The 55700-nt window shown below is 73.4% G+C and carries 54 protein-coding genes (1 of these 54 running past the window's edge); 30 read left to right on the top strand and 24 right to left on the bottom strand.

Translation table 11 applies throughout. From position 1 onward, the window contains the following. Together ACPCK6_RS14530 and ACPCK6_RS14525 are read left to right on the top strand one after the other, a co-directional pair. Positions 1–509 carry the 3' portion of an ABC transporter permease gene (locus tag ACPCK6_RS14530; protein WP_423481351.1) on the top strand. 301 nt of this gene lie to the left of the window's left edge, so the window shows 509 of its 810 coding nt (coding positions 302–810); its start codon lies off the left edge, out of view; its stop codon occupies positions 507–509. After that, positions 506–1483 (top strand): ABC transporter ATP-binding protein, encoded by a 978-nt coding sequence (locus tag ACPCK6_RS14525; RefSeq protein ID WP_396882349.1) that lies wholly within the window; start codon positions 506–508, stop codon positions 1481–1483. The genes ACPCK6_RS14530 and ACPCK6_RS14525 overlap by 4 nt, the downstream gene beginning before the upstream one ends. On the opposite strand, the gene ACPCK6_RS14520 is transcribed toward ACPCK6_RS14525, so the two are convergent. Next, complete coding sequence (locus tag ACPCK6_RS14520; protein ID WP_194801148.1) at positions 1467–2027, bottom strand: helix-turn-helix domain-containing protein; 561 nt, start codon at positions 2025–2027, stop codon at positions 1467–1469. The genes ACPCK6_RS14525 and ACPCK6_RS14520 overlap by 17 nt on opposite strands. Before the next feature lie 67 nt (positions 2028–2094). On the opposite strand from ACPCK6_RS14520, the gene ACPCK6_RS14515 reads away from it, so the two are divergent. Both ACPCK6_RS14515 and ACPCK6_RS14510 read left to right on the top strand, forming a co-directional pair. After that, positions 2095–2943, top strand: coding sequence for an AzlC family ABC transporter permease (locus ACPCK6_RS14515; protein WP_423481350.1), 849 nt, complete (start codon positions 2095–2097; stop codon positions 2941–2943). Next, positions 2937–3245, top strand: a complete 309-nt coding sequence (locus ACPCK6_RS14510; RefSeq protein WP_334461719.1) for an AzlD domain-containing protein — start codon at positions 2937–2939, stop codon at positions 3243–3245. The genes ACPCK6_RS14515 and ACPCK6_RS14510 overlap by 7 nt, the downstream gene beginning before the upstream one ends. Positions 3246–3323: 78 nt before the next feature. Here the strand turns inward: ACPCK6_RS14510 and ACPCK6_RS14505 are convergent, their stop codons facing one another. The 3 genes from ACPCK6_RS14505 to nadA all read right to left on the bottom strand — a co-directional run bounded on the left by ACPCK6_RS14505 (position 3324) and on the right by nadA (position 6700). Then, complete coding sequence (locus ACPCK6_RS14505) at positions 3324–3929, bottom strand: DUF3043 domain-containing protein (RefSeq protein WP_396882346.1); 606 nt, start codon at positions 3927–3929, stop codon at positions 3324–3326. A gap of 25 nt (positions 3930–3954) precedes the next feature. Beyond that, on the bottom strand, positions 3955–5310 hold the full coding sequence (gene murA, locus ACPCK6_RS14500; RefSeq protein ID WP_135241354.1) for a UDP-N-acetylglucosamine 1-carboxyvinyltransferase: 1356 nt from the start codon (positions 5308–5310) through the stop codon (positions 3955–3957). Positions 5311–5524: 214 nt separating this feature from the next. Then, positions 5525–6700, bottom strand: a complete 1176-nt coding sequence (gene nadA / locus ACPCK6_RS14495; protein WP_423481349.1) for a quinolinate synthase NadA — start codon at positions 6698–6700, stop codon at positions 5525–5527. 43 nt (positions 6701–6743) lie between these two features. Between nadA and ACPCK6_RS14490 the strand changes: the two genes are divergently transcribed. From ACPCK6_RS14490 to ACPCK6_RS14475, 4 genes are all read left to right on the top strand, one after another. Then, positions 6744–7904: a glycerate kinase family protein gene (locus tag ACPCK6_RS14490; RefSeq protein WP_396882345.1), complete on the top strand. Its 1161-nt coding sequence runs from the start codon at positions 6744–6746 to the stop codon at positions 7902–7904. 140 nt (positions 7905–8044) lie between these two features. Beyond that, positions 8045–8413, top strand: coding sequence for an iron-sulfur cluster insertion protein ErpA (gene erpA / locus ACPCK6_RS14485; RefSeq protein WP_013287705.1), 369 nt, complete (start codon positions 8045–8047; stop codon positions 8411–8413). Between the two features lie 179 nt (positions 8414–8592). After that, complete coding sequence (locus tag ACPCK6_RS14480; protein WP_318334998.1) at positions 8593–9567, top strand: carbohydrate kinase family protein; 975 nt, start codon at positions 8593–8595, stop codon at positions 9565–9567. After that, entirely contained in the window at positions 9564–10106 is a 543-nt protein-coding gene (locus ACPCK6_RS14475) for a P-loop nucleotide/nucleoside kinase family protein (RefSeq protein ID WP_423481348.1), read from the top strand. Before ACPCK6_RS14480 ends, ACPCK6_RS14475 begins: the two co-directional genes overlap by 4 nt. Before the next feature lie 66 nt (positions 10107–10172). Here the strand turns inward: ACPCK6_RS14475 and ACPCK6_RS14470 are convergent, their stop codons facing one another. Both ACPCK6_RS14470 and ACPCK6_RS14465 read right to left on the bottom strand, forming a co-directional pair. Next, positions 10173–10391 (bottom strand): sulfurtransferase TusA family protein, encoded by a 219-nt coding sequence (locus tag ACPCK6_RS14470; RefSeq protein WP_073831489.1) that lies wholly within the window; start codon positions 10389–10391, stop codon positions 10173–10175. Continuing rightward, complete coding sequence (locus ACPCK6_RS14465) at positions 10388–11539, bottom strand: cysteine desulfurase family protein (protein ID WP_423481347.1); 1152 nt, start codon at positions 11537–11539, stop codon at positions 10388–10390. Before ACPCK6_RS14465 ends, ACPCK6_RS14470 begins: the two co-directional genes overlap by 4 nt. Positions 11540–11710: 171 nt before the next feature. Here ACPCK6_RS14465 and ctaC point away from each other — a divergent pair, with 171 nt between their 5' ends. Both ctaC and ACPCK6_RS14455 read left to right on the top strand, forming a co-directional pair. Continuing rightward, the gene (ctaC, locus tag ACPCK6_RS14460; RefSeq protein ID WP_396882341.1) at positions 11711–12682 is read left to right on the top strand and encodes an aa3-type cytochrome oxidase subunit II; all 972 of its coding nucleotides are present in this window, start codon (positions 11711–11713) and stop codon (positions 12680–12682) included. Positions 12683–12692: 10 nt separating this feature from the next. Further along, on the top strand, positions 12693–13121 hold the full coding sequence (locus ACPCK6_RS14455) for a cytochrome c oxidase subunit 4 (protein ID WP_013287699.1): 429 nt from the start codon (positions 12693–12695) through the stop codon (positions 13119–13121). A gap of 941 nt (positions 13122–14062) precedes the next feature. On the opposite strand, the gene ACPCK6_RS14450 is transcribed toward ACPCK6_RS14455, so the two are convergent. The 4 genes from ACPCK6_RS14450 to ACPCK6_RS14435 all read right to left on the bottom strand — a co-directional run bounded on the left by ACPCK6_RS14450 (position 14063) and on the right by ACPCK6_RS14435 (position 16991). Continuing rightward, positions 14063–14269: a hypothetical protein gene (locus ACPCK6_RS14450; protein WP_396882340.1), complete on the bottom strand. Its 207-nt coding sequence runs from the start codon at positions 14267–14269 to the stop codon at positions 14063–14065. Between the two features lie 137 nt (positions 14270–14406). After that, on the bottom strand, positions 14407–15453 hold the full coding sequence (trpD, locus tag ACPCK6_RS14445; protein WP_396882339.1) for an anthranilate phosphoribosyltransferase: 1047 nt from the start codon (positions 15451–15453) through the stop codon (positions 14407–14409). Between the two features lie 81 nt (positions 15454–15534). Continuing rightward, complete coding sequence (locus ACPCK6_RS14440) at positions 15535–15933, bottom strand: response regulator (protein WP_318334991.1); 399 nt, start codon at positions 15931–15933, stop codon at positions 15535–15537. Between the two features lie 104 nt (positions 15934–16037). Next, complete coding sequence (locus tag ACPCK6_RS14435; RefSeq protein ID WP_194801160.1) at positions 16038–16991, bottom strand: cytochrome c oxidase assembly protein; 954 nt, start codon at positions 16989–16991, stop codon at positions 16038–16040. Positions 16992–17099: 108 nt separating this feature from the next. Between ACPCK6_RS14435 and ctaE the strand changes: the two genes are divergently transcribed. From ctaE to ACPCK6_RS14410, 5 genes are all read left to right on the top strand, one after another. Beyond that, on the top strand, positions 17100–17699 hold the full coding sequence (gene ctaE, locus ACPCK6_RS14430; RefSeq protein WP_013287694.1) for an aa3-type cytochrome oxidase subunit III: 600 nt from the start codon (positions 17100–17102) through the stop codon (positions 17697–17699). Between the two features lie 72 nt (positions 17700–17771). Beyond that, positions 17772–18605, top strand: a complete 834-nt coding sequence (qcrC, locus tag ACPCK6_RS14425) for a cytochrome bc1 complex diheme cytochrome c subunit (protein WP_013287693.1) — start codon at positions 17772–17774, stop codon at positions 18603–18605. A 67-nt stretch (positions 18606–18672) separates the two neighbouring features. Beyond that, positions 18673–19761, top strand: coding sequence for a cytochrome bc1 complex Rieske iron-sulfur subunit (gene qcrA / locus ACPCK6_RS14420; protein WP_013287692.1), 1089 nt, complete (start codon positions 18673–18675; stop codon positions 19759–19761). Next, positions 19758–21389: a cytochrome bc1 complex cytochrome b subunit gene (qcrB, locus tag ACPCK6_RS14415; RefSeq protein WP_318334989.1), complete on the top strand. Its 1632-nt coding sequence runs from the start codon at positions 19758–19760 to the stop codon at positions 21387–21389. The genes qcrA and qcrB overlap by 4 nt, the downstream gene beginning before the upstream one ends. Before the next feature lie 210 nt (positions 21390–21599). Continuing rightward, positions 21600–22268, top strand: coding sequence for a DUF4142 domain-containing protein (locus ACPCK6_RS14410; protein ID WP_120568762.1), 669 nt, complete (start codon positions 21600–21602; stop codon positions 22266–22268). 61 nt (positions 22269–22329) lie between these two features. Here the strand turns inward: ACPCK6_RS14410 and ACPCK6_RS14405 are convergent, their stop codons facing one another. The 5 genes from ACPCK6_RS14405 to ACPCK6_RS14385 all read right to left on the bottom strand — a co-directional run bounded on the left by ACPCK6_RS14405 (position 22330) and on the right by ACPCK6_RS14385 (position 27780). Next, complete coding sequence (locus tag ACPCK6_RS14405; protein WP_088999172.1) at positions 22330–22617, bottom strand: Lrp/AsnC family transcriptional regulator; 288 nt, start codon at positions 22615–22617, stop codon at positions 22330–22332. Positions 22618–22669: 52 nt separating this feature from the next. Then, a complete protein-coding gene (locus tag ACPCK6_RS14400) occupies positions 22670–23545 on the bottom strand; it encodes a nucleotidyltransferase family protein (protein WP_423481346.1) in 876 nt (291 codons plus the stop codon). Beyond that, a complete protein-coding gene (locus tag ACPCK6_RS14395; RefSeq protein WP_423481345.1) occupies positions 23542–24069 on the bottom strand; it encodes an NUDIX hydrolase in 528 nt (175 codons plus the stop codon). Before ACPCK6_RS14395 ends, ACPCK6_RS14400 begins: the two co-directional genes overlap by 4 nt. A gap of 39 nt (positions 24070–24108) precedes the next feature. Beyond that, positions 24109–25896, bottom strand: coding sequence for a RelA/SpoT family protein (locus ACPCK6_RS14390; protein ID WP_318334986.1), 1788 nt, complete (start codon positions 25894–25896; stop codon positions 24109–24111). A gap of 129 nt (positions 25897–26025) precedes the next feature. Continuing rightward, positions 26026–27780: a DEDD exonuclease domain-containing protein gene (locus ACPCK6_RS14385; RefSeq protein WP_145823167.1), complete on the bottom strand. Its 1755-nt coding sequence runs from the start codon at positions 27778–27780 to the stop codon at positions 26026–26028. A 127-nt stretch (positions 27781–27907) separates the two neighbouring features. Between ACPCK6_RS14385 and ACPCK6_RS14380 the strand changes: the two genes are divergently transcribed. From ACPCK6_RS14380 to ACPCK6_RS14365, 4 genes are all read left to right on the top strand, one after another. Then, positions 27908–29305: an NYN domain-containing protein gene (locus tag ACPCK6_RS14380; protein ID WP_396882335.1), complete on the top strand. Its 1398-nt coding sequence runs from the start codon at positions 27908–27910 to the stop codon at positions 29303–29305. Between the two features lie 206 nt (positions 29306–29511). Further along, a complete protein-coding gene (locus ACPCK6_RS14375) occupies positions 29512–29736 on the top strand; it encodes a hypothetical protein (protein ID WP_194801166.1) in 225 nt (74 codons plus the stop codon). A gap of 543 nt (positions 29737–30279) precedes the next feature. Next, entirely contained in the window at positions 30280–31539 is a 1260-nt protein-coding gene (locus ACPCK6_RS14370; RefSeq protein ID WP_423481344.1) for a M48 family metallopeptidase, read from the top strand. Next, entirely contained in the window at positions 31536–32660 is a 1125-nt protein-coding gene (locus tag ACPCK6_RS14365; RefSeq protein ID WP_423481343.1) for a glycosyltransferase family 4 protein, read from the top strand. The genes ACPCK6_RS14370 and ACPCK6_RS14365 overlap by 4 nt, the downstream gene beginning before the upstream one ends. 57 nt (positions 32661–32717) lie before the next feature. On the opposite strand, the gene ACPCK6_RS14360 is transcribed toward ACPCK6_RS14365, so the two are convergent. The 5 genes from ACPCK6_RS14360 to ACPCK6_RS14340 form a co-directional block, all read right to left on the bottom strand. Next, positions 32718–34394 (bottom strand): putative bifunctional diguanylate cyclase/phosphodiesterase, encoded by a 1677-nt coding sequence (locus ACPCK6_RS14360; protein ID WP_318336397.1) that lies wholly within the window; start codon positions 34392–34394, stop codon positions 32718–32720. Between the two features lie 76 nt (positions 34395–34470). Continuing rightward, positions 34471–35283 (bottom strand): SAM-dependent methyltransferase, encoded by an 813-nt coding sequence (locus ACPCK6_RS14355; RefSeq protein WP_396882332.1) that lies wholly within the window; start codon positions 35281–35283, stop codon positions 34471–34473. Between the two features lie 195 nt (positions 35284–35478). Continuing rightward, entirely contained in the window at positions 35479–36147 is a 669-nt protein-coding gene (locus ACPCK6_RS14350; RefSeq protein WP_013287678.1) for a response regulator transcription factor, read from the bottom strand. Between the two features lie 7 nt (positions 36148–36154). Beyond that, positions 36155–37849, bottom strand: coding sequence for a sensor histidine kinase (locus ACPCK6_RS14345; RefSeq protein ID WP_423481342.1), 1695 nt, complete (start codon positions 37847–37849; stop codon positions 36155–36157). A 14-nt stretch (positions 37850–37863) separates the two neighbouring features. Then, entirely contained in the window at positions 37864–39666 is a 1803-nt protein-coding gene (locus ACPCK6_RS14340; RefSeq protein WP_396882330.1) for an AMP-dependent synthetase/ligase, read from the bottom strand. 166 nt (positions 39667–39832) lie between these two features. Between ACPCK6_RS14340 and ACPCK6_RS14335 the strand changes: the two genes are divergently transcribed. The 6 genes from ACPCK6_RS14335 (at position 39833) to ACPCK6_RS14310 (ending at position 45265) form a co-directional block, all read left to right on the top strand. Continuing rightward, entirely contained in the window at positions 39833–40288 is a 456-nt protein-coding gene (locus tag ACPCK6_RS14335) for an SRPBCC family protein (RefSeq protein WP_135241332.1), read from the top strand. 41 nt (positions 40289–40329) lie between these two features. Next, positions 40330–40965 (top strand): hypothetical protein, encoded by a 636-nt coding sequence (locus tag ACPCK6_RS14330; RefSeq protein WP_423481341.1) that lies wholly within the window; start codon positions 40330–40332, stop codon positions 40963–40965. Between the two features lie 73 nt (positions 40966–41038). Then, positions 41039–41986, top strand: coding sequence for an ROK family glucokinase (locus tag ACPCK6_RS14325; RefSeq protein ID WP_013287673.1), 948 nt, complete (start codon positions 41039–41041; stop codon positions 41984–41986). 1 nt (position 41987) lies between these two features. Further along, positions 41988–42686, top strand: a complete 699-nt coding sequence (locus ACPCK6_RS14320) for an endonuclease/exonuclease/phosphatase family protein (RefSeq protein WP_423481340.1) — start codon at positions 41988–41990, stop codon at positions 42684–42686. Between the two features lie 348 nt (positions 42687–43034). Beyond that, positions 43035–44441, top strand: coding sequence for a flavin-containing monooxygenase (locus ACPCK6_RS14315; protein WP_396882325.1), 1407 nt, complete (start codon positions 43035–43037; stop codon positions 44439–44441). Continuing rightward, positions 44438–45265, top strand: coding sequence for an alpha/beta hydrolase (locus ACPCK6_RS14310; protein ID WP_396882324.1), 828 nt, complete (start codon positions 44438–44440; stop codon positions 45263–45265). Before ACPCK6_RS14315 ends, ACPCK6_RS14310 begins: the two co-directional genes overlap by 4 nt. A 15-nt stretch (positions 45266–45280) precedes the next feature. Here the strand turns inward: ACPCK6_RS14310 and ACPCK6_RS14305 are convergent, their stop codons facing one another. Beyond that, complete coding sequence (locus ACPCK6_RS14305) at positions 45281–46699, bottom strand: alpha,alpha-trehalose-phosphate synthase (UDP-forming) (RefSeq protein ID WP_396882323.1); 1419 nt, start codon at positions 46697–46699, stop codon at positions 45281–45283. A 172-nt stretch (positions 46700–46871) separates the two neighbouring features. Further along, positions 46872–47711 carry a DUF308 domain-containing protein gene (locus ACPCK6_RS14300; RefSeq protein ID WP_355512734.1) on the bottom strand — a complete coding sequence of 280 codons (840 nt, stop codon included), beginning with the start codon at positions 47709–47711 and terminating at the stop codon, positions 46872–46874. Between the two features lie 186 nt (positions 47712–47897). Between ACPCK6_RS14300 and ACPCK6_RS14295 the strand changes: the two genes are divergently transcribed. Continuing rightward, positions 47898–48593, top strand: coding sequence for a lysophospholipid acyltransferase family protein (locus ACPCK6_RS14295; RefSeq protein ID WP_396882322.1), 696 nt, complete (start codon positions 47898–47900; stop codon positions 48591–48593). A 3-nt stretch (positions 48594–48596) separates the two neighbouring features. Here the strand turns inward: ACPCK6_RS14295 and ACPCK6_RS14290 are convergent, their stop codons facing one another. Continuing rightward, a complete protein-coding gene (locus ACPCK6_RS14290; RefSeq protein ID WP_423481354.1) occupies positions 48597–52064 on the bottom strand; it encodes an ATP-binding protein in 3468 nt (1155 codons plus the stop codon). Between the two features lie 139 nt (positions 52065–52203). Here ACPCK6_RS14290 and ACPCK6_RS14285 point away from each other — a divergent pair, with 139 nt between their 5' ends. Then, complete coding sequence (locus tag ACPCK6_RS14285; RefSeq protein WP_135241323.1) at positions 52204–52446, top strand: hypothetical protein; 243 nt, start codon at positions 52204–52206, stop codon at positions 52444–52446. A gap of 62 nt (positions 52447–52508) precedes the next feature. On the opposite strand, the gene ACPCK6_RS14280 is transcribed toward ACPCK6_RS14285, so the two are convergent. Then, on the bottom strand, positions 52509–53201 hold the full coding sequence (locus ACPCK6_RS14280) for a Crp/Fnr family transcriptional regulator (protein ID WP_013287664.1): 693 nt from the start codon (positions 53199–53201) through the stop codon (positions 52509–52511). 247 nt (positions 53202–53448) lie between these two features. Here ACPCK6_RS14280 and ACPCK6_RS14275 point away from each other — a divergent pair, with 247 nt between their 5' ends. From ACPCK6_RS14275 to ACPCK6_RS14265, 3 genes are all read left to right on the top strand, one after another. Continuing rightward, positions 53449–53952: a polyadenylate-specific 3'-exoribonuclease AS gene (locus ACPCK6_RS14275; RefSeq protein ID WP_013287663.1), complete on the top strand. Its 504-nt coding sequence runs from the start codon at positions 53449–53451 to the stop codon at positions 53950–53952. 58 nt (positions 53953–54010) lie between these two features. Then, a complete protein-coding gene (locus ACPCK6_RS14270) occupies positions 54011–54514 on the top strand; it encodes a pyridoxamine 5'-phosphate oxidase family protein (RefSeq protein WP_423481339.1) in 504 nt (167 codons plus the stop codon). Positions 54515–54692: 178 nt separating this feature from the next. Further along, the coding region (locus tag ACPCK6_RS14265) for a 6-phosphofructokinase (RefSeq protein WP_423481353.1) at positions 54693–55700 on the top strand (1008 nt) is incomplete at its 3' end.

Genomic DNA, 55700 nt, shown 5'->3' with positions numbered 1-55700 from the left:
TGGTCCGCCCGCTCGGGGCGCTGCCGCAACTGCTGCTGATGGACCTGCCGCTGCGCAAGCTGTCCCGGGCCGTGTTCGGGCTGGCGGTGCTGCTGTTCGCGCTCGTCTCGGCCGGCATCGACTGGACGCCCGGCCGGGTCGCGCTGGCGGTGATCGCCCCGCCGGCCGCGGTGGTCTTCTTCGGCTCGGTCTTCGTGCTGACCGCGACCGTGTCGTTCTACTGGGTCGACTCGGGCGAGCTGGCGAACGCGGTCACCTACGGCGGGCGCGACTTCACCTCGTACCCGGTCACCGTGTACGGCGGGTGGTTCCGCGCGCTGTTCGCGTACGGGATGGGGTTCGCCTTCGTCAGTTACCACCCGGCGCTGGCGCTGCTGGGCCGCGCCGACCCGCTCGGCCTGCCGCAGTGGACGGGCTGGGCCGCGCCGGGCGTCGCGGTGGTCGCCGCGGCGCTGGCCGCCCTGGCCTGGCGCGTCGGGGTCCGTCACTACCGGAGTACGGGGTCATGAGCGTCATCGAGATGGACGGTCTGCGCAAGGAGTTCACGGTCCGGGTGAAGGCCGGTCCGCTGCGGCGCGAGAAGCGGACGGTGACCGCCGTCGACGGGGTCGACCTGCGGGTGGAGCGCGGCGAGATGCTCGGCTACATCGGCCCGAACGGCGCCGGGAAGTCGACCACGCTGAAGATGCTCACCGGTGTGCTGACGCCGTCGTCCGGGCGGGCCCGGGTGTGCGGGCTGCGCCCGGTGGCCGATCGGACCCGGCTGGCGCTGCGCATCGGGGTGGTGTTCGGGCAGCGCTCGCAGCTCTGGTGGGATCTGCCGCTGCGGGACTCGTTCGACCTGCTGCGGCACGTCTACCGGGTGCCGGCCGGCGAGCACGCGGCCCGGCTGGCCCACTGCCGGGAGCTGCTCGACCTGGACGGGTTCCTGGACACCCCGGTCCGGCAGCTCTCGCTGGGTCAGCGGATGCGCGGTGAGCTGACCGCGGCGCTGCTGCACGGCCCGGAGGTGTTGTTCCTGGACGAGCCGACGATCGGCCTGGACGTGGTCAGCAAGCAGGCGGTACGCGGGTTCCTGGCCGAGCTGGGCCGGGCCGGGGACACCACGCTCGTGCTGACCACGCACGACCTGGCCGACATCGAGCGGCTGTGCCGGCGGCTCGTGGTGATCGACCACGGGCGGGTGGTGCACGACGGGTCGATCGCGGAGCTGCACCGCCGGTACGGCTCGCGCCGGATGGTGGTCGCCGAGCTGGACACGGCGCTGCCCGAGCCGCCGGTGCTGCCCGGCGCGCCGGTGCAGCGGGTGGAGGCGGACGGGCGGCGGCTGGTCTTCGCGCTGGAACGGGCGAGCGTCGCCGAGGTGGTGGCCGGGCTGGCCGGCCTGACCACGCTGCGGGACATCTCGATCGTGGAGCCGGACATCGAGGAGGTGGTGACCCGGCTCTACCGGGCGCCGTCCGCGGTCACGGGTGCTCCATGACGAGGACGGCGAAGGTGCCCGGGGCCAGTGCCTCGTACCGGTGCGGGGTGTCGCCCGGGAACGTGGCGTAGTCGCCCGGCTCCAGCTCGACCAGGTCGCTCTCGGGGCCCACGCGCATCCGCCCGGCGGCCACCACGACGTGCTCGACGCTGCGCGGGGTGTGCGCCTCGGCGATCCGGACCGCGCCGGGTTCCAGCTCCATCACGTAGACGTCGCGCCGGGCGTGCGGCGCCCCGGCGGCGAGCAGGGTGGCCGAGAAGTCGGCGTGCTCGGACCGGATCCGGGGCCCCTGCCCGGCCCGGACCACCCGGACGGCGGCGGTGGGCGGTTCGACCAGGCGGCTGAACGGTACGTCCAGCGCCACGCCGAGCGCCCAGAGCGTCTCCACGCTGGGATTGCCGGACCCGGACTCCAGCTGGGACAGGGTGGACTTGGCGATGCCGGCGCGACGGGCCAGCTCGGTGAGCGACAGGCCCGCCCGCTCGCGCTCGCGGCGCAGCGCGGCGGCGATGGTGGCGAGCGGGGGAGCGGGGTCGATCGCCATATGTTCGCTCCATCGGTCGGTTTGTTCGGTTTGACGAACCAGCGTGCTCCCGTTCAGGATAATGGACATGCGTACGGCAAACCGAACGGGCGACGCCCGGGTACTCCGCGACGTCGCCGCCATCGGCGCGGCGATGCTCGCCGTGGGCGCCTCGTTCGGTGCCGTGGCGGTGGCCGCCGGCCTGCCCGTCTGGGCCACGCTCGCCATGTCCGCGGTCGTCTACGCCGGTGGCGCCCAGTTCATGGCAGTGGGCCTCGTCGCGGCCGGCAGCCCGCTCGCGGCGGTCCTCGCCGGCCTGCTCCTCAACGCCCGGCACCTGCCGTTCGGCCTGGCCCTCGGTGGTGCGCTCGGCACCCGCCGCGCGCAGCGGCTGCTCGGCAGCCACCTGATGACCGACGAGGCGACCGCGTTCGCGCTGGCCCGCCCGGCCGGGCCGCAGCGGCGCCGGGCGTTCTGGCTCGCCGGGGTGCTGCTGTTCCTGGCCTGGAACGCCGGCACCGCGCTCGGCGTGCTCGCCGGCGGCGCGGCCGGTGACCCGGCGACGCTGGGACTCGACGCCGCGTTCCCCGCGGGACTGGCCGCGCTGCTGCTGCCCAGCCTGCGCGACCGGGAGACCCGCCGGGTGGCACTTCTCGGCGCCGGCCTCGCCGTGCTGGCGACCCCACTGCTGCCGGCCGGGCTGCCGGTGCTGCTCGCGCTCGCCGCGCTGGCCCTGCCGCTGCTGGCCCGCCGCCGCCCACCCGCTTCGCCGGCCGCCGACCCGAACCCCGCGTCCGCCGACCGGTCCGGCGTGCCGTCCGACCCGGACGCCGCGCCGGGTGGCGGTCCCGTAGCCGTGCCGGACGCCGCTGGCAGCGGACCGGTGGACGACGGCGGGGCTCGGCGGAGCGTACGGGCCGGGGAGGTCCCGTGCTGATCGCGGTGATCCTCGCGCTGGCCGCCGGCACCTACGGGTTCCGGGTCGCCGGGGTGCTGCTGCGGGACCGGCTCGACTTGCCGGAGTGGTCCCGTCACCTGCTGCCGGTCGGCGCCGCCACGCTGCTCGCCGCGCTCGCCGCCACCGCGGCGCTCACCGAGGCCGGCGGCTTCGCCGGCTACGCCCGGCCCGCCGGGGTACTCGTGGGCCTGCTGCTCGCCTGGCGCCGGGCGCCGTTCGTACTGGTCGTGGTCGCGGCGGCGGCCACCACCGCGGTGCTGCGCCTGCTCGGCGTGGCCTGACGGCGGCATCGGCCGGCCGCACACGACATCGGCCTCTCACCGCCGGGGCGGGGAGAGGCCGATTCGGGGCCGGTCCGGTCAGACCTTGTCGCCGATGTTCACGCGGGGCGCGGGAGCGCGCATCCGGCGGAACGTGATCGACCGCATGATCGCGTAGAAGTAGAGCGAGCCGAGCTTCTCGGTGCTCTTCGGGAAGCGCTCGCGGACCAGCCGCTTGATCTTCCGGGAGATCAGGATCGAGTCGATCAGCACGCCGAGCGCCAGCGCGCCCCAGAGCACGTTCGACAGCAGCCGCACGATCGGCGGCATGGCCTGGTTGGAGCCGAACAGCACGATCAGCGCGCCGCCGAAGAACCAGGTGCCGATCGTCCGGCGGGAGTCGACCACGTTGCGGGCGAGCAGCCGCTCGGGGCCCCGGTCACGCGGGCCGCCCTCGCGGCGGAACTCGGCGGCGGCCTCGGCGCGGGCGGCGCGGCGCTGCGCGCGGGCCTCCTCCTTGGTCAGCGGCTTCGCCGGCGCGGTCGGCCGGCGGCCGGCGACCGGGCGCTTCGGCGTGACCTGCCCAAGTTCCTTCTTGCTGGGCGTGTAGCCCCGGGGGCGGGCGGCGGACTCCTCGTCGGTCGTCACCGTGGTGACGGACTCCTCGACGAGGTCGGCGGACTTGCGGCGAAACAGCGACGGCACGCGGCCGGACGAGTGAACGGGACGGTCAGGGACGCTCGACGTGCGCGCCGAGGTCGGCCAGCTTGGCCTCGAAGTCCTCGTAGCCGCGATTGATCAGGTCCACGCCGTACACCCGGGACGTGCCCTCGGCGGCCAGCGCCGCGATCAGGTGGCTGAACCCGGCACGCAGGTCCGGGATGACCAGGTCGGCGGCGTGCAGCTTGCTCGGCCCGGCGATCACCGCGGAGTGCTTGAAGTTGCGCCGGCCGAAGCGGCACGGGGTGCCGCCGAGGCAGTCCCGGTAGACCTGGATGTTGGCGCCCATCGTGTTCAGCGCCTCGGTGTAGCCGAGGCGCTGCTCGTAGACCGTCTCGTGGACGATCGACAGGCCCCGGGCCTGGGTGAGCGCGACCACCAGCGGCTGCTGCCAGTCGGTCATGAAACCGGGGTGCACGTCGGTCTCCAGCGCCACCGCGTTCAGCTCGCCGCCCGGGTGCCAGAACCGGATGCCGCCCTCCTGGCCCGGGCTGCCGCCGCGCGGCGGGCGCAGGTCGGTGACCTCGTACTCGCCGCCGACCGACCGGAAGATGTTCAGGAAGGTCATCATGTCGGCCTGCTGGGCGCCCAGCACCTCGACGTGACCGCGGGTGGCGAGCGCCGCCGCCGCCCAGCTGGCCGCCTCGATCCGGTCCGGGATCGGCCGGTGCGTGTAGCCGTGCAGCTTCTTGACGCCCTGGATCTCGATCACCCGGTCGGTGTGGACCTTGATGATCGCGCCCATCTTCTGCAGCACGCAGATGAGGTCGATGATCTCCGGCTCGACCGCCGCGTTGCGCAGCTCGGTGACGCCCTCGGCCATCACCGCGGTGAGCAGCACCTGCTCGGTGGCGCCCACGCTCGGGTACGGCAGCGCGAACTTCGTGCCGTGCAGTCCGTTGGGCGCGGACAGGTGCAGGCCCTCCGGCGTCTTCTCGACCGTGGCGCCGAACTCGCGCAGCGCCTGGAGGTGGAAGTCGATCGGGCGCGGGCCGATGTGGCAGCCGCCCAGGTCGGGGATGAAGGCGTGGCCGAGCCGGTGCAGCAGCGGGCCGCAGAACAGGATCGGGATCCGGCTGGACCCGGCGTGCACGTTGATCTGGTCGGTGCTGGCGCTCTCGACGTTCGAGGGGTCGAAGACGAGTTCGCCCTCCTCCACGCCGTCGCTGACCTTGACGCCGTGCAGGCCGAGCAGACCGCGGACCACCTCGACGTCACGGATACGCGGCACGTCGAACAGCCGGCTGGGTGTGTCGCCCAGCAGGGCGGCCACCATCGCCTTGGACACCAGGTTCTTCGCGCCGCGCACGCGGATCCGCCCTTCAAGCGGAGTGCCTCCGTGTACGACCAGGACGTCGTCGGTCAACGCAACCTCCAGCGCGTTGGGTGCTGCCGTGTCTAGTGATGGGTGCACGAAGTTCATCGCTACCCGGAACGCGGTCATGGAAAAACGGGCCGCGTGTGTCGTCGCCCCGGCAGCATAGCCCTCCGTGACGGGAATGGAATCGGTCACATCGCCAGCGAGGGCACGAACCGGGGTGTCCGGTACGTTTCCGTGCCAGCGGGGTCACCGACGGTGATCAGGCTCCCGGAAGGGCGAGCATCTGGTCCAGCGCCGACCGGGCGTGTCGGGCGGTCTCCGGGTCCACCGTGATCTGGTTGACCACGCGCCCGGCGACAAGTTCCTCCAACGCCCAGACCAGGTGCGGCAGGTCGATCCGGTTCATCGTCGAGCAGTAGCAGACCGCCCGGTCGAGGAACATGATCTGCTTGTCCGGGTGGGCCAGGGCGAGCCGGCGCACCAGGTTCAGCTCGGTGCCGACCGCCCACGCCGAGCCGGCCGGGGCCGCCTCGATCGTCCTGATGATGAACTCGGTCGAGCCGACCAATTCGGCGGCGTTCACCACCTCGTGGCGGCACTCCGGGTGCACCAGCACGTTCACGCCCGGCACCCGCTCGCGGACGTCCTTGACGCTGTCGAGCGTGAACCGGCCGTGCACCGAGCAGTGGCCGCGCCACAGGATCATCTTCGCGTCCCGCAGCTGCTCCGGGGTCAGCCCGCCGTTCGGCTTGTGCGGGTCGTAGAGCACGCAGTCGTCCAGCGAGAAGCCCATCTCCAGCACCGCGGTGTTGCGGCCGAGGTGCTGGTCGGGCAGGAACAGCACCTTGCGGCCCTGCTCGAAGGCCCAGTCCAGGGCCCGCTTGGCGTTCGACGAGGTGCAGACCACGCCGCCGTTGCGGCCGACGAAGCCCTTGATGTCCGCCGAGGAGTTCATGTACGTCACCGGCACGGTCTCAGCCGCGATGCCCAGGTCGGTGAGCGTGTCCCACGCGGCCTCGACCTGCGACAGCACCGCCATGTCGGCCATCGAGCAGCCGGCGGCGAGGTCGGGCAGGATCACCTTCTGGGCGTCCGAGGTGAGGATGTCCGCGCTCTCGGCCATGAAGTGCACGCCGCAGAAGACGATGTACTCCGCGTCCGGGCGCGCCGCCGCCTCCCGGGCCAGCTTGAACGAGTCGCCCGTCACGTCGGCGAACTGGATCACCTCGTCGCGCTGGTAGTGGTGGCCCAGGACGAACACCTTCGTGCCGAGCGCGGCCTTCGCGGCGGCGGCGCGGGCCACCAGGTCGGGGTCGCTCGGCGCGGGGAGATCACCCGGACACTCCACGCCACGTTCGGTGGCGGGGTCGCTGCCGCGGCCGAGGAGCAGCAGCGCCGTGGCGGTGTTGGACGGCTCAACCCAGGTCGAAGTCACGACCCCATGGTCCCACAGCGAGCCCGCGCCGCAGCCGTCTCGGATGTGGCCTGCCACACTGCTGCGCATGCGCGTGCTGCTCTGCCCGGACAAGTTCGCCGGCACGCTGCCGGCCCCCGACGTGGCCGCCGCGGTGGCCGACGGCTGGCGTGACGTCGCCCCCGGCGACGACCTGCTGGCCCGGCCCCTCGCCGACGGCGGGCCGGGGTTCGTCGACGTGCTCGCCGGAGCGCTCGGCGGGCGCCGGGTGCCGGTGCCCACCGTCGACCCGCTGGGCCGCCCGGCCGCCGGTGAGATCCTGCTCACCGACGACGGCACGGCGTACCTGGAGAGCGCGCAGGCGTGCGGACTGCACCTGCTCACCGCCGCCGAACGCGACCCGAAGGCCACCACCTCGTACGGGCTGGGACTGCTCGTCGCCGCCGCGGTCGAGGCGGGCGCGCGCACGGTGGTGGTGGGGCTGGGCGGCTCGGCCACGAACGACGGCGGCGCCGGGATGCTCGTCCCGCTGGGCGTCACACCGCTGGACGGCGCCGGCCGGGCCCTGCCGTACGGCGGCGCGGCGCTGGCCGAGGTGGCCGCGCTCGACGGGGAGCCCCGGCTGCGCGGCGCCACGCTCGTCGCCGCCACCGACGTCGACAACCCGCTGCTCGGGCTGCACGGCGCGAGCAGCGTCTTCGGCCCGCAGAAGGGCGCCGACCGGGCCGACGTGCTGCTGCTCGACGCCGCGCTGACCCGCTGGGCGGAGGTGCTGACCGAACGGCTGCCCGGCTGCCCGTCCGGGCTGGGCGCGCTGCCCGGCGGCGGCGCCGCGGGCGGCCTCGGCGCGGCGGTGCTGGCGCTCGGCGGCCGGTGCGAATCGGGCATCGGCCTGGTCACCCGCGCGGTGAAACTGGACGCCGCGCTCGACGCCGCCGACCTGGTGATCACCGGCGAGGGCTCGTTCGACCACCAGTCGCTGCGCGGCAAGGTGGTCGCCGGCGTGGCCGGGGCCGCCCGGGACCGGGGCGTGCCCTGCGTGGTGCTCGCGGGACGGGTGAGCACCGGACGACGGGAGGCCGCAGCGGCCGGCGTCACCGAGGCGTACAGCCTGGTCGAGCACTTCGGCGGCGAGGAGCACGGGGGAGTGGACGCGGCGATGACCCGCCCGGCCGAAGGGCTGCGCGCGCTCGGCGCCCGCCTCGCCCGGCAGTGGAGCCGCTGACCGGTTCCGCTGGTCACGCCGCCGGGTGGCGGCGCCGGAGGCGGCGTACGATCGAAAGACGGACCACACCGGGAATCACTGGCGGACGTGCGGCGTTGGCCAGGACGTCCGGACCTCATACCGCGCAGGGAGACTTCCACGTGACCACGCCAGCGCAGACCGAGTCGACCGAGGCCAAGGCCCCCAGCACCGTCGTCCTCACCGACGTCGCGGCGCAGAAGGTCAAGGCCCTGATCGAGCAGGAGGGCCGCGACGACCTGCGGCTCCGGGTCGCCGTGCAGCCGGGTGGCTGCTCCGGCCTGCGGTACCAGCTGTTCTTCGACGAGCGCTCGCTCGACGGTGACGTCGTCACCGACTTCGACGGTGTCGAGGTCGTCGTCGACCGGATGAGCGCCCCCTACCTGGCCGGCGCCACCATCGACTTCGCCGACCGGATCGACGCCCAGGGCTTCACCATCGACAACCCGAACGCGGGCAACTCCTGCGCCTGCGGCGACTCCTTCAGCTGAGTCGCCGACCGGCCGACAGCGGCGGGCCGTCCCCGGGTGGGGCGGCCCGCCGCTTCGTCGTACCCCTTCGCCGTGGCGTCCGGATGTGCGCTGATCGACCGGTTGGTGACCGACCGCCGTCCGTCCGGTCCGGGGGCCGGTAGGCTGACCGCGCCGTGCTCCCGACCCCGAGGGTTGACATGAAGATCGCCGTGACCGGCTCGATCGCGACCGACCACCTGATGAGCTTCCCCGGCCGCTTCGCCGACCAGCTCATCGCCGACCAGCTCGACAAGGTCTCGCTGTCCTTCCTCGTCGACGAACTGGTGCTCCGGCGTGGCGGCACCGCGGCGAACATCGCCTTCGGCATGGCCCAGCTCGGCCTGCGCCCGGTGCTGCTCGGCGCGGTCGGCGCCGACTTCGCCGACTACCGCTCCTGGCTGGAGCGCCACGGCGTCGACTGCGACTCGGTGCACGTCAGCGAGATCGCGCACACGGCACGCTTCGTCTGCACCACCGACACCGACATGTGCCAGATCGCCTCCTTCTACGCCGGGGCGATGAGCGAGGCCCGCAACATCGAGCTGGCCCCGGTGGCGCAGCGCCTCGGCGGGCTGGACCTGGTGCTGGTCAGCGCCAACGACCCGGCCGCGATGATCCGGCACTCCGGCGAGTGCCGGGAGCGCGGCTACGCCTTCGTCGCCGACCCGTCGCAGCAGCTCGCCCGGATGGACGGCGCGGACGTGCTCGGCCTGGTCGAGGGCGCCGACTACCTGATGACGAACGAGTACGAGAAGTCGCTGCTGCAGAGCAAGGCCGGCCTGACCGACGAGCAGCTGCTGGACCGGGTCAAGGTGCGGGTCACCACGCTGGGCAAGCAGGGCGTGGAGATCGCCGGCCGGGAGATCGGCACGATCCGGGTACCGATCGCGCGAGAGATCCAGGCGGTCGACCCGACCGGTGTCGGCGACGGCTTCCGGGCCGGTTTCTTCGCCGCGCTCGACTGGGGCGTCGGCCTGGAGCGCGCGGCCCAGGTCGGCTGCCTGCTGGCCACGCTCGTGCTGGAGAACTTCGGCGGCCAGGAGTACGAGGTCCGCCGGGACCTGTTCGTGAAGCGACTCGCCGAGTCGTACGGTGACGCGGCCGCCGAGGACGTCCGGCCGCACCTGCTGTGACCGGCCCGGCCGGCGGGGTGGACCCGGAGGTCCGCCCCGGCACCGGCGGCCCGGTCCTCGTCGCGTTCGCCGGGCTGCCGGGTGTGGGCAAGACCACCCTGGCCGCCCGGGTCGGTACCGCCCTGCGCGCCCCTGTCCTGCCGGTCGACCCGGTCGAGCGGGCCCTGCACCGGTACGGCCTCACCGGCGACGTACCCGGGATGGCCGCCTACGGCGCGGTCGCCGGGCTGGCCGAGGTGCAGCTCGGCCTGGGGCTCAGCGTGGTGGTCGACGCGGTGAACCCGGTCGCCAGCGCCCGGGGGCTCTGGCACGACCTGGCCGAACGGGCGGGTGTGCCGCTGCGGGTGATCGAGGTGCACTGCGGCGACGAGGAGGAGCACCGCCGCCGCGTCGAGGCCCGCCCGGCCGAGGATCACGGCACCTGGGAGCAGACGCTGCGCCGCCGGGCCGAGTACGAGCCACTGATCGGCCCGCGCCTGGTGGTCGACACCGCCGTGGCGGCCGACCCGCTGCCGGGCATCCTCGCGTACCTGCGCTGACTGCCGGGCGTCGGGCGTTAAAAGGGGCCCCTTCCTCTACCGGAGGCGTTAAGAAGGGGCCCTTCCTTACACCCGGACGTCGTAGGCGGGGCCCTCGTGCGCGGCGAGGAACTCGTGGCCGCGCATCCGGCACCACGCCGGGATGTCGACGGCCGCCGCCGGGTCGTCGGCCAGCACCCGCACCACCGCGCCGGCCGGCAGGCCGGGCACCAGCCGGGCGAGATTGATCACTGGTAGCGGGCAGCGCTGCCCCCGGCAGTCCAGCACCTCGTCCGGCTCGCTCACAGGTCCGTCACCCCCGCCTCCGCCCGCAGGTCCGCCACGATCCCGGGCAGCTCGGCCAGGAACCGCTCCACGTCCGCCTCGGTCGTCTCCCGGTGCAGCGACACCCGCACGTTGCCGTGCGACAGCACCCCCATCGCCTCCAGCACGTGCGACGGGCGCACCGTCGACGACGTGCACGACGAGCCGGAGGACACCGCGAACCCGCGCCGGTCCAGCGCGTGCAGCAGCGCCTCGCCGTCCACGTACAGGCAGGAGAACGTCACCAGGTGCGGCAACCGGTCCACCGGGTCGCCGACCACCTCCACGTCCGGCACCTCGGCCGCCACCCGCGCCCGGATCCGGTCGACAAGCGGGCCCAGCCGGGCCGCCTCGGCCGCCGCGTCGGCCGCCGCCGCGCGCAGGCTCGCCGCCGCCGCCACCACCGCCGGCAGGTTCACCACCCCGGGGGTACGCCCCGACTCCCGCTCGTCGGCCGGGTAGGGCGACTCCCACCGGGTGCCCTTGCGCACCACGAGCAGCCCGACGCCGGGCGGCCCGCCCCACTTGTGCGCGCTGGCGCTCAGCACCGACCAGCCCGCCGGCAGCGGTGCCCGGCCGGCCAGCTGCGCCGCGTCCACGTACAGCGGCACGCCCGCCTCGGCGCACGACTCCGCCGCCGCCGGCACCGGCTGCACCGTGCCCACCTCGTGACTGGCAGCGATCAGCGCGGCGAGGGCCACCCCGGGCGCGGCCACCGCCGCCGCCCACGCGTCCAGGTCCAGCCGGCCCGACCGGTCCACGGGTACGGACACCGCCGCGCCGCCGGCCGCCGTGTGCCGCTCCGCAGCGTGCAGCACCGCCGAGTGTTCGATCGCCGAGTGCACGAGCGTCGCCCCGGCCCGCCGCCGCCCGGCCAGGCCTCCGAGTACGGCGGCGTGCGCTGCCGTCGTACCGCTGGGGGTGAAGGACAGTTCGTCGGCGCGGACGCCGAGCGTCTGCGCGGCGGCCTCCCGCGCGGCGTCGAGGAGCTGGCGGGCCCGGCGGGCCGCCGAGTAGAGCCGGGCCGGGTCGGCCCAGCCGTCGTCCAGGGCGGCCAGCATCGCCTGCCGCGCGACCGGATGCAGCGGCGCCGCGGTCGCGGCGTCCAGGTAGACCGGGGAGGCGCTCATGGGGTTCCACGCTATCGCCCGGTTACGCCCAAGATCCCCCCGATGGGGGTGGACAGCGACCCCAAGACGGCCTGGCCGGTCATGGTCGAGTAATCTGCGACCGTCGGTGACGCCTTTGCCGTCGGTGTCAAGGAGAACAACCGCCGCGGCGCGCTAGGGAGGCAGGACCAGGTGGTCGCAAGGAGTTCGGAGGTACGGCGCTCGGCCGTACGGCACAGCGCTTCCCCGGGGGCCGGTGGACGCCGGCGGCGTGGTGCTGGTCGAATCGCCGGGCTCGGTCTCGGCGCGGCGGCGCTGCTGGTCTCGCTCACCGGCTGTGACGTCGGCAAGACATTCGGCGGGTTCGGCTGGCCCCAGGGCGGCATCACGCCCGAGTCGCACCGCATGTACGACCTGTGGATCGCGTCCTGCATCGCGGCGCTCGCCGTCGGCGTGTTCGTGTGGGGCCTGATCTTCTGGTGCGTGATCCGCTACCGCAAGCGCGGCAACGAGCTGCCGGTGCAGACCCGCTACAACCTGCCGATGGAGTTCCTCTACACCATCGCGCCGATCCTCGTGGTCTCCGTGCTCTTCTACTACACGGCGGTCGTGCAGACCGACGTGAACAAGCAGTCGAAGAACCCGGACGTCACCGTCGAGGTCGTCGCGTTCAAGTGGAACTGGCAGTTCAACTACCGCGACGGCCAGGGCCCCGAGGCCAACACCGTCGCCTCGGTGCTCGGCACCAGCGAGGTCATCCCGATCCTGGTGCTGCCCAGCGGCCGCTCGATCCGCTTCGAGGAGACCAGCCGCGACGTCATCCACTCGTTCTGGGTGCCGGAGCTGCTGTTCAAGCGGGACGTCATGCCGGGCAACGTACGCAACACGTTCGAGGTCTCCAGCATCGACCAGGAGGGCGCGTTCGTCGGCCGCTGCGCCGAGCTGTGCGGCAGCTACCACGCCTTCATGAACTTCGAGCTGCGGGTCGTCTCGCCGGAGAAGTACGACCAGTTCCTGGCGGCCAAGAAGGCCGGCAAGTCGACCCAGGAGGCGCTCGGCGCGATCGGCGAGGAAGAGTACGCCACCGAGACGAAGCCGTTCGACACCCGGCGCGACGTGAACAACTTCAACCCGTCCGACGCGTCGGCCGGCGCGGGAAGCTGAGGGGTTCGGCATGAAGACCGAGTGGAAGATCTTCCTGACCATCGCCACGTTCCTCCTCGGCGCGACGATCCTCTACGGCGCCTGGACGTACGCCGACAGCGGCGGCCACGTCGAGTGGATCGGCACCGTGGCGCTGCTGCTGTCCTTCCTGCTCTGCGCCATGTGCGGCGGCTTCTTCTGGTTCGTCTCCCGCCGTATCGACCTGCGCCCCGAGGACCGGCCGGACGGCGAGATCGCCGACGGCGCCGGTGAGGTCGGCTTCTTCAGCCCGGGTAGCTACTGGCCGTTCGGGCTGGCGCTGGCCGCCGCGATCGCCGGTCTCGGCCTGGTGTTCTGGCAGTTCTGGCTGCTGGGACTGGGCCTGGTGGCGGTCGTCCTGGCCACCTGCGGGCTGCTGTTCGAGTACTACTCGGGTACCCGCCGCACCGCCGAGCACTGACCCGAAGCACCGTCGCAGGCCCGCACCCCGTCCCCGGGGTAGCGGGCCTGCCGCTTTCCCCCTCCCGGCTGCCCCGCGCGCCGCCCCCCGCGCGCCGCCCCTGGGTGCTTGCTGCGCGTCCCCTGCGCGTCCCCTGCGCGTCCCCTGCGCGCCCCCTGCGTCGATCATGAAGTTGACGGCGCCGGCTGTCCTTTTCGTCACCGCCAACCTCATGATCACCGCCTGACGCGGTCAGCCTCGGCGCCCTCCCGCTCACCACCACCGGTCCGTTCCATCCGCCGAGAGCACCGTTCCACTCACCAGGACCACAAGAGATCTTGGAAGGAAACGGCCCCCATGAGGGCCGTTTCCTTCCAAGATCGCGCCGCGCGCCGTGGCCCGGTCGACGGAAACCGCAGTCCGATCCGCTCCCGGCGCCCGCCCTGCTCCGTTGATCAAGGAGTTTGGGGCAATCTCGCGCACCGTCGGTGACACGAACTCCTTGATCACCGCTCTGGACCCGGGAAGCACCACCACCTCCCGGTCACCGAGCGGTGATCAAGGAGTTCGTGTCCGCTTGGATGGCCGCGGGGGACACCAACTCCTTGATCACGAGCGGGGGACGGTTGGGCTGTCGGGCGTGGCGGGGCTGGAAGGGGGCGGCCGCGCGGCGCGGTGGCGTAAAGAGGCGCGGACAGGCGCGGAAAGGGCGCGGACAAGCGCGGCGCGGCGGCAAGAGGGCAGAAGGGGCGCGGCGCGGAAGGTGTGCGGTACAGGGGAGGCGTAGCGGCGCAGGAATGGCCCGGCGCGGGAACGACGGGCTCAGGAGGAGCGCGGTGCGGCTCGGGAGGAGCGTGAGCGGCGCGGGGGAGCACGGGGCGGCGCGGGAGGAGCGCGGTGCGGCTCGGGAGGGGCGTGGGCGGCGCGGGAAGAGCGAAGACGGGCGCCGACAGGGGTGGAGGTCAGGCGGCCTGGGGGTGGGAGGGGCGGCGGACGCGGCGGCCGGACAGGCGGGTCTCGCGGAACGTGAACGTGGCGATCACCACTGCCGCGCCGCAACCGGTGCAGATCAGCTCCGGGCAGTCGGCGCCGTGCCCGTCGCCGCACGGCGGCGCCTCGAACAGCACGACGCCCTCGCAGGTGTCACAGTGCAGCTCGCGGTCAGACACGGGTGGCTCCTCTCGCTCCGGGTACCGGCCGGGGCGGGAAGCCGCCAGCCGATGGACCGAAGACCGAAAAACGGTTAGCCCGAAAACGGGAAAATAACTCCCGTGTAGTTTGGCACGCGGGTACGACAACAACGGCATCAGGCCGCGCGTGCCACCTCGAGCCAGCGCTCCAGCGTTGCCGCCGCGGCACCGGAGTCGACCGCCTCGGCGGCCCGGTCCAGGTTGGCCCGCAGCACCTCGTGCAGATCGCCGTCGAGCGGACCCTGGGTGGCAAGCGCGACGGCGGCGTTGACCAGCACCGCGTCCCGTACCGGCCCGGTCTCGCCGGCGAGCAGGCGCCGGACCACGTCGGCGTTGTAGACCGCGTCCCCGCCGCGCAGGTCGGCCAGGGTGGCCCGGGGCACGCCGAGGTCCGTCGCGTCCAGCACGGCCTCGGTGACGGTGCCCTGCTGCGCCACCCAGACCCGGGTGGGTGCGCCGGTGCTGAACTCGTCCAGGCCGTCCTCGCCGCGTACCACGATCGCGGAGTCACCACGGGCCGCGAAGACGGCGGCCATCACCGGGGCCATCCGCTTGTCGAAGCAGCCCACCGCGCCCGCGCGGGGCCGCGCCGGGTTGGTCAGCGGGCCGAGGAAGTTGAACGCGGTGGGTACGCCGATCTCGCGCCGGACCGGGCCGGTGTGGCGCATGCCGGGGTGGAAGCGGGCGGCGAAGCAGAAGCCGATGCCGGCCTCGGTGACGCAGCGGGCCACCTGCTCGGGCGCCAGGTCGAGGGGTACGCCGAGCTGCTCCAGCACGTCGGCGGTGCCGCAGGAGGAGGAGGCGGCCCGGTTGCCGTGCTTGACCACACGGACCCCGGCCCCGGCGACCACCAGCGCCGCCATGGTGGAGATGTTCACCGTATGGGCGAGGTCGCCGCCCGTGCCGACCACGTCCAGCGCGCTCGCGCGTACGTCCTCGGGCAGGTGCACCGGCACCGCGCGGGTCAGCATGGCCTCGACCAGGCCACCCAGCTCGGCGGGCGTCTCACCCTTGGTGCGCAGCGCCACGGCGAACCCGGCGATCTGCGCCGGGGTGGCCGAGCCGGCCATGATCTCGCCCATCGCCCACGCGGTGTCGGCGGTGGAGAGCTCCTCGCCGCGCAGCAGCGCGTTGAGCAGAAGCGGCCAGGTCCGTTCGCCCATGGCGGGCCTCCCGAGCGGCGTGAGGAATGCGGTTGGGGCGCGACACGGCCGCGTCGCCGTGGCGCGCGAAGACCGGAGGGGTCAGGCCGCGGCGTGGGTGCGGCGCAGCAGCTCCGCCACGGTGCTGCCGGCGACCACCGGGTCCAGCGGGTGGGTCAGCGTGGCGTCGACCTCGGCGTACGCGGCCAGCCAGCGGTCGGCGGCGCGGGCGAGTACCACGCAGGTGGGCGGCGCGTCGTCCCGGTCGTCCTTGATCTGGCGGGCGATGCCGATGCCGCCGCCCGGGGTCGCCTCGCCGTCGAGCAGGAGCAGGTCGATCTCGTAGTCGTCGACCAGCCGCACGCAGGCGTTGTAGTCGTCGGCCTCGACGAACTCGATCTCGAGCCCGGGCGCCGGTCGGGTGCCCACAGCGAGCCGCATCCGGTCGCGGACCTTCGGGTCGTCGCTGTAGAGCAGGACGGTGCAAAGACGATCGCTCATCGTGACGTGGCTCCCACCTCGTAGCTGCCCGCTGATCGTAGCGGTCGTCACATCCGGGCTGTCGCCCCGCCCGGCGGGCTCGGGGCGTACCCCGGAACGGGCCGTCAGGCGCTCGTCTCCGCGGCGCGCTGGCGGGCCTCCTGGCGGTCCAGCTCGCGGTCGAGCCGCCGGGCCTCGCGCTCGGACTGCTTGACCCACTGGACGACCAGGACGGCGAGCATGGTGACGCTGACGAACTCGCCGCCGGCCCACAGGATCCCGCCGGCGACCACCTGGTCGTTCCAGGGGTCGGACCAGGACAGGTTGAGCGACGGGTACCAGTCGCCGCCGAACAGCGTGGTGCTCTGCATGATGGTCAGGCCGAGGACCGTGTGGAACGGCACCGAGAGCAGCATGAGCAGCGCACGGCCGGGGTACGGCCAGCGGCCGGGCAGCGGGTCCAGGCCGAGCAGCGGCCAGAAGAAGACGCAGCCGGTGGCGATGAAGTGCGCGTGGACCAGCTCGTGCGCCCATTCGTGGCGCAGGGTGAACTCGTAGAGGTCGGTGAAGTACAGCGCGAACGGGTTCACCACGAAGATGGCGAACGCCACAAGCGGGAAGCTGTAGATCCGGATCACCTTGCTGTGCACGATCGCGAGCAGCCGCTTGCGGGGCCGTGCCGGCAGTGTGCGCAGCGCCAGTGTCATCGGCGCGCCGAGCGCCAGGAAGATCGGCGCGATCATCGACAGCACCATGTGCTGCACCATGTGCACCGAGAGCAGGGCGGTGTCGTACGCGCCGAGGCCGGTGAGCGTGACCAGGGCGATGCCGCCGAGGCCGGGGCCGAGGAAGGACACGGTACGGATGACCGGCCAGCGGTCGCCGCGCAGCCGCAGCCGGTGCACCCCGTAGAGGTAGAGGCCGGCGGCCAGGACGATGCCCAGCGTGAGCCAGCTGTCCAGCCGGGTCTCGGTGAACACCCGGGTCACGGTGAACGGCGGCGGGGCGCCCTCGCCTCCCGCCGCCAGCGTCGCCGGAACAGCCGAGGTGACGGCGCGGATCTGATCGACGTGCAGCACGCTTTTCAGGGTAGGTCAGGCGAAGCGGACCACCACGATCGGGCCACGGAAGGGCCGGGTTTGCCACCCCGCTGATCGTCGGTCCCGGTCAGGGGCAATAATGACCGCGTGACTGCGGCCCCAGCCATTGACAAGAGCCGGATCCACTCCCTGACCCGACCCAACATGGTCAGCGTCGGGACGATCGTGTGGCTCTCCAGCGAACTCATGTTCTTCGCGGCGCTGTTCGCGATGTACTTCTCCATCCGCGCGGCGGCGCCGGAGCAGTGGGAGAAGCACACCGAGGTGCTGAACATCCCGTACGCGACCACGTTCACGGTGATCCTGGTGCTCTCCTCGATCACCTGCCAGATCGGCGTGTTCGCGGCCGAGCGCGGTGACGTCCACGCTCTGCGCCGGTGGTTCACGATCACCTTCGTGATGGGTCTGATCTTCGTGCTCGGTCAGCTGAACGAGTACCGGACCCTGGTGCACGAGGGCGTGAAGATCAACGAAGACGGTTACGGGTCGATGTTCTACCTCACCACCGGCTTCCACGGTCTGCACGTGACCGGCGGTCTCATCGCCTTCGTGATCTTCATGATCCGTACCACGATGGGCCGGTTCACCCCCGCCCAGGCGACCTCGGCGATCGTCGTGTCCTACTACTGGCACTTCGTGGACGTCGTGTGGATCGGGCTCTACGCCATGATCTACTGGCTCCAGTGATCTTGGCGCGTCACGAACCGCGCCGCTGCTCCGTCCCCTGAGACAAGGTCCAACCGGTTAAGGACACAGGTCATGACTTCTGACAACGACCGCCGACGCGGTCTGCTCGCGCGGCTGCGCGGGCGGCCCGTAGCGCGCAGCAGGGGCCGCCGCCGGCTGGGTGCCGCGGTCCGGCTGTTCGCCGCGCTGATGCTGGCAGGCGGTGCCTACACCGTCTTCGCCCCCGGCGTGCAGGCGCAGGACAACCCTCCGTTGACCGCCGCAGGCAACGAGGGCAAGGCGCTGTTCGACGTGAGCTGTGTGACCTGTCACGGTCGCAACGCCCAGGGCGTCGAGGGACGCGGTCCGAGCCTGATCGGCGTCGGAGCGGCCTCGGTGGAGTTCCAGGTCAGCAGCGGTCGCATGCCGATGGCCCGGCAGGAGGCCCAGGCCATGCGCAAGCCGCCGCAGTTCACCGACGAGCAGGTGCGCCAGCTCGGGCAGTACATCCAGGAACTCGGCGGCGGCCCGGAGGTCCCCAACGGCGACCTGCGTGAGGGCGCCAACCTGTCCACCGGTGGTGAGCTGTTCCGGATCAACTGCTCGCAGTGCCACGCCTTCAGCGGCGGCGGCGGCGCGCTGTCCTCCGGCAAGTACGCGCCGAGTCTGGCGCCGGCCAGCGACCGGCAGATCTACGCCGCGATGCTGAGCGGCCCGCAGAACATGCCGGTGTTCGGCGACAACCAGATCACGCCCGAGGAGAAGGCGGACATCATCGCCTACATCCAGGAGACGCTGAAGCACGACGGCGACCCGGGCGGCTTCAACCTGGGCCGCTACGGCCCGTCGACCGAGGGTCTCGCGATCTTCCTGGTCGGCATCGTCGCGCTGGTCTTCGCGAGCCTGTGGATCGCGGGCAAGTCGTGACCGGACGGATCAATGCTTCCAGTGCTGTGGCGCCGACCCCCGGCGTCACCCGTAGCGAGGTGACGGCATGAGCACCCACACCGAGCACCAGGCCCAGCAGGGCCCGGAGCCGCTCGACGTGAACGACCCCCGGCTCTCCCGGTTCGACATCGTCCAGGAGGGCGCGCGGCGGGACGACATCGAGATCGTCCACTACGAGCCGCAGGTGGTCCCGGGCAGCAAGGCCGAGCGCCGGCTGACCCGCACGGTCGCCCTGATGTTCCTGCTGACCGGCGTCTTCGCGACCGCCTTCCTGGTGGTCTACATCTGGTGGCCGTGGCAGTGGGAGCCGGGTACCGGCGGCGACAAGCTCTACACGCCGCTGCTCGGCGTGACCCTCGGCCTGGCGCTGCTGGGCATCGGCTTCGGCATCCTGACCTGGGGCAAGAAGCTGCTGCCCAAGGAGGTCTCGATCCAGGACCGGCACGACCAGGCCGACGACCCGGAGGGTCGCAAGATCACCGGCGAGACCATGCTCTACCTGGCCGACGAGATGGGCGTCCGTCGCCGGCCGCTGCTGGGCATCTCGCTGCTCGCCGGCCTGGCGCCGGTGGGCGCGGTGGCCGCGGCCCCGCTGATCGGTGGCCTGATCGAGCAGCCGCACAAGAACAACCAGATGTTCACCACCGGCTTCCAGCCGGGCGAGGGCGGCAAGAAGATCCGGCTGATCCGTGAGGACGGCCGCCCGATCCGCCCGGCCGACGTCAGCGTCGGCGGCCAGCTCACCGTGTTCCCGGGCATCGACGGCGGCGTGAGCAACCTGCACGCCGACTCGCCCACCCTGCTCATCCACCTGCGGGAGGACGACGCGCAGAAGTCGCGCGCCGCGAACGAGCGCAAGGGCCACGGCGACTACATGTGGGGCAACTACGTCGCGTTCTCCAAGATCTGCACGCACGCGGGCTGCCCGGCCAGCCTCTACGAGCAGCAGACCAACCGCCTGCTCTGCCCCTGCCACCAGTCGCAGTTCCTCATCACCGACAACGCCAAGCCGATCTTCGGCCCGGCGAACCGGCCGCTGCCGCAGCTGCCGATCGAGGTGGACGAGGAGGGCTTCTTCGTGGCGAAGTCCGACTACACCGAGACCATCGGTCCCGACTTCTGGGAGCGGCCATGAAGCGCCGAAAGTTTGATGCGGCCGCGCTGCCGGCCAAGAGCGCGCGGGCGGTGGACGACCGCTTCCAGGTGGCCACGCCCCTGCGCAAGCTGCTGAACAAGGTCTTCCCCGACCACTGGTCGTTCCTGCTCGGCGAGATCGCGCTGTTCTCGTTCATCGTCCTGCTGCTCACCGGCGTCTTCCTGACGTTCTTCTTCGAGCCGGCGATGACCGAGGTCATCTACAACGGCAGCTACGCGCCGCTGCGGGGCACCCCGATGTCGGCCGCCTACGCCTCCAGCCTGGACATCTCGTTCGATGTCCGGGGTGGTCTGATCATGCGGCAGATGCACCACTGGTCGGCCCTGCTGTTCATGGCCGCCATCGTGGTCCACATGCTGCGGGTCTTCTTCACCGGCGCGTTCCGCAAGCCGCGTGAGACCAACTGGATCATCGGCTCGCTGCTGTTCTGGGTCGGCTTCCTGGCCGGCTTCACCGGCTACTCGCTGCCGGACGACGGCCTGTCCGGCACCGGTCTGCGGATCGCCTCCGCGATCATCCTGTCGATCCCGGTGATCGGCTCCTGGGTCAGCTCGTCGATCTTCGGCGGGGAGTTCCCCGGCACCATCATCATCAGCCGCTTCTTCATCGCCCACGTGCTGCTCGTCCCGGGTCTGCTGGTGGCGCTGATCAGCGTGCACCTCGGCCTGGTGTTCAAGCAGAAGCACACCCAGTGGCCCGGCCCCGGGCGGACCAACTCCAACGTGGTCGGCGAGCGGATGTTCCCGCGCTACGCGCTCAAGCAGGGCGGCTTCTTCATGGTCGTCTTCGGCGTGATCGCGCTGATGGGCGGCCTGTTCCAGATCAACCCGATCTGGCTGTTCGGCCCGTACGAGGCGTGGGTGGTCTCGGCCGCCAGCCAGCCCGACTGGTACGTCATGTTCCTCGACGGCTCGACCCGGCTCATGCCGGGCTGGGAGATCCACATCCCGATCGGCAACGGGTACGTCATTCCACCGTTGTTCTGGCCGACTGTGGTGCTACCCGGAATCCTGGTCGGCCTGTCGACGATGTATCCGTTCCTGGAGGCGCGCCGTCTCAAGGACTACAAGCACCACAACCTGCTCCAGCGGCCCCGGGACGTTCCGGCCCGGACCGCCGTGGGCGCCATGGCGCTCGCCTTCTACATCGTGCTGACCCTCTCCGGCGCCAACGACGTCATCGCGGACAAGTTCCACATCAGCCTGAACGCGATGACCTGGGCCGGCCGGATCGGCCTGCTGATCCTGCCGCCGATCGCGTACTACATCACGTACCGGATCTGCCTGGGTCTGCAGCAGCACGACCGGGAGGTGCTGGCCCACGGCGTGGAGACCGGCATCATCAAGCGGCTGCCCGACGGCCGGTTCGTCGAGGTCCACCAGCCGCTCACCTCGGCCGACGGCCACGACGGTCACCCGCCGGCGCTGGACTACGTCGGCTGGGTGGTGCCGAAGAAGATGAACCGGCTCGGTGCCCTCGGCCCGGCGATCCGGGGCTTCTTCTACCCGATCGAGAAGCCGGCCGAGGCGCCGGTCTCGCCGGGACACCCGCCGGTCGAGGCCCGGCCGGAGCGGGAGGAGATCGGCAGCGGCGAGAGCCGTCGCTGACCCTCCCCGGTACGACTGACAGTGGCGCCCGCCGGATCATCCGGAGGGCGCCACTGCCGTTTCCGCCCCGGTCGTCCCGTTCCTTCCCGCGCACGCCGGGAGGCCGGTGCGCGGACGGCCGTCGCCCCCGACACGGACGGGTGGAATCGCAGGAATAACCCCGGTCAGCCGGGTATCCGTGCGGTCCGACGTCTCATGGGGGAGGAACGAATGTTGGGAATCAAACGCCTGGGCCTGCTGGCCGCGCTGGTGGTCGTGGGGCTGGCGCCCGCCGCCGCGTCGCAGGCTGCGGCGCAGCCGTCGACGCAGGACACGCAGTACCTGCAGGCGGTGCACCAGGTCAACCTGTTCGAGATCACCGCCGGTAACCTGGCCCAGCAGAAGGGTCAGAACCAGCAGGTCAAGGACCTGGGCAAGATGTTCGTGACGGACCACACCCAGCTGGACCAGACGGTGCAGTCGACCGCGCAGCAGCTCAACGTGCAGTTGCCGGCCGACCCGACCGCCGACCAGCAGAAGGTCCTGGACAAGCTGAACAACCTCAGCGGGGCCGAGTTCGACAAGGCGTGGGTGACCGCGCAGCTCGCCGGCCACGTCCAGGCGATCCAGGCCACCCAGACCGAGATCTCGCAGGGCTCGGAGCAGTCGGTGGTGCAGATCGCGCAGGACGCGCTGCCGGTCCTCCAGGCGCACTACGACGCGCTCGTGGCCCTGGCCCAGACCCTGGGCGTCCCGGTTCCGCAGACCAGCGCCAGCGGCACGCCCAGCCCGGGCGGCACCACGTCCCCGGGTGGCACCGAGTCGCCGGCTCCGGGCGGCACCGAGACCGAGGAGCCCGCTCCGGGCACCACGGAGACCCCGGTGCCCAGCCAGAGCTGACGTACCGCACGGTCGACGGTGGCCGGTCCGCCCGCGAGGGCAGGCCGGTCACCGGCTCGTGTCAGTCGGCGTTCGCCAGCCCGATCGCGAACGCCTCCTCCAGGTCGTGCTGGGAGTAGGCGCGGAACGCGATGTGCGACTCGGTGTTGAGCACGCCCGGCACCTTCGAGATGCTGCCGGCGATGACCTGGGCGATCTGCTCGAACTCCCGGACCCGGACCATGGCGATCAGGTCGACGTGCCCGGCCACCGAGTAGACCTCGCTGACGCCGGGCAGGTTGGCCAGGTTCTCGGCCACCTCGGGGATGGAGTCGGTGGCGCAGTCGATCAGCACGATCGCGGTGATCACGGGACGGTTCTCCGTTCGTCGGCGACGAGGCCCATGCTAGAGCCCGCGCCCCTCACCGCGTGGCCGGGACGGTCAGGTCGTCCCCGGCCCGGATCACCTCGCGCAGGCGTTCCCCGGCCGCGACGCTCGCGCCAGGCCACACCACCGACCGGTCCACGTCGCCGTGCACCAGCGCCCCGGCGCCGACCACCGAGCCGGTGACCCGGCCGGTCACCGTCGCCGCCGGGTCCACCAGCCCGTCCGGTCCGGCCGCGTGCAGGTTGGCGGCCAGGTAGTCGGCCGGGGTGCCGGTGTCGTAGAACGTGCCCCGGTAGGGCACGACGGTGAGTGCCCCGGCGGCCTCCGCGGGCCGCCACACCGTCCGGACCAGGTCGCCGAACGTGGCTGGCAGGTCGCGGACCAGCCGCCACGGCAGCAGCGAGAAACCCACGAACTCGTGGCCGTCGAAGGTTCCGGGGGCGTGCGGGTCGCCGGCGGGCCGGCCGAGCAGGCGTACGCCGTGCCCGTCCCACCCGTCCAGCAGCGCGGCGATGTCCGGGCCGGGCGGGGCCTGCGGGTCGGCCAGGTACGCGTCGGCGTTGCCGACCAGCACGCCCCGGCCGTCGATCCAGTCCCGCAGCCGGCCCACGCCTCCGGCGGTGCCCAGTGGAGCGTCCGGCTCGACCGACAGGTGGGCCCGGTCGCCGACCCGCGCGACCACCTGGTCACCCAGGTAGCAGGCGTTCACCGCGACTCGCTCCGGGCCGGTCAGGCCGAGCCCGGCCAGCCGCGCCAGCGCCCGGTCCAGCAGCGGGACGTTCCCGACCGGGCAGAGCGCCTTCGGCATCCGCTCGGTGAGCGGGCGCAGCCGGGTGCCCTCGCCCGCGGCGAGCACCACCGCGCACACCTCGACGCCCGGTGCCGCAGTGGCCGCGTACGGGGTGCTCACGCGGCCGGCGGGTGCTCGCCGGCGCGCGGGCCGATGCCGTAGTACCCGAGCAGGTTGGCGGTGGCGCGGCTGAGCCGGGGCAGGTCGTCGAGCGGGTGGAAGGCGGCCTCGAGCACCTCGGCGCCGTCCACCTTCAGCTCGGTGGTCGACGCCGGCACCTCGGCCTCGAAGACCACGTCGACCCAGCCCTTGGCGTGCACCACCGCGTTCGGCACCGCCGGGCGCAGCGCGTCGGGGGACAGGCGGACGCCTGATTCCTCGTACAGCTCGCGGGCGGCGCCCACGACCGGGGCCTCGCCGCGTTGCAGTAGCCCGGCCGGCAGCGTCCAGCTGTAGCCGGGCGGCTGGCGCAGCAGCAGGATCCGGCCCGCGCCGGTGGCCTCCGTGTCCTTGACCAGCGTGACCGCGCCGACGATGTACTTCGGTACGGCCAGCCGGACCAGCCGCCGCCGCAGCGGGACCGGAAGCCGGTAGAAGATCTGGTAGCCGAGGGCCCGTCCGGTGGCACGCGCGCGGGGGATCATGCCGTCCAGGCTAGTGGTCCCGGCGTGGACCGGCTCCGTCTACTGCCTGTGGTCGACCAGATCGATCAACTGCTGGACCACCGTGTCCGGCTCGACGGTGCGGTCGAAGACCGCCACCAGCAGCGTCTCCAGGTCGGGGTAGCCCAGTTCCTCGGACAGCCGCAGCAGCGGCAGGTCGCTGGCCAGGCCCCGGTTGTGCTTGCGCAACGCCAGGCCGATCGAGGCCCGGCCGAGCCGGACCTTGTCGGCGATCGAGATGCCCGGCTCGGTGTGCTCGGCGAACCAGCGGTTGATCTGCATCTGGGCGTGCGGGGACTTCACGAAGCCCAGCCACTCCCGGCGCGGGCCGCGCGGGGCCACGTCCGCCTCGAAGCCGCTCTCCGCGTCGTTCTCGGTGAAGATCTCCACCACGTCGCCCTCCTCCAGTTCGGAGGCGAGCGGCGCGAGCCGGCCGTTGATCCGGGCGGCCAGGCAGTGGTCGCCGCGCTCGGTGCCCAGCTCGTACGCGAGGTCGACAGGGGTCGCCCCGGCCGGCAGCACCACCTGCCGCCCGTCGGCCACCACCTGGATCTGCGCCTCGGACAGGTCACAGCGCAGCGACTCCATGAACTGGGTCGGGTCGACCGTCTCCTGCTCCCAGTCGAGCACCCGGCGCAGCCAGGCCAGCTCGTCCGCCCGGTCGGCGCCCCGGCCCGCGGCCCGGGGGAACCGGTAGTGGGCGGCCACGCCGTACTCCGCGGAGCGGTGCATCTCGGTGGTGCGGATCAGCACCTCGACGGTGCGGTCCTGCGGGCCGCAGACGCTCGTGTGCAGGGACCGGTAGAGGTTGTTCTTCGGGGAGGCGATGAAGTCCTTGAACCGGCCCGGCACCGGCCGCCACAGCCCGTGTACGGCGCCCAGCGCGGCGTAACAGTCGGTCGCCGGACCGTCCACCACGATCGCGATGCGGGGCAGGTCGAACGGGGCGGCGTGGTCGCCGGCGACGGTGTCCTTCCAGATCGAGTAGAGGTGCCGGGGGCGGGGGGAGACGTCGGCGTCGACCCGGTTGCGGCGCAACGCCGCCCGGGTACGGGCCACCACGTCGGCCAGGTAGGCGTCCCAGCCGGGCCGGTCGTGCACGAACCGGGCGATCCGCGCGTGCTCCTCCGGCCGCAGGTGCAGCAGCACCACGTCGTCCAGCTCGCGTTTGAGCGTCTGGATGCCCAGCCGGTCGCAGAGGGGGACCAGCACCTCCTGGGTCTTGCGGGCGATCCGCTCCCGGGAGGCGGCCGAGCGGACGCCGAGCGTCCGCATGTTGTGCAGCCGGTCGGCCAGCTTGATCACCAGCACCCGGACGTCCTTGCCGGCCGCCACGATCATCTTGCGGACGGTCTCCGCCTCGGCGGCCTTGCCGTAGAACGCCTTGTCGAACTTGGTCACGCCGTCGACCAGGTGGGCGACCTCACGGCCGAAGTCCTCCTGGAGCGCCTGGAGCGTGTAGCGGGTGTCCTCCACCGTGTCGTGCAGCAGCGCGGCGACCAGCGTGATGGTGTCCATGCCGAGGTCGGCGCAGATCTGCGCCACCGCCAGCGGGTGGGTGATGTACGGCTCGCCGCTCTTGCGGAACTGGCCGCGGTGCATGTTCTCGGCGATCGTGTAGGCCCGGCGCAGCACCGAGGCGTCGGCGCTCGCGTGGATGCCGCGATGGGCGCGGACCAGTGTGGTGACCGGGTCGCCGTCGGCAGTGGGCCAGGTGAGCAGGGAACGCAGGCGGCGGGTGAGCGGTAGTTCGCCCTGGGCAGGGAGCGCGCCACCCAGGGCGGCGCCGTGTCCGGCGTCGACGTCCACCTGGGACACCTCCTCACCCCGGCCCTCGGCCACCGGGGACCGGCGGCCGGGAGCAGAGCCCGCGAATCGGGCAGGTCTGCACTCCTTTAACAGACTAAGGGAGTCGAGGTAGTCCGATCGGTCAGTTGGTCATGAGCGTTCGGTCGAGAGTTTGGCGGATCCGCCGTTCTCCGCCTTCGTCAGCAGGTCGCGGAAACGCCCCGCGCCGGCCACCGGCGACGCCCACCCGTCTGTCGTCTCGACCAGCCGGGTCTCCGGTCGTTCCAACCAGGACAGGATCCGCTCGGTCTCCTCGGCGGTGGCGGCCGGCACCGGGCCGTGCCCGGGCAGCACCGTCTCGGCGGTGGCCCGGATCGCCGCGATCGTGGGTCGCGGGTGGACACCCGGCGGGGACACGCCGGCCCCGGCGAGCCGGCCGTGCCGCACCAGCGCCAGCTCCCAGCCGCCCCGGGCGGCCGGGCGGGCGGCGGCCAGCTCGGCGATGCCGGTCAACGCGGCCAGCCGCTGCATCCGGACGGCCGCGCGCAGCACCGCCACCAGCCGGCCGCGCACCACCGCCGCCTCCTCGTACCGCCGGGCGGCCGACAGCACCTCGATGCGGGCGAGCAGCGCGTCCACCACCACACCGGGGTCGTCGCTGGTGGCGGTGCGGAACGGCGTCGCCGCTGCGTCGTCGTACTCCTCGGGGGTGATCCGGTGCTCGCAGGGCGCCGGGCAGCGACCCAGCTCGGCCAGCGCGCAGGCCGGCATGGTGGTGCGCCGGGAGAGCCGGTGCGTGCACTGCCGCAGCGGCACCGCGTCGTGGAAGCCGGCGGCGGCCAGCTCCGCCGCCTGCCGGGACCGGAACGGCCCCAGGTAGGCCGTGTCGGTGGGCGCGATGTCGCGCACGATCGACAACCGGGGGTACGCCTCGTCGGTGAGCTTCAGCCACACCTGGCGCTCCGGATACTTCGACCTGCGGTTGTACGGCGGCGCGTGCGCCGCGATCAGCCGCAGCTCGCGGACCTCCGCCTCCAGCGAGTGGGCGCACTCGACCGCCTCCACCCGCTCGGCCGCGGCCAGCATCTCGGAGATCCGGGCCCGCTTCTCCGCGGCGGTGAAGTAGCTGCGGACCCGGGTGGCGATGTCGCCGGACGTGCCGACGTAGAGCGGCCGGTCGTCGGCGGCCCGGAAGATGTAGACGCCCGGCACCTTCGGCAGCCCGTCGGCGAGGTGCCGCTTGCGGCGCTGAGTGGGGGTGACCGCCCGGGCGAACTCGATCGCCTCGCCGACCGTGCCGACCCGGTGCCCGCCGAGGCGGCCGATCAGCCCGTGCAGCACGTCGACGGTGGCCTTGGCGTCGTCGAGCGCGCGGTGGGTGGGCTGGGTCGCGGTGCGGAAGTAGGCGGCCAGCGTGCCCAGCTTGCGGTTGGGCACCTCGTCGCGGGTGAGCACCCGCCGGGCCAGCGCGGCCGTGTCCAGCACCCGGGGGTTGGGCCAGCGGTAGCCGTGCTTCGCGCAGGCCGCCTTGAGGAAACCCACGTCGTACGGCGCGTTGTGGGCGACGAGCACGGCGTCGCTGATGAACTCCAGGAAGCTCGGCAGCACCTGCTCGATCGGCGGGGCGGGCAGCAGCATGGCCTGGGTGATGCCGGTGAGCACGGTGATGAACGGCGGGATCGGCACGCCCGGGTTGACGAGCGTGGCGAGCACGCCCAGCTCCTCGCCGCCGCGAACCTTCACCGCGCCGATCTCGGTGATCCCGCCGCCGTCCGGAGCGCCGCCGGTGGTCTCCAGGTCGACCACCACGAAGGTGGTCGCGTAGAGCGGCAGCGCCGGGTCGACGCCGCTGCCCGCCGGGTCCAGGCCGGCCAGCGACTCCTGGACGTACTCCGCTCGTGTCACCCGCCGGACGCTAGCGGCACGGTCCGACACTCCCGTCACTGCGGCCCCAGGAGATACCACGGGGGTACGATGAGAGATCGGCTCACTCACCGGGCGGTGGGCCCGTTCGGGGTGGGAGACTTGCCTCATGCCCCTCAGCGAGCCGTACGACGACCACTCCTCCGTGGAGGAGCCGGTGGTCGGCGTGCCCGCCGATGAGGACGCGCCATCTGCGATCGAGCCCGAGCCCGTGCTGCCCGAGCCGGTCCGCCAGCGGATCGTCACGCTGACCGCCGCCGTGCTGCCCGGCCTGCCCGCCGACGAGGTGCCGGTGCCGCTGCGGCGGGTCGCGAAGTTCGCCCCCAACCGTCGCGCCCGCCTCGGCGCGCCCGCGATCGCCGCCCAGCTCACCGCCGACCCGCTGTTCCGGCAGCGGATCACCGCCCGGGTGCTCGCCGACGCCGGCGACCTCGGTGCGGCGGTGGTCGACGGCACCGCACCGGCCGCCGCCGACCCGGTCGAGGTGGCCGCCCTGGCCTACCTGGCCCGGCCCCGCGGCTGGCGGGAACTGATCGACGCGAGCGGCGAGGCGGTACGCGCCGAGGCGGACAGCGCGGTGGTGGCCGAGCTGGTACGCGAGGCCGAACAGCGGGCCGCCCGCGCCGAGCACGACCGGGCGGTGGCCCGCGTCGAGGCGGAGAAGCTTCGCGACGAGCTGGCCCGGGTCCGGGAGGAACTGGGTCAGCTCCGCGAGGAGGCCCGCCAGTTGACCCGTACCCTGCGGGAGACCCAGGCCCGCGAGCGCAAGGCCACCGAGATGCTCGCCACCGAGCGGGGACGGGCGGCCCGCGCCGCCGCCGACGCGGACGCCGAGCTGCGCCGCGCGCGGGCCCGGCTCGCCGAGGCGGAGGCCGCCGCCGGGGTGGCCCGGGCCAGCGCCAAGGAGGCCCGCTCGGTCGACGACGCGCGGCTGTGGCTGCTGCTGGAGACGATCGGCCAGGCCGCCGTGGGGCTGCGCCGCGAGCTGGCGCTCGACCCGGTGGACAAGCTCCCCGCCGACTTCGTCGCCGACGCGTTCGCCGAGCAGCCGGGCGCCGCCCCGGCCGGCCCGTCGACGCGGGCCCGCGACACCGACGACCCGGCCCGCCTCGACCAGTTGCTCGCGCTGCCGCGGGCGCACCTCGTCGTGGACGGCTACAACGTGACGAAGCGCGGCTTCGGCGAGATGTCGCTGGAGCAGCAGCGCAAGCGGCTGATCACCGGGCTGGGCGGGATCGCCGCGCAGACCGGGGACGAGGTCACAGTCGTCTTCGACGGCGCCGAGCGGATCCACGGCCTGCCTCCGGCGCCGCGCGGCGTGCGGGTGCTGTTCTCCCGCAAGGGCGAGACCGCCGACGAGCTGATCCGCCGGCTGGTCCGCGCCGAGCCGGCCGGGCGGCCGGTGGTGGTGGTCTCCTCGGACCGCGAGGTCGCCGACGGGGTACGCCGGCACGGCGCGTACCCGCTGGGCGCCGACTCGCTGCTGCGGCGCCTGGCCCGGTCCTGAGCCTTCTCTCCCCCTTGATCGACTCCAGATCGGGGGAGTGGTGGGGTCGGGCGCGTGCTGATCGCGCCACTTCGGCGTACTGGTTCGGCTTCGCGGCGGGTGCTGCCTCGTTGTCCGGTTCTGTCATACCGGAGCGTTAGCGTCCTGGTGACCGACGGTGGTGGTTCCTTCCCCGAGCGCCACCGGCGACCCGTCAGGAGGCGTTGATGCTCATCGACTGCGACACCTGCGGCAACCGTGGCGCCGGCTGCTCCGGCTGTCTGGTGACCGCACTGCTCGACTCCGACCCGGCCGACCTGGGCCCGGCCGAGCACCGGGCGATCGAGGTGTTCGCGCGGGCCGGCTTCGAGGTGGACGTGCTGCCGTCGGCGCCCGCCGAGGCGCCGGCGCCGATGCCCCGCCGCCCCGGCCGTCGTCGCCGGGTCGCCTGACGCTGCCCGCTGCCCGCTGCCCGCTGCCCGCTGCCCGCTGCCCGCCGGCTTCCGCCTGCCGCTGAAGGAGGGCCGCCCCGGGGTGCTCAGGGCGTCCGTCGGGATCACCCCGTCCACCGCTCGCCGATCGGGCCCGTGCCGGCAAGCTCTTCCCACCCCGGCAAGGGCCATCGATCTTCAAGTTGTGGTGCCCAGGATGTCCGAGTAGCCACGTTTGTCGGCCGCCATAACTCCAAGATCGCAGAGGCTTCGGGGCGGCACGGGCGGGAGTTCCTCGTTCGGTTTGTTGCTGCGTCGAGCGCCGCCCATCGGGCGAGACCGGCGTTTCGCGAGGTGGGATCTCGGAGCCGGGAGTCCTTGACAACCCCACTCACAGATCGGCGCACGGGTGGGCTGGGGCCGCGCGCGGGCGGGGCGGGGCGGGGCGGGCGGGACCGCGTGGCGGGCACGGCGGTCCCGCTTGCGCGGCCGGGCAATAGGATGAGCGGTCACGGCGGGAGGGGGCGGGATGACGCGGACCGGGCACGACGGCGAGGTGGGGCGGTGACCCCGCGCGCCTGGGCGCTGCTGACCCTGGGCGGCCTGGTGGTCGCGCTGCTCGTGGCGGTGGCGCTGCTGGTGCCGTGGAGCCGGCCGCCGGCGCCCCGCGCCGACCAGCTCGCGGCACTGCGTGACCTCCCGGCCGAGCAGGTGGGCCGGGGCCGGGCCTTCCACGGCGCGCTGCGCCCGGCGGCCTGGTCGGCGCTCGCGGTCGGGCTGGTGGTGGCGCTGCTGCTCGGACTGACCCCGCTGGGCGGGCGCCTGGTCGAACTGGTCGGCCGGCCCTTCGGTGGGCACTGGATCGCGCAGGCGGTGCTCGGCGGGCTCGCCGTCATGTTCCTCGCCGACCTGCTCACGCTGCCGTTCGCGGCCTGGCGCCGCACCGTGCTGGTCCGCTACGGGCTGAGCACCCAGAGCTGGGGCGGCTGGGCCGTCGACCTGCTCAAGTCGTACGCGGTCAGCGCGGTGATCGGCGCGCTGGTCCTGCTCGGCTTCTACACGGTGGTGCGGCTCGCCCCGCGCTGGTGGTGGGCGTTCGGCGCGGCCGGCGCGGCGGCCCTGGTGGTGGTGCTGTCGTTCGTGCTGCCGGTGCTGGTCGAGCCGGTGTTCAACCGGTTCACCCCGATGGAGCCGGGTCCGCTGCGCACCGAGCTGACCGCGATGGCAGCCCGGGACGGCGTACCGGTGCGCGACGTGCTCGTCGCCGACGCGTCCCGGCGTACCAGTGCGGTGAACGCGTACGTCTCCGGGCTCGGCCCGACCCGGCGGGTGGTCGTCTACGACACGCTGCTGCGCGAGGCGGAACCGGCCGAGGTGACCAGCGTGGTCGCCCACGAGCTGGGGCACGCCAAGGACCGGGACGTGTGGACCGGCACCGTGCTCGGCGCGCTCGGTGCCGCCGCCGCGGTGGTGGCGCTCTACCTGATCGGCTCGTGGACGCCGCTGCTGCGGCTCGCCGGTGTCGACTCGATCGCCCAGCCGCGGGCGTTCCCGTTGCTGATCGCGCTGGTCACGGTCGCCGGGCTGCTCGCCACCCCGGCGCAGGCGCTGGTCTCGCGCCGGATCGAGGCCCGCGCCGACGCCCACGCGCTGGCGCTCACCGGCGACCCGGCGACGTTCGAGGCGATGCAGCGCCGGCTGGCCGGGGTCAACCTGGCCGACCCGGACCCGCCGCGCTGGGAGCGCCTCTGGTCGGCCACCCACCCGTCCACCGTGGAGCGGATGGCCGCCGCCCGCGCCTACGCCAGGGAGTCCGGCCGATGAGCCGCACCTTGCTGATCACCAACGACTTCCCGCCGCGCCCCGGCGGCATCCAGTCGTTCGTCCACAACCTCGCGGTGCGCCAGCAGCCCGGCTCGGTGGTGGTGTACGCGTCGAGCTGGCGCGGCGCGGAGAAGTTCGACGCCGACCAGCCGTTCGAGGTGGTCCGGGAACGGACCCGGGTGCTGCTGCCCACCCCGCTGATCGCCCGGCGGGCGGCGCGGCTGGCCCGCGCGTACGACTGCGACACCGTGTGGTTCGGCGCGGCGGCCCCGCTGGGGCTGCTCGCCGCGGGCTTGCGGCGGCGGGCCGGGATCCGCCGGGCGGTGGCGCTGACCCACGGGCACGAGGTCGGCTGGGCGGCGCTCCCAGGCGCCCGGTCGGCGCTGCGCCGGATCGGGCGGGGCGTGGACGTGACCACCTACCTCGGCGAGTACACCAGGGCGCGGCTGGCCCGCGTGCTGGACGGGCTGACCGAGCTGCGGCGCCTCGCGCCCGGCGTGGACGTGGACACCTACCACCCGGACGTCGACGGCGGGCGGGTCCGGTCACGGCTCGGGCTGTCCGACCGGCCGGTGGTGGTGTGCGTGTCGCGGCTGGTGCCCCGAAAGGGCCAGGACATGCTGATCCGCGCGCTGCCGGAGATCCGCCGCCGGGTGCCCGACGCCGCGCTGCTCGTGGTCGGCGGTGGCCCGTACCGCTCGACGCTGGAGAAGCTGGCCCGGCAGACCGGGCTGGAACGCGACGTGGTCTTCACCGGCTCGGTGCCCTCGGCCGAGCTGCCCGCGCACTACGCGGCCGGCGACGTGTACGCGATGCCGTGCCGCACCCGCAACCGGGGCCTGGACGTGGAGGGCCTCGGGATCGTCTACCTGGAGGCGAGCGCGACCGGGCTGCCGGTGGTGGCCGGTGACTCCGGCGGCGCGCCGGACGCGGTGCGCGAGGGGGAGACCGGGTACGTGGTCGGCGGCCGGGACGTGGCCCAGCTCGCCGACCGGGTGGCCACGCTGCTCGCCGACCGAGACCTGGCCCGGCAGTTCGGCGCCGCCGGCCGCGCCTGGGTGGAGCGGGAGTGGCGCTGGGAGACGCAGGCGCAGCGGATGGCCGCCCTGCTGGTCGGCTGACCACCGACGGCCGCGCGCCGGGCCGCCGGCCGCAGCGGGCCGAGGGCGGCAGCGCGGTCAGGAGGCCGCGTCGACGTGGGCGGGCACCCGGCCCAGGTGCGGCGCGGCCGGGCCGGGACGGCCGAAGTGCCAGCCCTGCCCGGCGTCGCAGCCGATCGCGCGCAGCCGGTCCGCCTGGTCCGCCGTCTCCACGCCCTCGGCGGTGACGGTGAGGTCAAGCGCGTGCGCCAGCGACACGAGCGAGGCGAGGATCCGCTCGTCGGTGCCGCAGCCCGGCGCGCGCAGGCCGGTCACGAACTCGCCCGCCACCTTCAGCTCGTCGACCGGCAGGTCCCGCAGGTATGCGAGGTTGCAGTAGCCGGTGCCGAAGTCGTCGATGGCGACCCGGACCCCGAGGTCACCGAGCACCCGTAGCGCGCGCACCGGCTCGACCACAGTGCTCATCATGGTGCTCTCGGTGATCTCCAGTTGCAGCCGGTGCGGCGGCAGGCCGGTGCGCCCGAGCACACCGCGTACCTCGGTGACCAGGTCGGTGCGGTGCAACTGCCGGACGGCGAGATTGACGCTGACGAACGGCGCATCGCCGTCCGCGCCCGGCCAGGTGCCCGCCTCGCGGCACGCCTCGGCCAGCACCCAGCTGCCGAGCCGGACGATCAGCCCGGTCTCCTCGGCCAGCGGGATGAAGCTGTCCGGCCGCAGCACGCCCAGCTCCGGGTGACGCCAGCGCACCAGCGCCTCCATGCCGAGCACCCGCCCGTCGCGCAACGACGTCAGCGGCTGGTAGTCGAGGTAGAACTCGCCCCGGTCCAGCGCGGCGGGGATCGCCGCGGACAGCGCGTAGCGGGCCAGCTCGCGGCGGTTGCGGTCGGCGTCGAACAGCGACCAGCGGGCCCCGCCGGCGGCCTTGGCCCAGTGCAGCGTGCTGTCGGCCGCGCGCATCAGGTCCATCGGCGAGGTGCCCGCGACCGGGCGTTCCACGATGCCGATGCTCGCGGACACGGTCAGCTCGTGGCCGTCGACGAGCGCCGGTTCGCGTACCGCGGCAAGGGCCGCCTCGGCGACCTTCACCACGTCGTCGGTGCCCGCGGTGCGTTCGACCAGGATCACGAACTCGTCGCCGCCGAGCCGGGCGACCAGATGTTCGCCGAGCGCCCGGTGCAGGCGCTGCGCCACCGTCACCAGCAGCGAGTCGCCGATCTGGTGGCCGAGGGAGTCGTTGACGACCTTGAACCGGTCCAGGTCGAGGAAGCAGACACCGACCCGGTCGGCACCCCGCCCCGGCGCGGTGATCGCGGCGGTCAGCCGTTCGGTGAACAGCGTGCGGTTCGGCAGGCCGGTGAGCGGGTCGTGGGTGGCCTGGTGCCGGAACCGGGCCTCGCTGTCGCGCAGCGCCCGTTCCGCCTGCGCCCGGGCCATCATGGCGGCGCGGCGGATGGACTCCTGCTCGTCCAGCGTGCGGTCGCGCAGGGCGCGGGCGTACCCGGTGGCGACGGTGGCGAGCAGCCGGGCCATCCGGTCCTCGACGTCGTCGACGACCAGATCGAGGTCGCGCACCAGGCGTAGCTGGATCACCTCGACGGTGCGGCCCAGCCCTTCGGCGGAGGCGATGTGCGCCTGCACCAGCTCCGCGCCGACCTGCTGGCCGATCCGCAGGTCGAACGGCTCGGCGCGCAGCGCCTGCGCCAGCCGGTCGGTGAGCCGTTGCAGCATCTCCTCCAGCTGCGACTGGGTCATCGGCAGGTAGCTGGTGCCGGACACCGCCTTGGCCCAGGCCCGGGCGAACACGCCGGGCCTGCTGCGGGCCGCGTCGTCACCCACCGAGCCGCCCGACCCCGCCCATGAACACGGCCCGTTCGGCGTTCTCCGCCTGGTCGGGGGAGTCCGGCCGCCACTGCGGCACCCACACCACACCCGGGTCGACCAGCTCGAAGCCGTCGAACAGCGCGGTCAGCTCGGCCCGGCTGCGGATCCAGAGCTGGCTGTCGGTACGCCGGTAGACCCGCTCCGCCTCCGCCCGCTCGCCGGTGCCGGCCCGGCCGTCCTCGCTGGCCTGGGAGAGCACCAGGTGGCTGCCGGGCGCCAGCGCCCCGCGCAGCGTCCGCAGGATCTCCTCGGGGCGGTCGGCGTCCGGGACGAAGTGCAGCACCGCCACGATCATCACGGCGACCGGCCGGGTGAAGTCCAGCAGCCGGGTGACCTCCGGGTGGGCCAGGATCGCCTCCGGGTTGCGCAGGTCCTCCTGGAGCACGGCGGCGTGCGCGTTGCCGGCCAGGATCTCCTGGCTGTGCGCCACCGCCACCGGGTCCACGTCGACGTAGACCACGCGCGACTCAGGGTCGATCCGCTGGGCGATCTCGTGCACGTTGCCGACGGTCGGGATGCCGGAGCCGATGTCGAGGAACTGGCGGATGCCGGCCTGGGCGAGGTACTGCACCGCCCGGCGCAGGAACGCGCGGTTGGCCTGCGCCATCAGCGGCGCCTCCGGCACCGCCTCCACCATCGCGCGGGCGGCCGCCCGGTCGGCGGCGAAGTTGTGCGAGCCGCCGAGGTAGTAGTCGTACATGCGGGCGACGCTGGGGCGCTCGATGTCGATCGTCTCGGGTGCCCAGTCCGGCCGCTGCATGTCCTGCCCCTCGGGTGTCGGCGACACGCGGTCGTCACCGCCGCGCGGATCACCCGGGTATTCTGCCCCTCCGCCGACGCGCTGCAAAGACCGCCGTCACTGCGCGTCCGGCCGCTCACCGTCAGCGACCAGCCGGGGCCGGAAACGCCGAGAGGCCCGCGTCCGTGGCGGACGGGGCCTCTTCGGCGGTACGCGTCAGAACTTCGGCGCGTCCGGGGCCTCCAGCAGCCCCAGCCGCAGCGCCGTCATCAGCGCCTGCGCCCGGTTGGCGGCGCCCAGCTTCTCGTAGAGCTTGGAGATGTGGGTCTTGGCGGTCGACTCGCTGACGAACAGCTGCTTGGCGATGCCGGCCACGCTCATGCCGTCGGCGAGCAGCCGCAGCACCTGGCCCTCGCGGGGGGACAGCTGCGGGCCGGACGGCGCCAGCCGGCGCTTCATCGCCTCGGCCAGGTCGGCGGCGGTGAACGCGCTGGGGGAGGAGGCGGCGTGCCGGGCGGCGGCCACCACCTCGTCGGCCGGGGCGGTCTTGGGCACGAACGCGCTCGCACCCGCCTCCAGGGCGCCGAAGAGCTGGTCGTCACCGGCGTACATGGTGAGCACGACGATGCCCATGGACGCGCTGGACTTGCGCAGGGCGCGGGTGGCCTCCAGGCCGCTGCCGTCGGGCAGGCGGAGGTCCATGATCACCACGTCGGGCTGGAGCGCGCCGGCCTGGCGCACGCCCTCCGCCGCGGTGGCCGCCTCGCCCACGACCTCGAACTGACGGTCGCGCTCGAACGCGTGACGCAGCCCCTTGCGGATGAGGTCGTGGTCGTCGACCAGGAGAACCTTGGTACGGGTGGCCGGTGTCGGACTGCTGGTCATCCTCGGGTTACTCCCCTTCTGCTGCTGCGGCGCTGCCGCGCACCTTATCGCGCCGGGGCGACGAACCGAGCACCACCGCCACAGTCGTCCCACTCGGCTGCCGCGGCCTGATCTCCAACCGGCCTCGGATACGTTCCGCCCTCTCGGCCATGATCGCAAGGCCATAGTGCCCGTCCGGGCGCTGGTCACCGATGCCGTGACCGTCATCCGACACTTCGATTCGGGTGTACGGGGGATCCACCTCGCACGTGACCCACAGGTTCGACGCGCCGGCGTGCTTGCGCGCGTTCGTCACCGCCTCCTGCGCGATGCGCAGCAACTCGGCCTCGGTGGCGGCGGGCAGCCGGGCGGTGGACTCGTCCAGCGACAGGTGCACCCGCAGGCCGCCGGACGCGCCGACGGTGCGGGCGTACTCGGCGATGGCGGCGGCCAGGCCACCGTGCCGGTCCACCTCGCTGCGCAGCTCGAACAGGCTCAGCCGCAGCTCGGTGATCACCCGGGTGACCTCCTGGCGCAGCATCCGCAGCGAGTCGGCGGTCTCCTCGGCGTCCTCGTGCACGGTGGCGAGCGCGTTGTCGATGCCGTACCCGACCATGACCAGCTCCTGGGCGACCCCGTCGTGGATCTCCCGGGCCAGCCGCTGCCGCTCCTCGTTCGTCGCCAGCGAACGCACCTCGTCGAAGAGCAGCGCCGCCTCCAGCCGTAGCGCCGCCGGGCCGGTCAGCGCCGTCACCCGGGACACCACCGGCGGCGGGTACGCGGCGGCGGTGTCCGCCTCGATCACCACCAGGCCGACCGTGCGTACGCCCGCCACCAGCGGGACGATCAGCGCGGAGACCTCACCGGAGTGCCGGGACCGGGCCTGCGAGCGGGCCGAGACGGTCGGCTGCTGGGTGGCCCAGGCGTCGGCGATGGCCGAGTCGGCGTCGAGCGTGGTCTCCCAGTCGACCCGGTCCGCGCCGATCTGCGCGAGCACCACGAGCCGGCCGCCGCCGCTGGCGGACAGCACCGCGCCCCGGTCGGTCTTGGCGACCACCCGCAGCTCCTCCAGCAGGTGCTCGGAGATGCCGCCCGGGTCGAGGGTGGCGCCGGGCAGCTGGCGGGCGACCGTACGGAGCTGGGTGAGCAGGCGGGTCGCCTCGGCGTACGGCTGGGGTTTGCCCTCGCCGCGCACCCGCATGACGCGCTGGAGCGTGCCGGCGGTGTAGAGGCCGAGCCCGGCGAGGATCAGCCACTGGGCGCAGACCGCGAGGTAGCCGACCTGGCCGAGCTGCGGCCCGCCGTCCACCTGCGTGAACGCGGCGCTGGCCAGCAGCGTCGCCGCCGCCACCGCGAGCAGCGCGGCACCCTCGCGGAACCGGCGGCTGAGCGCGGTCACGGTGACCGGCACGGCGAGGTACGGCAGCACCGCCGAGGCCCCCACCCCGCCGGTCACGCCGGACAGGTGGGTGTCGGCGGCGACCTGGCTGGCGGCCAGCCCGAGCACCAGCACCTCGGCGAAGCGGCTGATCGGGGCGAGCAGACGGTGTTGGGGGGCGAGCACGGCGGGCAGGCCGGCGACGCCCAGCAGCGCGATCCACCAGAGCTGGGTGGCGTCGCGGGTGGCGAACAGGGTCAGGGCGGCGACCAGCGCGAGGAGGACCGCGCGAGCCGCCGCCGCGAGGGGCTGCGTCGACGGCTGGCGGGATGTGGAGGCGGGCACGTGACGGATGGTAGTCAGCCCCGGTAGATCTCGGCGATCTCCGAGGCGTACGTCTTGTGCACGACCTGACGCTTGACCTTCAGCGACGGGGTCAGCTCGCCGGTGGTCTCGGTGAAGTCCTGCGGCAGGATCCGGAACACCTTGATCGCCTCGGCCTTGGAGACCGCCTGGTTGGCCTGGTCGACTGCGGACTGCACCTCGGCGCGCAGCGCCGCGTCGTCGCGCAGCTCGGCCATGCTCGTGGTCTCCGGGCGCCCCTGCCCGGCCAGCCACTTCGGCAGCGCCTCCTCGTCGATGGTGACCAGCGCGGCGATGAACGGCTGCCGGTCGCCGACGACCACACACTGGCTGATCAGCGGGTGCGCCCGTACCTGGTCCTCCAGCACCGCCGGGGCGACGTTCTTGCCGCCGGCGGTCACGATGATCTCCTTCTTGCGGCCGGTGATGCTCAGGTAGCCGTCGTCGTCCAGGTGCCCGAGGTCGCCGGTGCGGAACCAGCCGTCGGTGGTGATCGCCTCGGCGGTGGCCGCGTCGTTGTGCCAGTAGCCCTGGAAGACGATGTCACCGGCGATCAGGACCTCGCCGTCGTCGTCGATCCGGATGGTCACGCCGGGCAGCGGGCGGCCGACGGTGCCGATCCGGGTGCCGGTGGGCAGGTTGGCGGCGGCGGCCGGCGAGGTCTCGGTGAGGCCGTACCCCTCGCAGATGGTCACCCCGACGCCGCGGAAGAAGTGCCCGAGCCGCGCGCCCAGCGGCGCGCCGCCGGAGATGGCGTCGCGGCACCGGCCGCCCATCGCCGCCCGCAGCTTGCGGTAGACCAGCTTGTCGAAGAGGGCGTGCTGCGCGCGCAGGCCCAGCCCGGGACCGCCGGGCAGCTCCTGCGCCTCGCTCCACGCGATGGCGACCTTCTCCGCGCGGTCGAAGATCTTGCCCTTGCCCTCGGCCTCGGCCTTCTGCCGCGCGCCGTTGTAGACCTTCTCGAAGACCCGGGGTACGGAGAGCACGAACGTCGGCTTGAAGTCCTGCAGCTCGGCGACCAGGTTCTTGGTGTCCGCGCAGTGCGCCATGGTGGCCCGGGCGTGCACCACGCCGACCTGGATGAGCCGGGCGAAGGCGTGCGCGAGCGGCAGGAACAGCAGGGTGGAGGCGCCCTGGCGGAACAGGTTCGGCAGCACCGGCACCGCGTTGGCGATGTCGGAGTAGATGTTGCGGTGGGTCAGCACGCAGCCCTTGGGCCGTCCGGTGGTGCCGCTGGTGTAGATGATCGTGGCGACGTCGTCGGCCTTGAGCAGCGAGCGGCGGGTCTCCACCTCGGCCCGGTCCACCGACGCGCCGGCGGCGACCAGGTCGTCGACCGCGCCCAGGTCGATCTGCCAGACCTCGCGCAGCTCGGGCAGGCGGTCCCGGACGCCGGCGACCATGGTGGCGTGCGCGGTGCTCTCCACCACCACGGCGACGGCGCCGGAGTCGCCGAGGATCCAGGCGGCCTGCTCGGCGCTGGACGTCTCGTAGATCGGCACGGTCACCGCGCCGGCCGCCCAGATCGCGTAGTCGAACAGGGTCCACTCGTAGCGGGTGCGGCTCATCAGGCCGACCCGGTCGCCGGGGGAGACGCCGGCGGCGATCAGGCCCTGCGCCACCGCCACGACCTCGTCGCGGAACTGGCGGCAGGTGACATCCTCACGCGCGTCCGTCCCGGCGGCGGGGCGGACGAACTGCACGGTGTCCGGGGCGACCTCGGCGTTTTCCCAGACCGGGTCGGTCAGGTTGGCCGCGTCGCCGACGGTGACGATCGGCGGGACGGAGAACTCGCGCACCTGCACTCCCTCGTGCTCTACCGGCGGGGGCCGGCCTGGTCGGCTCTGTCGAAACCTACCCGCACACCCCGGGGGGTCTGCCAGGGAGGTTGCCCGCCCGGCTGGTGGGACGCCGTCCGGCGGGTGGAGCGGGACCGGGCGGGAGCCGGCCGGGTAGCCTCCCCCCATGGCGGACTCCTCCACCCAGTCGATCATCATCGGCGCGTCACCGGACCGGGTGGCGGCCGTCATCTGCGACTTCCCGAGTTATCCCGAGTGGGCCGAGGCGGTACGCCGGGCCGAGGTGATCGAGGAGTACGAGGACGGCTACGCCAGCCAGGTCCGGTTCACGCTCGACGCGGGCGTGATGGCCGACGAGTACGTGCTGGCCTACGAGTACGCCGAGGACATCTCCCGGATCGAGTGGCACCTGGTCGCCCCGTCGAAGATGCAGCGCTCCCAGCGCGGGTCGTACGACCTGGTGGGCAACCCGGACGGGACGACCACGGTGACGTACACCCTTGAGGTGGAGCTGTCCGTGGCGATGCTCGGCATGTTCCGCCGCAAGGCCGAGAAAATGATCATGGACGCGGCGTTGAAGCAGCTCAAGCGCCGGGTAGAAGCACCCGGTGCGGCGCAATGATCCGACCGTCGTCCCGGTAGTCACGCTGGAGGAGCCGAACCATGGGCACCACTGATCCGGGTTCGGCCCGGGAAGAGGCCGAGCGCCTCGTCGCCACACTGCTCGCCGGCGCGAAGATGGCCGCCGCCGCACCCGGCTCGGGTGCCTGGGGTCCGCTCGGTGGGATCCTGTCCGGTGTCCTCGGTCACACCCCGCCCGGCGCCGGCCCCGCTCCGGAGACACCCGCGCCCGCCGCTTTCGCCACCGGCTCGCCGGAATGCTGTGTCTGCCCCGTCTGTCGTGGTATCGCCGCCTTGCGCGACCCGAGTCCGGAATTCGCCGAGCTGCTCGCCACCGGCGCCGGGGACCTGGCGGCCGGGGTGGCGAGCCTGCTGCGCGCGTTCACCCCCGCCGAGCCGGCGCGAACCGCCGGCGACGGCACACCCGCGCCGGACGGATCCGGGGACCACGTGTGGCGCGAGGCGACCCGTACCGGGCATGATTCTCAGCCGGTACCCGAGCAGGACGTGTGGTCCGCCGCCACCCGGGGGGAGGGCGCGGCCGATTCGGGTGCCACCGCCGACGCCGCCGGGCCGCCGGAGCCGGACACGAGCCGGACACCGGCCGGCCGTCCCGTGGTGCCCGCCTCGCGGGCGTCCGGAGAGGTGGGCGCGGACGCACCAGGCGACGGGGCCTGACCACCGGACATCCCGGGACCGTACGGCCGGTTCGGCCGGTCTCCGGGCAGCACAGCAGAGGGGAGTGGCAGCGGTGACGCTGACCATCGGAGTCGACGTCGGTGGCACGAAGGTGGCCGGCGGTGTCGTGGACGACGCCGGCACGGTACTCGTGCAGACGCGACGGGACACCCCCGCCGACGACGTGGCCAAGACCCGCGACGTCATCATCGAGGTGGTCACCGAACTGGCCGCCGGTCACGCCGTGGAGGCGGTCGGCATCGGCGCCGCCGGCTGGATCGACGCCTCCCGCTCCACCGTGCTGTTCGCCCCGAACCTGGCCTGGCGGGACGAGCCGCTGCGCACGTACGTCGGCGACGCCACCGGCCTGCCGGTGATCGTGGAGAACGACGGGAACGTGGCCGCCTGGGCGGAGTTCCGCTACGGCGCGGCCCGCGACGCCGACGACTCGATGGTCATGTTCACCATCGGCACCGGCGTCGGCGGCGGCATCGTGCTCGGCGGTGGCCTGGTCCGCGGCGCCAACGGCATCGCCGCCGAGCTGGGCCACATGCTCACCGTGCCGGACGGCCACCAGTGCGGCTGCGGCCGGCTGGGCTGCATCGAGCAGTACGCCAGCGGCAGCGCTCTGGTCCGCTTCGCCCGCGCCGCCGCCCGGCAGGAGCCGCACCGCGCGGCCGCGCTGCTGGAGCTGGCCGGGGGCGAGGCCGAGACGATCACCGGCCCGATGGTGACCGCCGCCGCGAAGGGCGGCGACCCGGTCTCCACCGAGGCGTTCGCCCAGGTCGGCCGCTGGCTCGGCACCAGCCTCGCCGACATGGCGCAGATCCTCGACCCGCAGGTGCTGGTGGTGGGCGGCGGCGTGATCGACGCCGGTGACCTGCTGCTCGGCCCGACCCGGCGGTCCTTCGCCGACGCGCTGGCCCAGCGCAGCCGCCTGCCCGTCGCCGAGGTGCGCCCGGCCGAGCTGGGCAACACCGCCGGCGTGATCGGCGCCGCCGACCTGGCCCGGCGGATCTGACATGACTGATGCGGGTGTGCCGCTGCGGGTCGTGTCGTACAACATCCACAGCCAGCGCGACGACACCGCCGCGCTCGCCGAGGTGGTCCGTGCGGCCGCGCCGGACGTGGTGATCGTCCAGGAGGGACCGCGCCGGTTCCGGTGGCGGCAGAAGACCGCCGCGCTGGCCGAGTCGTTCGGCATGGTGGTGGCGGCCGGTGGCCTGCCGTCGCTGGGCAACGTGCTGCTGACCAGCCTGCGGCTGCGGGTCGTCGACACCGACTGCCAGCGGTACCCGCTGACGCCGGGACGGCACATGCGCGGCGCCGCGTACGCGCACTGCCGGGTCGGCGGCGTCGACGTGCTGCTGGCCGGCTCGCACCTGTCCACCGACCCGGCCGAGCGGCCGGCCCAGGCGGCGGCGTTCAAGCGTGAGCTGGACGCGTCCACGCTGCCCGTGGTGGCCGGTGCCGACGTCAATGAGGGCCCGGACGGGCCGGCCTGGCAGACACTCGCCGAAGGGCTCACCGACACGGCGCTCGCCGCCGACCGGGCCGACCGGCACACGTTCTCCTGCGCCGACCCGCGCCGCCGCATCGACGCGCTCTTCGTCGATCCCCGGATCACCGTGGTCGACTACGACGTGGTGGACACCCCGGCGGCCCGAAGGGCCAGCGACCACTTCCCGGTCCTGGTCGACCTGCTGCTGCCCACCGCCTGACCGGCACGGACCCGCCGCCAGGACCACCGCTTCGCCGCCTTTGCTCTGCTGCCACATACGCACCAGCTACCCGCCGTGACCGCCGGGCCGCGTCCCGGCCGGCGGGCCGCGCGACGTCGGCGCAGCTCCCGGCGGTGCTGCGTCCGTGGCGGCAGAGCAAAGGGCGAAAGAGGGTACGCCTCCGGCGCGGCCGGTCCACTCACGCTCGGTGACCGGCCCGGCGGTGGCGCTGTGTCAGGAGGACCGGGCGGGTCGGCGGCGCCGGATCCGGTGGCTGGACAACGGCGGGCATTCTCGGCAGGATTTCGCTCCGACCCGGCACGCGTGCCGCACAAAGGAGATTTCCCGGTGTCCTCCTCCACCGACCTCGGCCGCCCCGATCCGGACCGGACGGACGTCCCGGTCCGCGACGACCGCCCGGTCTCCGACCGTGGTGACACGGTCTGCGTCATCGGCGCCGGCGCCAGCGGCCTGGCCGCCGTGAAGAACCTCCGCGAGGCCGGCTTCGGCGTCGACTGCTACGAGCGGGAGACGGGCGTCGGCGGCGCCTGGAACTGGCGGCACGACCGCAGCCCGGTGTACGGCAGCACGCACCTGATCTCGTCCCGGCCGTTCACCCAGTTCCCCGACTTCCCGATGCCCGACGACTGGCCGGACTACCCGCACCACAGCCAGTTGCTGTCCTACTTCGAGCGGTACGCCGACCACTTCGACCTGCGCCAGCACGTCTGGTTCGGCACCGAGGTGGTCCGCGTCGAGCCGGTCGCGGGGGACCGCTGGGACGTGACGACGCGCAGCACCGGCGGCTACGGCCCCGAGCGCACCTCCCGGTACGCCGCGGTGGTGCTCGCCAACGGCCACAACTGGTCGCCGAAGCTGCCCCGCTACGAAGGGCTGGAGGAGTTCCGCGGCGAGGTCATGCACGCCTCGTCCTACAAGGACCCGGCGCAGTTGCGCGGCAAGCGGGTGCTCGTGGTCGGCGCCGGGAACACCGGCTGCGACATCGCGGTCGAGGCGGCGCAGCAGGCGTCGCACTGCTGGCACTCCACCCGCCGCGGCTACTGGTACGCCCCGAAGTACGTCCTCGGCCGCCCCGCCGACCAGGTCAACGACACGCTGCTGGCGCTGCGGGTGCCGCTGCGCGTACGGCAGTGGCTCTACCACTGGACGCTGCGGCTGACCGTCGGCGACCTGACCCGGTTCGGCATGCCGAAGCCGGACCACCGGGTCTACGAGACGCACCCGATCGCCAACAGCCAGCTCGTCTACTACGTCGGCCACGGCGAGATCACCCCGGTGCCGGACGTGGCCCGCTTCGACGACCGCGCGGTGGAGCTGACCGACGGCCGCCGCATCGATCCGGAACTGGTCGTCTTCGCCACCGGCTACCTGCCGCGCTTCGAGTTCCTCAAGGGCCGGGTGCTCGGCGACGAGGACGGATCCGGGCGGCCCCGGCTGTGGCTCAACGCGTTCACCGCCGGTCATCCCACGCTCGCCGTGGTCGGCCTGGTGCAGCCGGACTCCGGCATCTTCCCGATCTCGCACTGGCAGAGCGTGCTGTTCGCCCGGCTGCTCACGCTGCGCGCCACCCGGCCGGAGCGGGCCGCCGCGTTCGACCGCAGGGTCCGGGACGGCCTGGGGGAGCGGTACTCGGCGAAGGTCAAGGACAGCACCCGGCACTGGTTCGAGGTCGGGCACGCCGACTACCTGCGCGCGCTCCAGCGGGCGCTGCACGAGCTGGAGGAGGGTAAATGACGGCGGCCGAGCGGGTGCGGGTGGTCCGGTCCTGGGAGTGGGCCCGGCCGGAACGGCCCGCCCGCCGGGAGGTGCTCGCCGCCCTGCCGGAGCGGGAGGAGGCGAAGCCGCCGCTGCTGTTCGTGCCCGGGTTCGGGCACGGCGCGTGGGCCTTCGCCGAGCACTGGCTGGGGCACGCCGCCGGTCGCGGCTTCCCGGCGTACGCGCTGAGCCTGCGCGGGCACGGCGGCAGCGAGCCGGCGCCGGAGGCGACGCTGCGGTCGTACACCCATGACGTGACGCAGGTGGCGGCGAGCCTGCCGCGGCAGGCGGTGCTGGTGGGGCACGGCGCCGGCGCCCGGGTCGTGGCGCACGCGATGGCCCGCTACCCGGCGCGGGCCGCGGTGCTGGTGGCGCCGGTGCTCGGCGGCTGGGCGACCTTCGGCACGGCGTTGCGGCGCAACCCGGTGGGCACGGTGCCGGCGGTCTTCGGCGCCGGGCTGCGGCTCAACCGGCGGCAGTTGTTCAGCCGGGAGCTGCCGGACGCCGACGCGCGGCGGCACCTGGCCCGGCTGGGCCGGGCCGGGCGGCGGGCGCAGTGGCAACTGCTGACCGGCCGGTCCCCGGAGCCGGCGGTGGGCCGCCCGCCGGTGCTGGTGCTGGGCAGCCCGGACGACCGGGTGCTGCCGGCGACGGCGCTGACCAGGGCCGCCCGGCGGTACGCCTCGGCACCGCTGCTCTTCCCCGGCATGGGACACGACCTGATGCTCGACGCCCGCTGGCGGGAGCCGATCGACGCGATCCTGGACTGGCTGGACAAGGACCCGGCGCCCGCCCAGGGGTGAGCGCCGGGGCTCCGGTCACCGGGCGGCGGGGCGGCGGCCGACGAGCGTCCCGCTCTCCTCCAACGCGCTGAGGTAGGACGCCGCCCAGGCGTGGATGTCGTTGTGGGCCAGGTGGTCGCGCATCGCACGCATCCGGGCCTCGACGTCCTCCGGGCCGGCGCGCAGCGCGGCCAGCAACCCCTGCTTGAGGCCGTCGAGGTCGTGCGGGTTGACCAGGTACGCCTGCTCCAGCTCGGAGGCGGCGCCGGCGAACTCGCTCAGCAGCAGCGCGCCGGTGCCGTCGACGCGGGCCGCCACGTACTCCTTGGCGACCAGGTTCATGCCGTCGCGCAGCGGCGTCACCGCCATCACGTCCGCGACCCGGTAGAGCGCCACCAGTTCGGCGCGGTCGAAGGGCTGGGAGAGGTAGTGGATCGCCGGTTCGCCGACCCGGCCGAACTCGCCGTTGATCCGGCCGACCTGGTGCTCCACCCGGTCGCGCAGGATCTGGTACTGCGCCACCCGGTCGCGGCTGGGCACCGCGACCTGGACCAGCACCGTGTCGCGGACCTTGATGTCGCCGTTGGCGAGCAGCTCCCGGTACGCCTTGAGGCGCTGCTCGATGCCCTTCGTGTAGTCCATCCGGTCGACGCTGAGGATCACGTGCTCGGGCCGGCCGAGATCCTGCCGTAGCCGGCGGGCCCGCTCGGCGACCTCGGGGCGGGCGGCGAGCGCGGACACCTCGGCGGTGTCGATGGCGACCGGGAAGGCGCCGATGCGCACCACCCGGCCGTCCACGCCGATCCGCCGGTCGGTGGCGGGCAGGCCGAGCACCTTGGCGGCGAGCTGGGCGAAGTTGTGCGCGGCCTGGGCCCGCTGGAAGCCGACCAGGTCGGCGCCGAGCATGCCGCGCAGCAGCTCGGCCCGGCGGGGCAGCTGCATGAACAGTTCCGGCGGCGGGAACGGCACGTGCAGGAAGAACCCGATCCGCAGGTCGGGGCGCAGTTCGCGGAGCAGGCCCGGCACCAGCTGGAGGTGGTAGTCCTGCACCCAGACCAGGCCGCCCGGCTCGGCCACCTGGGCCGCGGCCTCGGCGAACCGCTGGTTGACCCGCTGGTACGCCTCCCACCAGCGGCGGTGGTACTCCGGCTGCTCGACGGCGTCGTGGTAGAGCGGCCAGAGGGTGGCGTTGGCGAAGCCCTCGTAGTGGTCGCGGAAGTCCTCGGCGCTCAGTGGCACGGTGTGCATGCGCACGCCGTCCACATCCGGCAGCTCGGGCGCGGGACCGGTGCCGCCGGCCCACCCCACCCAGGTGGCGGGTGTCTGCCGCAGCAGCGGGTGCAGGGCGCTCACCAGGCCGCCGGGGCTGCGGCGCCACTCGAAGGCGCCGTCGGGCGCCACGCTGTCGTCGATGGGGAGGCGGTTGGCCACCACCACGAGGGGGCTCTGTCGCATCTCGGGCAATCCGCTCAGCAGGGGACCGGCGACCCGGAAGGAGACGCAAGCCGGACAGCCGGTGCGGGACGTGACGTTCAGCCTATTCCTACTGACTGTAAGTTACACGCTTGTTACGCCCCGGCCCAGGGCGGGCGGCGTCCCGGCATCCGGGCAGCGCCCGGCGGCGGTGTCAGACGACCGCGCCGTCGTCCGGGTCGTGGTCGTCCCGGTCGCCCGGACGCAGCCGCCAGATCAGCATCACGAAACCGGCCAGGATGCCGGTGAAGCCGAGCAGCGTGACCACCGACGGGTCGACCAGCGACACCACGGTGGGGGACAGGAACAGCAGGAAGCCGAGCACGATGCAGGCCACGCCGAGCACCGCGTACTTGGAGAAGCGGGGCAGCGGGGGCGGCGGGGGCGGGGTGTAGTGATCCTCGTCCGACGCCTCGTCGGGCAGGTTCGCGCCGAACGTGTCCAGGCCGTCGAGCAGCGAGGGCTCGTCGTGGCGGTCCCGGCTGAGCGAGACGCCGGAGACGTCGGCGGCGTACGGCAGCCGGCGCACGTCGGTGGCGGTCGGCCCGGCGGGCTCCTCGGCCCGGCCGCCCGCGGCGGTGCCCGGCGCGGGCGGGTCGTCCACGTCCTCGGCGGCGGGCCAGGGGTGGCTGCCGGCGCTCGGCGTGGTGTGGAAACCGGCGACGATCTTCGCCCACTCGGCCTCGATGTCGGGCTCGTCGGCGCGCGGCGGGTCGCCCGCGCCCTCGTCGGCGAGCTGGGTCAGGTAGTCGCGGGCGGTGGTCAGGTGCGACCTGTCGACGTAGAGCCGGTCGACCGGGCGGGCCGGGACGGTGGTGGTGCGGGTCACCGGGTTCAGGTCGGCCGAGGGCTGGAGGTAGGCCGCGATGCCACCGGCGGCGAGCACGTCGAGCAGGTGCTCGCCGACGCGTGGATCGACGTCGCCCGCGACCGCGTACTCGGCCGCGTCGAGCCCGTTGTCCCGTCGTCCCCGACGGGGCCCGCCCCCTGACACCGGACACCCCCTTCGCCGATCCCTGCCCGTGCCCTGAATCGTGACACGTCGGCACCCGGTTCCGGGAGTGCGTTGTGGCGTGCCGCTCGTCGTTCGTACCCTCTTCCCGGACTCCCGTGGGCGCCGCCGGCGCCCGCGGGGCCACGCGGCGACCCGTCCGCCGCCACCGACACGGGAAGGACGCCGGTGCTGTACTGGCTGCTGAAGTACGTCGTTCTCGGCCCGCTGCTGAGGCTGATCTTCCGTCCGCAGGTGGAAGGGCTGGAACACGTTCCGGCCACCGGCCCGGTGATCCTGGCCAGCAACCACCTCTCCTTCTCGGATTCGATCTTCACACCGCTGATCGTCAAGCGAAAAGTCACCTTCATCGCGAAAGCCGAATACTTCACCGGTAAGGGACTCAAGGGCCGGCTCACCAAGATGTTCTTCGTCGGCTCCGGCACCATCCCGGTCGACCGCTCCGGCGGGCGGGCCGCCCGCGCCGCCCTCGACACCCAGCTCTCCGTGCTGCGCGCCGGTGGCATCGCCGGGATCTACCCGGAGGGCACCCGCTCGCCGGACGGCCGGCTCTACCGGGGCAAGACCGGCGTGGCGCGGCTGGCGCTGGAGAGCGGCGCCCCGGTCGTGCCGATGGCCATGCTCAACTCCGACGCGATCCAGCCCACCGGCCAGATCATCCCGAACCTGGGCCGGGTGCGGATCCGCTTCGGGCCGCCGCTGGACTTCTCCCGCTACGCCGGGATGGCCGGCGACCGGTTCGTCGAGCGGGCGGTCACCGACGAGATCATGTACGAGCTGATGGAACTGTCCGGCCGCGAGTACGTCGACACGTACGCGCAGAAGGCCAAGAGCGCCGCGGCACGGCAGCCGGTCCCGGCCTGACCCTCAGCCCGCCCCGGCGATCCGGAGCAACCCGCTGGCGGCGTGCCGGCCGGCGAACGCGCGTACCCGGTCCAGCGTCGCCGCCGCGGCCGGCGGATCCGCCTCGGTGAGCGGCCCGACCGCCAGCGCGGACGCGATCATCTGGTCGGTGACGTCGGTCATCTCCGCGTACCCCTCGGCCGCGGTGAGGAGCAGCCGGCCCGCCCGCGCGGCGTCGCCGTCACCCCGGGCCAGCGCCGCCTCGGCCGACCGCCCGGCGGCCCGCGCCCAGCGGGTGGTCCGCGGCGAGCGCGCCAGCAGGTCGCGCACCAGCACCGCGGCGTCGCCGCCGAGCAGCGCGGCGACGTGGCCGACCGCCGGCACCCACTCGGCGAACGGGATCATCCGGGTCTGCCGCCAGTCCTCGTCCAGCTCGGACAGCAGCGCCACCGCCTCGTCCCGGCGGCCCTGCACCGCGCGGCAGAGCGCGGCGTGCGCCAGCGTGGAGCGCAGCACGCGCTGGAAGCCGCTGCGGCGGGCCGCCACGAGCGCCTGGTCCACGAGGTCCTCGCCGGTGCCCGGGCCGGCCGGGTCGTCGCCGAGCGCCCGGATCCAGCCGGACACGGCCACGATGTGCAGGTCCCACTCGTCGGTCGGGCGCCGCGTCGACCCCTCGGCCATCCGCAGCGCCGACGTCCAGTCCCCGCTGTAGTACGACCGGGCCCACTGGTCGCTGAAGCTCACCGTCAGGGCGTGCTCGCCGGCCAGGTCCAGGGAGCGCTGCTCGTCGACCAGCCGCGCCGAGCCGGCCAGGTCACCCTCCTCCTGCAGCACCCAGGCCAGGTTGTGCACCGCGCGGCGGCGGCTGGTCAGCCGCTCCACCCGGCACTCCTCGGTCACCTCGGCCAGTTCGGCGTACGCCTCCTCGGCACCGGCCTGGTAGCGGACCACGGCGAGCGTGATGCGCGCGTTCGCCCGGGCCTCGCGCAGCCCCAGCCGCTCGGCCAGCTCGGCGGCGGTACGCGCGGCCGCGCACGCCGGCTCCGTCTCCGCGTCGAGCATGTGCGCCCGGGCCAGCTCCAGCAGCACGCCCACCTTGTCCTCGCTGTCCGGCAGCGTGGCGTGCAGCCCGATCGCGCGGTCCAGGCAGCGCATCAGCTCCGAACGGTCGGCCCGCGCGAACGCCGCAGTGGCCAGCAGCCGCCACGCCTTCGCCGCGCCGGGCCGGTCACCGGCGCCGGTCAGCCGGTCGGCCAGCGTGGTGAGCAGCGCCGTCCCGCCACCGTCGAGGAAGCCGTCACGGTCCCGGTAGAACGCCAGCTCGGCCCGGAACAGTTCGAGTGCCGGGTCCGGGCCGCACTCCACGCTCAACGCGCGGTCCACGAGCGTGGCGGCGGTCTCCAGCGCGTGCAGGTCGTACGCCCGGCGGGCGGCCCGGTGCAGCGCGGACCGGGTCGCGGCGGCGTGCGGGGCCTGGTCCAGCCCGACGGTACGGGCGATCTCGTGCGCCGCCCAGCGATGGTTGGCCAGCACCTCGGCCAGGTCGTGCTGCCGGCCGTCGGCGAGCTGCTCCAGCCAGTCGGCGGTGCGCTGGTGCCGGGCGACCCGCTCGGCGCGGGGCAGCCGCTGGTAGCAGACGTCCCGGACCAGCACGTGCCGGAACCGGTACTCCGCCTGGCCGGGCATGGTCGAGACGGGCAGCTCGTAGACGAGGTCACGCCGCTGGAGGTGGTGCAGCGCGCGCTCGACCCACTCCACCGGGCGGCCCAGCGCCAGCGCCACCGGCGCGGCCCAGAACTGCACGCCGACCACCGAGGCGGCCTGGAGCACCGTGCGGTCGGCCGGGTCGAGCAGGTCCAGCCGGTTGGCGATGACCGCCTGCACGGTACGCGGCATCCCGGCGCCGCCGACGGGGTCGACGAGCGCGAGCGCGGCGGTCCGCTCGGCCAGCCCGCCGTCGAGCAGCATCCGCGCGTACTCCTGGGCGTAGAGCGGGTTGCCGTCGGCGAACTCGATCAGCGGCGCGCGCGCCTCCTGCGGCAGCGTGGCCTGACCGAGCAGCAGTGAGTAGAGCGTGTCGATGTCGCCGTCGTGCATCGGCGGCACCGAGATGGACATCGCCCCGCTGATCGTGCCGGTCCAGGCCGGGTGCCGTTCGCGCAGCTCCGGCCGCGCGGTCGCGACGACGAGCAACGGCACGTTGCGGGCCGCCGCGCCGAGCTGCTCGACGAAGGACAGCATCGCCTCGTCGGCCCAGTGCATGTCCTCGAAGACGAGCACCGTGGGACCGGTCGCGGCCAGGGTGAGCAGGAACCGCCGCCACGCCGCCTCGGTCTCGGCCGAGGTGAGCCGTTCCCCGGAGACGCCGACGAGCGGGCCCAGCGCCTCGGCCAGCCGTACCGCGTGCGGGTCGGCGAGCCGGCCCAGCTGCTCGCGCAGCCGGTCCCGGCTGGCGGCCGGGTCGTCCGCGCCGGTCAGCCCGGCCCAGCTCCGGACGATGTCGGCCAGCGCCGCGTAGGTGACGTTCTCGCCGAACGGCGGGCACTGGCCGGTCAGCCAGGTGACCCGGGTACCGGGCAGGCTGGCGGCGTGCCGGGCCAGCTCACGCAGCAGCCGGCTCTTGCCCACCCCGGCCGGGCCGAAGACGGTGAGCAGCTGCGAGGTGCGCTCGGTGAGCGTGCGGTGCAGCGCGCTGACCAGCAGGCCCCGCTCGTGGTCCCGGTCGACCATCGGGGTCAGCTCGGCGGTCTGCCCGTCGCGCCGGGGCCGTGCCCGCACGGCCAGCCAGATCCGGCTCACCGCGGACCGGCCGCGCAACGTGACCGGCGGCTGGTCGTCGTACTCCATCTCGCGCCGGGTGGCCGCCCAGGTGCTCTCGTCGACCACCACGCCGCCGACCGGGGCCAGCCCCTGCAACCGGCTGGCGGTGTTCACCACGTCGCCGGTGACGAACGCCTGGCCGCCGTCGCGCGCCGCGGCCAGGTCGACCAGGGCCTCGCCGGTGGCGATGCCGACCCGGAACCCGAGCGGCGGATGCGGGCCGGCCGGCTGCCGGGCCAGGCTGCGTTGCAACTCCAGCCCGGCGCGTACGCAGCGCAGCGCGTCGTTGTCGGTGGCGACCGGTGCGCCGAACAGCGCCATGACCGCGTCGCCGATGTACTTCTCCACCACGCCGCCGTACTGGTGCACCAGCCGGCGCACGGTGGCGAAGTAGACCTGTTGCAGGCTGCGGGCCTGCTCCGGGTCGGCCCGCTCGGCGTATGTCGTGAAGTCGACGATGTCGATGAAGAGCACGCTCACCTGGCGGCGGTCCTCCTGCACCGTGACCGCGTGGTCGCGCAGCGGCTGACCGCAGTTGGTGCAGAAGTTGGCGCCGCTGTCGTTGGCGTGGCCGCAGCCTGGGCAGGCAGCCGCAAGCGGGCGACCGCACCCACCGCAGAAACGGTCGTCCGGCCCGGCGGTCCGGGTGCAGTGTCCACAGGTGAGGTCGATGTCCGGCTCCGTACGCGTGAGGTCCCCAGTGTCCCGCGCGGCCGTGCAGTCGGGTACCCGACGGGTCGGCGGGACGTCACGGCTGTTCGGCCGGGTCTAGTCTCCCCTAGCAGGAAGTCCCGTCGACAGGGAGTTTGCCGTGCACGTCCGGCTGTCCGCCTCATGGACCGATCCACGGGGGACGGTGTGGGCCGTCGGCGACACGGTCGACGTGGACGCCGTAACCCTCGCCGAACTGGAGGAAAAAGGCATGGTGGAGCAGCCCGCGGGTAGCGGATCGACCGAGACCACGACCACCACGACGACCCCGCCGAAGAAGACCGACCCGTCGAAGATCGGCCCGGGCCCGAGCTCGCCCCCGGCCGACACCAAGGACGACTGACCGGCGTACGACGAACGCGGCGGGGGCCGGCGGGACGACCGCCGGCCCCCGCCGTCGTCGTGTCAGCGGTCGTTCATGCCGGCCCGGCGGCGCAGCGCGGCCACGTCGGTGACCACGATGCGGCGCCCTTCGGTGCGCAGCCAGCCCCGGCTGGCGAACGAGCCGATGGCCTGGTTGACGCTCTGCCGGGAACCGCCCGCCATCTCGGCGAGCTGGCTCTGGTTCAGCTCGATGGTGATCATCGGGGCCTGGCTCTCGCCGGCGAGCCGGACCAGCGTCTTTGCGACCCGGCCGGGCAGGTCGAGGAAGACGTGGTCGGCGTTCTGCTCGGTGAGCCGGCGGATCAGCTGGCCCAGCGAGCGCATCACCGCGTCCAGGATGCGCGGGTTGGAGTGCACCAGTTCCATGAACGCGGGCCGGGACAGCGCCAGCGCGGCGCAGTCCTCGATCGCCTCGGCCGACGCCGAGCGGGTGGAGGCGTCCAACAGGGACACCTCGCCGAGCACGTCCGGGGGTCGGATCACCGACAGCACCGCGCGTTCGCCGGTCGGGGCGGTGCGGAACACCGCCACCGCGCCGCGGCGCAGCACGATCAGCGACTCGCCGGGATCGTTCTCGACGAAGAGCAGCTGGCCCTTGCGGTAGGTGCGCGGTACGGCCGCGGCGATGACACGCTGCCGCACCTCCGGCTCGAGCCCGGCGAACATCTCCACACCCGTGAGCGCGTCACCCGGCTCCGGCAGGCGAGACTCCACGGCTCAACCCCTCCCCGGTCAGAAGTCACGACTCGCACACCGGGTGAAGCTGTCATTCCCGGTACGAGGCAGCTCAACCGGTTCGGCGCCCGACGGCGGTACACATCAGATCATGACGCTCTCGTCGCGTGCTGTACACCCCCGGAAACACTTCCGTGACCATGCCCGGCCGCCGCCGGCACGCCCGCCGACCTCGGCGGACGCCCCGGCGACCGGTCCGCGCCGGTGATGGGCGAGGATGGGGGCGATGGTCTACCGCTATTTCTACGACTGCGAATTCATCGAGGACGGCCGCATCGTCGACCTGGTGTCGATCGGCGTCGTCGACGAGTACGGCCGCGAGTTCTACGCGGTCTCCACCGAGTTCGACGACTCCCGTGCGGTGCCCTGGGTGCGGCGCAACGTGCTGGACAAGCTCCCGTCGCCGGCCGACCGGGCCTGGCGCTCCCGCGCGCGCATCCGCGACGACCTGCACGAGTTCCTGCTGGAGCCGGTGCGGGACCGGCCGGGCGAGCAACTGGAGCTGTGGGCCTGGTACGCCGCCTACGACCACGTCGTGCTGGCCCAGCTCTGGGGCGCGATGCCGGCGCTGCCCCGGGAGATCCCCCGCTTCACCAAGGAGCTGCGCCAGCTCTGGGACGACCGGGGGCGCCCCCGGCTGCCGGACGCCGAGGCCGACCGGCACGACGCGCTCGTGGACGCGCGGCACAACCTGGCGCGGTGGCGGGCGATGACGGCGCGGGAGGTTTGACCGGTTCCGCCCAGGGCACGGGAGCGGCATCTACGCCGATCCGAGACAGGAGTGCCCCATGAGCAATGAGCCGACAAACGCCGCGGACGCCCGCCGCCGGGTCACCGAGCTGATCAGGGACGCCCGGATCTGCCTGCTCACCACCACCGGCGTGGACGGGCGTCTGATCAGCCGCCCGATGGGGTTGCAGGAGGCGGACTTCGACGGCGACCTCTGGTTCTTCGCGTACGCCGATTCGGCGAAGGTGCGGCAGATTCGGGTCAACCCGCAGGTCAACGTCGGTTTCTCCGACCAGCGTCACCACGCCTGGGTGTCGGTCGCCGGCACCGCCACCGAGGAGTGGGACCCGGGCCGGGCGAAGGAGTTGTGGAGCCCGCTGCTGAAGGCGTGGTTCCCGGACGGGCTGGACACGCCCGGGATCACGTTGATCAAGGTGCACGCCGGGTCGGCGGAGTACTGGGACTCGCCCGGCAGCGCCGTTGTCAACCTGCTCGGCTTCGCCAAGGCGGCGGTGACCGGCAAGCCGCCGAAGGCGGGGGAGAACCACGAGGTCAGCTACTGACGGGTAGCCCGTCCGCCGTCCGGGACGGCCCGGGGTGCGGTGCCGGCGTACACCTGCGCCGACTACAGTGCGCAGTGACGGCCCGCCCCGGGCCGGCAACGGCGCCGATGGTCTGATCTGACACATATCCTGGGGCTTATCCGGGCTTCACCTGATGCTCCAGGAGGATGAGCAGATCATGCGTATCGGCGTGCTCACCGGCGGCGGCGACTGCCCAGGTCTCAACGCGGTGATTCGGGCGGTGGTCCGCAAGGGCGTCGCCACCTACGGTCACGAGTTCGTGGGCTTCCGGGACGGCTGGAAGGGCCCGCTCGAGGGCCTGACCAAGCCGCTCGGCATCGCCGAGGTGCGTGGCATCCTGCCGCGCGGCGGCACCATCCTCGGCTCGTCCCGCACCAACCCGTTCAAGATCGAGAACGGCGTGGAGCGGATCAAGGACAACCTCGCCGCCCAGGGCGTGGACGCGCTGATCGCGATCGGCGGCGAGGACACGCTCGGCGTCGCCACCAAGCTGCACGAGCTGGGCGTCAACGTCATCGGTGTGCCGAAGACGATCGACAACGACCTCGGTGCGACCGACTACACGTTCGGCTTCGACACCGCCGTCAACATCGCCATGGAGGCGATCGACCGGCTGCACACCACCGCGGAGAGCCACCACCGCACCCTGGTGGTCGAGGTCATGGGCCGGCACGCCGGCTGGATCGCCCTGCACGCCGGCCTCGCCGGTGGCGCCAACGTGATCCTGCTGCCGGAGCGGCAGTTCGACGTCGAGCAGGTCGCCGGCTACGTCGAGAAGCGCTTCCAGCACCAGTACGCCCCGATCGTCGTGGTCGCCGAGGGCGCCCAGCCGCTGGACGGCCAGATGGTGCTGCACAACCAGGAGCTGGACGCGTTCGGTCACGTCCGTCTCGGCGGCATCGGCCAGTGGCTGGCCGAGCAGCTGGAGGCGAAGACCGGCAAGGAGGCCCGCACCGTGGTGCTCGGCCACATCCAGCGCGGTGGCACCCCGACCGCGTTCGACCGGGTGCTGGCCACCCGGCTCGGCCTGCACGCGATCGACGCCGCGCACGAGGGCGACTGGGGCAAGATGGTCGCGATGCAGAGCACGGACATCGTCCGCGTCCCGCTAGCCGACGCCACCCGCGAGCTGAAGACCGTGCCGCTGGAGCGGTACGCCGAGGCC

Origin of the sequence: Micromonospora sp. AB353, from assembly GCF_049538395.1 — a bacterium.
Taxonomy (GTDB): Bacteria; Actinomycetota; Actinomycetes; order Mycobacteriales; family Micromonosporaceae; genus Micromonospora; species Micromonospora aurantiaca.
Note: the sequence above shows the minus strand (reverse complement) of the source record. Positions and strands in the feature narration are given on the sequence as shown.

Coding starts and splice junctions, on each gene's coding strand:
- ACPCK6_RS14310 (WP_396882324.1), top strand. CDS start 44,438: ATGACGGCGGCCGAGCGGGTGCGGGTGGTCCGGTCCTGGGAGTGGGCC.
- ACPCK6_RS14365 (WP_423481343.1), top strand. CDS start 31,536: ATGAGCCGCACCTTGCTGATCACCAACGACTTCCCGCCGCGCCCCGGC.
- ACPCK6_RS14525 (WP_396882349.1), top strand. CDS start 506: ATGAGCGTCATCGAGATGGACGGTCTGCGCAAGGAGTTCACGGTCCGG.
- ACPCK6_RS14335 (WP_135241332.1), top strand. CDS start 39,833: ATGGCGGACTCCTCCACCCAGTCGATCATCATCGGCGCGTCACCGGAC.
- ACPCK6_RS14375 (WP_194801166.1), top strand. CDS start 29,512: ATGCTCATCGACTGCGACACCTGCGGCAACCGTGGCGCCGGCTGCTCC.
- ACPCK6_RS14275 (WP_013287663.1), top strand. CDS start 53,449: ATGGTCTACCGCTATTTCTACGACTGCGAATTCATCGAGGACGGCCGC.
- ACPCK6_RS14395 (WP_423481345.1), bottom strand. CDS start 24,069: ATGATCCCCCGCGCGCGTGCCACCGGACGGGCCCTCGGCTACCAGATC.
- ACPCK6_RS14465 (WP_423481347.1), bottom strand. CDS start 11,539: ATGAGCGCCTCCCCGGTCTACCTGGACGCCGCGACCGCGGCGCCGCTG.
- ACPCK6_RS14270 (WP_423481339.1), top strand. CDS start 54,011: ATGAGCAATGAGCCGACAAACGCCGCGGACGCCCGCCGCCGGGTCACC.
- qcrC (WP_013287693.1), top strand. CDS start 17,772: ATGACTTCTGACAACGACCGCCGACGCGGTCTGCTCGCGCGGCTGCGC.
- ACPCK6_RS14330 (WP_423481341.1), top strand. CDS start 40,330: ATGGGCACCACTGATCCGGGTTCGGCCCGGGAAGAGGCCGAGCGCCTC.
- ACPCK6_RS14360 (WP_318336397.1), bottom strand. CDS start 34,394: ATGACCCAGTCGCAGCTGGAGGAGATGCTGCAACGGCTCACCGACCGG.
- ACPCK6_RS14455 (WP_013287699.1), top strand. CDS start 12,693: ATGAAGACCGAGTGGAAGATCTTCCTGACCATCGCCACGTTCCTCCTC.
- trpD (WP_396882339.1), bottom strand. CDS start 15,453: ATGGGCGAACGGACCTGGCCGCTTCTGCTCAACGCGCTGCTGCGCGGC.
- ACPCK6_RS14305 (WP_396882323.1), bottom strand. CDS start 46,699: ATGCGACAGAGCCCCCTCGTGGTGGTGGCCAACCGCCTCCCCATCGAC.
- ACPCK6_RS14355 (WP_396882332.1), bottom strand. CDS start 35,283: ATGCAGCGGCCGGACTGGGCACCCGAGACGATCGACATCGAGCGCCCC.
- ACPCK6_RS14410 (WP_120568762.1), top strand. CDS start 21,600: ATGTTGGGAATCAAACGCCTGGGCCTGCTGGCCGCGCTGGTGGTCGTG.
- ACPCK6_RS14440 (WP_318334991.1), bottom strand. CDS start 15,933: ATGAGCGATCGTCTTTGCACCGTCCTGCTCTACAGCGACGACCCGAAG.
- ACPCK6_RS14350 (WP_013287678.1), bottom strand. CDS start 36,147: ATGACCAGCAGTCCGACACCGGCCACCCGTACCAAGGTTCTCCTGGTC.
- ACPCK6_RS14520 (WP_194801148.1), bottom strand. CDS start 2,027: ATGGCGATCGACCCCGCTCCCCCGCTCGCCACCATCGCCGCCGCGCTG.
- ACPCK6_RS14515 (WP_423481350.1), top strand. CDS start 2,095: ATGCGTACGGCAAACCGAACGGGCGACGCCCGGGTACTCCGCGACGTC.
- qcrB (WP_318334989.1), top strand. CDS start 19,758: ATGAAGCGCCGAAAGTTTGATGCGGCCGCGCTGCCGGCCAAGAGCGCG.
- qcrA (WP_013287692.1), top strand. CDS start 18,673: ATGAGCACCCACACCGAGCACCAGGCCCAGCAGGGCCCGGAGCCGCTC.
- ACPCK6_RS14320 (WP_423481340.1), top strand. CDS start 41,988: ATGACTGATGCGGGTGTGCCGCTGCGGGTCGTGTCGTACAACATCCAC.
- ACPCK6_RS14380 (WP_396882335.1), top strand. CDS start 27,908: ATGCCCCTCAGCGAGCCGTACGACGACCACTCCTCCGTGGAGGAGCCG.
- ACPCK6_RS14490 (WP_396882345.1), top strand. CDS start 6,744: ATGTGGCCTGCCACACTGCTGCGCATGCGCGTGCTGCTCTGCCCGGAC.
- ACPCK6_RS14480 (WP_318334998.1), top strand. CDS start 8,593: ATGAAGATCGCCGTGACCGGCTCGATCGCGACCGACCACCTGATGAGC.